Genomic DNA, 57,671 nt, shown 5'->3' with positions numbered 1-57,671 from the left:
TCTCAATGCCGCGTGCACGCAGCTCTGCAACAACCTTCTCTGCACGGTCTGCGGGAACCTCGGGCATGATGCGCGGTGCGGCCTCGACCATAACGAAGTGCAGGTCGGAAACGGAGAGACGCTCGTTGCGCTCCACAGCAACGCGTGCCATGTCCTCGAGCTCGGAGATGGTCTCAACGCCAGCGAAGCCACCACCAACGATGACGAAGGTCAGGGCGCGGCGACGCTCTTCAGCGTCGGACAGCATGGATGCAACCTCGATGCGATCCAGAACCCAGTTACGAACGGAGACTGCCTCTTCGATGGTCTTCAGACCGATAGCGACCTCTGCCAGACCCGGAATCGGGAATGCGCGGGTCACAGCGCCTGCACCGAGGACGATCTCGTCGTACTTCAGCTCGAAGGGCTCACCGTTGTCGGTGGGCTCAACAACAGCGGTGCGCTCTGCGTGGTTGATGGAGGTGATACGACCGGGGATCAGCTCGGTGTCGCGCAGGTGCTGACGCAACGGCACAGTTGCGTTACGGCCTTCCATGGAACCTGCTGCAACCTCGGGGAGGAAGGGCTGGTAAGTCATGTAGGGGTTCGGCTCAACGATGGTGACGACGCCACCGGTCTCCTTGATAGCCTTCTGGATCTTCTTAGCAACGGTGAAGCCGACGTAGCCGCCACCGACGATCAGGACGCGAGGACGGTCCTGTGCCACCTTAGTGAATGCCATTTTGTTACTTCCTAGTCTTTAGGTACCGAGGTTCGGTAGCCCCGGTAGGTTGGTATGTGCAACTTCCGGCTCGTTCCGAAAGCTCCCCTGACGTACAAACGGCCCGCTCTGGAAGTCCTTGCGCAACGCGAAGTGGCTAGCAGCACGAGCCTGTCTATCACATACCTGTTGTCTTCTATTTTACGCCTTTGTTTAGGTAATTTCGCACCTATGGTCCATTTGAGCTGACCCTAAGTTAAAAGTTTTGAAGATATGAACGGGGTTCATCTCGTGATGCGGGTTACGGTCAAAATTACCCTTTCCGTTTTTTACGCGGTACGTTCGATATTTTCGTTTATTTGGGTGTTCCGCCGTCTCAAGCCAGATCTCAAAGAACAAAGCCCGGGACCAACTCAAAAGTCAGCCCCGGGCGAACAGGAGAAGTCTCCACAGAGAAGAAAAACACCGGCACCCCAGACTCATAAGAACCCTAACGAGTCCCCCTCCGGGCACCCCGCTGCGACCCCTTTGAAACACGACTCTTTCCGTGATGAGCACCCGGATGATGCGCCACCTCACGAGCCATCCGCGCAGCCTGCCCCGCGCTCACATGCATCCTATGCAAGCGATGCACCGAACCAGCCGTAATAATCGTCAGCCACAACGTCAGCGCCGCCAAAATTACCGGCGGCAACCAGCCACGATCCTCCGGAGGGCGACGCGCATCCGGCGCAGCCGCCTTCACAATGCTCTCACCCTCCTCATGCACCGGCGCAGCATCACTCGGAGTCGGATCACTCACCTGCTGCTTACGGTGCACCGCAATCCACTCAGAAATAGAACCCAACGGATTCGCCGTCACCGTAGGCGCCGCCAAAGCCATCGCATCCTGCGGATTGAAAATACCGTAACCATACAAAGGGTCACGGCCCGTCACACCAGCATCATCAGCCGAAGCAATCAAACGCTGAACCAGCTGAGCCGCCGACTCCTTCGGATACTTCTGCTTCAACAAAGCAGCAACACCCGTCACCAACGGAGCAGCAGCCGAAGAACCCGACCAAATCATGTACCCATTACCCGGAGCAGCCGCAATCATATCCGTACTCGGAGCAACCACAGCAATCGAAATACCCTGAGTCGACGAGCCCTCAGAAACCTGTTTATTCCGGTCAATACCGCCCACCGTCAACACGCCAGGAATCGTCGCCGGAGCACCAACCTGCGTCAAGCCGCTACCGCGGTTACCCGCAGCCGCAACAATCAGCACGCCCTTCTGCTCCGCATAGGCAAACGCCTCATCCCAGCTCTGCGGCCAGCTCGTCTTATTCGAGCCAATCGACATGTTAATAATCTGAGCCCCGTGGTCGACTGCATAACGCACCGCCGCCGGAATCTGCTCATCAATACTCTTACCGCCGGTCGTACCCATATTCAGCGAAATCGGCAGAATCTTCGCCTCGGGAGCCACACCAATCACACCGGTCGGCTTACCCGGCTGACCCGCAATCGCAGAATAGCCCTGCGTATCGTGGCCGTGACCAGCAATCAGAGAAGCGACCTCCGTGCCGTGCATCGGCTCAGCACCCAGGCCCTTCCAGCCGTCCTCGCTACCCACGCCCGAGGCGTCATAACCGCGCAGAACATTACCCTCAAGATCCGGGTGAGTACCGTCCACGCCCGTATCAATCACAGCAACCGTCACGCCCTTGCCCGTAGCCTGCGACCACAAGGACGTAATACCGTACTCCTTCAGCCAATACTCACGCTGACGAACATCATCACCATTCGTAGTCGACGCGCCCTGACGCGGAGTCGCAGAAGCCTTCGGTACCGCAGTGCCCGACGGCGAAGGAGTCGCCGTCACCTCCCGCTTCGGGCTCGGGGAAGCAGAAGGGGTCGGGTCCGTCGCCCAAGCGGTAGGCGCCAGCGGAGTCCACAATGGCAGAAGAGTCAACGCGGCACTGGCACCCAAAGCTGCACCTTTACGGATGCGGCGAGTAGCGCCTCGGTCAGAACCAACCGAGGCGCGCACACCAAATACACGAGACGCACAGGCGAAAGACGGCGCAAAAGACCAGCCGGTCAGGGGCATACCTCGCCGACGCTCAGAACGAACCATTAAAACTCCTCAAGCTGAGCCGCGCCGTGAATCACCGTTGGTTCACGGCGCGAGCGCTCAAGCCTACAGCTGGGACAGAGCGATACCGTCCAGAATGTCGTGCTCACTGACGGTCACCGAATCCACGGCGCCATCAGTCATCTCATTCAGACGGGTCAGGATACGGGCGTAAATCGTCGCGCCGGCACCAATCACATCCACCCGACCGGGGTGCATGTAGCCGAGCTCCTCACGCTCAGTACGGCTCAGCGAAGCCAACCAGCGGGCAGTCTTCTGAACGGTCTCTACGGAGAAGCTCTGAGCGTTAATAGCTTCAGAGTCATAACGGTCCAGACCCAGCGCGGCAGCAGCCACAGTGGTTGCGGTACCAGCCACAGCCACCACGCGGCGCGCATCCTGCAGGGGCACAGTCTTACGTGCCACCTCGAGAGCCTCGTCAGTATCAGCCTCAACGCGGGCAATCTGCGAGTCAGTGGACGGGGCGCTCATCATGTGACGCTCAGTCAGGCGCACACAACCAATATTGACGCTGCGGGAAGCCTTCACACCCGACTCGTCGCCGAGCACGAACTCAGTCGAACCGCCGCCCAGGTCAAACACCAGGGTGTCACCGTCGCCGTAACCGACAGCGCGCACCGCACCAGCGAAGGACAGAGCAGCTTCCTCATCACCGCTGATCACCTCGGGCTCAATACCCAGAATCTCGCGGATACCATCCACGAACACCTGACGGTTACCCGCATCGCGAGTCGCACTGGTCGCCACAAAACGCACCGAATCAGCGCCGTGCTCCTTCAGCAGCTGCGCATACTCACGAGCCGCAGCGAAAGTACGGTCCAGCGCCTCCTGCGCCAGCCAGCCGGTCGCGTCCACGCCCTGACCCAGACGCACAATGCGCATCTCACGCACAACGTCCTTCAGGACGGTCTTCTCGACCCCGTCCACCACCTCAGTAGTGGAATCAGCAATCAGCAGGCGAATAGAGTTCGTACCGCAGTCAATCGCACCAACGCGCACGGTGGGTTCCTTTCAGGTCTTCAATACCAATCAGTGCCAAAGGCAACGCGAGCGCCGCAGGCGAAAAATTTTCGCTTTTCGGCGCTCTTTCTTCTATCTATTATGCGCCCGCACCGTCGCTGACGACGATGCGGGCGCACCAGAATCAATATTTAGGCTTCTTCACGCCACGCAGGGTCGCAGGAGCAGACCTCGGGGGTCCACCACTCGGCGATAGCGTCCAGACCGCGGTCACCCATCGGGTTCACGCCGCGACCCACCGACAGGGTGTGGCCGATAACGGCGTGCAGGCACTTCACGCGGGTCGGCATGCCGCCGGCAGAGATGCCGTCAATCTCCGGGACCTCTTCGGTGCCGCTGATCAGGCGGATGCGCTCACGCTCAGCCAGGTAGTTCTCGTGTGCAGCAGCGTACTGTGCCGCCAGGTCCGCATCCTCAGCGAGCGAGTCGGTCATCTCGTACATCAGACCGCCCGCCTCCAGACGGGAAGCCGCAGCGGTAATCACCGGATGCGCCAGGTAGAACACGGTCGGGAAGGGGGTGCCGTTGCTCAGGCGCGGCGCGGTAGCAGCCACGAGCGGGTTACCGCACACGCAACGCGCCGGAATCTCGACCACGTCGCGGACCTTACGGCCCAGCTGCGCGGAAAGAACGCGGACGTCCTGCTCGGTGGGGGTCAGAGTTTCAACAGTTACGCCGAAGCCGCCGGGGGTGCGTGCCTTCAGCTCTTCAATGGTGTTTTCGGTGCTCATAATCCTAAGTTTCTGGAACGAGGGGTCGCCTCGTCCACTTGTGCCGGGTGTCTGCATGTGCAGGGTTGCTGCCGGCAGCTGGGGCTAGTTCTTCTCGAGAGAATTCCAAACCTTAGTAGTCCAGGCTTCCTCGGGGGCGTTCTTCGCATTCGCAGAAGTACCGTCCGCCTTCGTAGAGTCCTCGGTAATGCCGGTGACCACGTAGGGGGTGTCGCCGGGGTTCACATAGTAGAGGCGGCTACGTGCCTGCTGGCGAACATAGTTGTCGTCATTCCACCAGGTCTGCTCCGCCTTCAGCTGGGCGTTCTCCTGCTGCAGCTGAGAAATATGCGTGTTAATTCGCTTGATTTCCCGGTCCTGGTCAAAGTAGGTGACCACCGGGTATGCGGTACCGAGCGCAATCACGCCCACCACAACAGCGGTCAGGAAGCTACGGCCGGAGAACATGTGAGCCGCCACGGGGGCGTCGTATCCGTCCTCTTCACGGCCCTGCTGGGCAGCGGCGCGGCGGCGGGCACGCTCCTCACGGCGAGCCTGCGCCTGACGTTCACGCTCAGGGTGACGCTGGTTCAAACCCACGCCGAAGAAAAGGGCACTAGCCTTTTTCATCAGGGAAGTGCGGGCTTCCTTTGCGGCGCCTCGCGATTCTTCGGAGGCGGTAGCACCCTGAGCGGGTGCAGTGGAACTCGTAGAGTGCGACCGGGTCTGCTGGCTTGCTCGCTGGCTCATTGCTCTATCCTTCGTTCCGTTCTGTACCGCTAAACGCTTCCTTCATATTCTACCCGGGTTTGTACACTCACCTGAGCGTTCCCTCTGGAGCTACTTCCGGGGCCGTTTTGAAAGACCTTCGGGCTTTTTCGCTATGTGTTCGGGTGGGGTGCTGACACCCACCCAGGTAGAGCAAAAGGCGACGCTACCCCCAACGGAGATAGCGTCGCCTCTCGTTAAAAGCACCCCTGAATTGAAGGGGAGAACCCATCATTATCCGCGCTGGATGGCATCCAGAGCATCAATGAGCTGGGCAGATGCCTGGGGCTCAACCTTACGCGTAAACCATTTTCCTGATTCGAGGATGACAGGGAGATCTTTCTCGGTAAGCACCTCAGGGTGGGCGCCATTCCCGCTCCAGTCAATGTAATGGTGATTTGCATGGTTCTCCGAATGCTTTGTGCCCGGTGCCAACTGGCCGTCGGTCTCCCAGGCCTCAGCATTCTCACGAGCGGGTATATTGAGGAGTATACTCTGCATCCACATCTCGTCAGGCATAGGGGCAGAACGGAAAATCTTGGTGACCTCTCGGCCCGTCGGAGTTTTCAAAAAGTCCATCACCTGAAGTGCAGTCGAACGGGACACCGTCCAATAAGCCGACCCCTGATAAAACTGAATCGGCAAATTCTTGCGGGGGAACAGTCGTGAAATCTTATAACACACTTTGTGTACGCCCCTGCGGATAATCCCTTCAGGCAGTAGGCCTTCAAAGTCCTTATATTCCCGGTACAGCACCAGGACGTAGTTACGCATTCCGGGGGCTAACGCATAGAAGCTTACCCAAGAATGCTCCAGATTTTCGGGTCGAGCAAGATAATCAGCGTATTCGCGGAGAGGACGTACAGGGTAGCACTGCCCTGTAATGGACGCGTAATGAGTTGCTTCCGGATATTCTTTCAATGCCTGGGCTAGCATTTTTTGAGTTGCCTTCACAGCAGAGTAACCTGCCCAACGCACGTTTTCGCGTTCGCGGACATAAGATACGCCCTCGACGTAGAAATCATCGATATCTGCTTTCTTATCAATGTGGGCAACGCAGACACCGCCCGAGTTCAAAATATGCTGAGCAATTTTTTTGAACAGCTCCGGGTACTTATGGGCGAGGATGAGATAACAAACAGTCATGATTTTCCTATGTGATGCGTGAGTGAACGTATATGACTGATTATATGGCGCTGACAAGGAAAAACCGGGCCGACCCACAATACATGACGTGATGAATTACATCACTATGTATCGGGTTCGACCCGGCCTGTTCAGGGACGTTCAGCAGAACATCCCGCAACCTTCAAGCGTCATTATGCCTTGAAGCGGGGGAATGCGGACTTGCCAGCGTAAACAGCTGCCTCGCCCAGCTCTTCCTCAATGCGCAGCAGCTGGTTGTACTTAGCAACGCGCTCGGAACGTGCGGGAGCACCGGTCTTGATCTGGCCAGCGTTGGTTGCAACAGCCAGGTCAGCGATGGTGACGTCCTCGGTCTCACCGGAACGGTGAGAAACCATGCAACGGTACTCGTGGCGCTGTGCCAGCTCCATTGCGTCGAGGGTCTCGGTCAGCGAACCAATCTGGTTCACCTTCACGAGCAGAGCGTTAGCTGCACCCTCTTCGATACCGCGAGCCAGACGCTCGGGGTTGGTCACGAACAGGTCGTCACCGACAATCTGGACCTTGTCACCAATCTGCTCGGTCAGGGTCTTGTAGCCCTCCCAGTCGTTCTCATCCAGGGGATCCTCAATGGAAACCAGGGGGTACTTTGCAACGAGGTCAGCGTAGTATGCGCTCATCTCAGCTGCGGACTTCTTCTGGCCCTCGAACTCGTATGCGCCGTCGTTGTAGAACTCGGAGGATGCAACGTCCAGTGCCAGTGCAACCTGCTCGCCCGGCTTGTAGCCAGCCTTCTCGATTGCCTCAACGATCAGGTCCAGTGCGGCTGCGTTGGACTCCAGGTTGGGTGCGAAACCACCCTCGTCGCCCAGGCCGGTTGCCAGGCCGCGGTCGTGCAGCACGGACTTCAGGGAGTGGTAAACCTCAACACCTGCGCGCAGAGCGTCAGAGTAGTTGTCGAAGCCGATGGGAGCAATCATGAACTCCTGGATGTCAACGTTGGAGTCTGCGTGAGAACCACCGTTGAGGATGTTCATCATGGGGACGGGCAGAACGTGAGCGTTCGGGCCGCCGAGGTACTTGTACAGGGGCAGATCAGCGGACTCAGCAGCTGCCTTAGCAACAGCCAGGGAGACACCCAGGATTGCGTTTGCGCCCAGCTTGCCCTTGTTGTTGGTTGCATCCAGAGCAATCATGGCTGCGTCAACAGCGCGCTGGTCGGAAGCCTCAATGCCGATGACCTCTTCAGCGATTTCTTCGATAACAGACTTCACTGCGCCCAGAACACCCTTGCCCAGGTATACGGACTTGTCGCCATCGCGGCGCTCAACAGCTTCCCACTCACCGGTGGATGCGCCCGAGGGCACAGCTGCGCGTGCGAAAGCACCGTCTTCGAGCAGAACCTCAACCTCAACGGTCGGGTTGCCACGGGAATCCAGGATCTGGCGTGCGTGAACTGCGGTAATAACAGCCATGAATTGTTCTCCTTATGAGATGTCAAGGATGTGAACGGCTCACCCGGTAGTGGACAAGTCGCGTCCCCTAAATTCTAGCAAAACTCCCACACAAACACACTAGTTGCCACCGCTTTTTTATTGCCTTATTGAAGGTCTAAATAACCCTTAGTCAGGCGCTACAAAGCGGAACAAGACCCACACTCCCCCACATTGGGAGGGTGTGGGTACTCGACCAAAGCACAACATGAGCCCAAATGCCGGGGCATGTGCCACGAGCATCCTCACGGCCACCCAACACAACCCCAAACAAACAGAAGGCGCTTTGAAACCTCTTATTCCCTCAGAGAACAGATTTCAAAGCGCCTCACAGAAGAACTCAACCACCGTTTCTAATAGCTCGGCTCATCATGCGTATGCTGAGCAATATAGCGACGAGTGTACGAACGTAGGGCACGCTCCGGATCCAAACCATTACGCTGTGCGCGGCTCACCAACGCAAAGAGCAGCTCGCCGAACTCCTCTTCAGTGTGCATATAGCGCAGGTCGTCCTCCATGCTCGTAGGCTCCGGCGGCAGAATAATACCCGCCTTACGTGCCTTCACAGCAGTCTTCTCAGCCATAGCGAGCGCCGGCAGATGCGGCGGAATACCGTCCAGCGCGCCACGGTCACTCTTCTCCTTCTTCTTCAACGCATCCCACGCCGCCTGCTGCTCAGCTGCGGTGCGGGGCGCCTCCGAAGAGCTCTCAGACTCAGCTGCGAACACATCGGGGTGGCGCGAACGAAGCTTCTGCACAAGGCCCTCAACCACCTGCACAATGTCGAAGCCCTGCGGGTTTGCCGCAGCAATATCGGAATGGAACACCACCTGCAGCAGCACGTCGCCCAACTCCTCACGCAACAGCGGCATATTCGGCGCGCCACCGGTTTCTACCGCCTCGACAACCTCGTAGGCTTCCTCCACCAGGTAGCGGATTAGGGAGGCGTGAGTCTGCTCAGCATCCCACGGGCAACCGCCCGGTGCGCGCAACAGCGCCATGGTTTCCACCAGGGTGCCAAAGGCTTCAGCCGCGCGGGCGGCAGTGTCCTGAACGTTCTGCGCCGCAGAAGCCTCAGGAGTATTAGGGGTATCAGTCATAACAATCTTCCTCGTCGAAAAAATGACAAACATAGCGCGCCGCGCCGACCCCCACACGGGGAGCCGGCGCGGCGCACCTTACAAGGTTTTAGAGGTTCCAGTGCGAAAGCGCGCTCGTCATATGAGCCGGGATCTTCGAACCCAGACGCGGGAACATGCGCAGCTCCTCAACGTAACGCTCAGCATCCAGCGGACGCGGGTAGGTGACAAACGCCTGCTCATTCGCATAATCGAATGCCGCCTGAACCGGCACGCCCGGGGTGAAGGTCAGGCTCATAGCCAGCGGCGAGCCCTCACCCTCGCTGTACGAGTCGGTCTTCAGTGCCGGAATGTCCAGCAGGGTTTCGGGAATCAGCTCGAAGGTGCGGACCTGCTCCCAGAAGCCGTTGCGGCGCACGTGGGTCAGGGCGTCGTAGTAGGAGCCGAGAGCGCGTACACGAATCAGCACGGTGGTGGCGTCCTTTGCGGTGCCGTTCTCGCTGAAGAGGTGCTCGACGACCGGCGCCAGACGCTGAGCAACCTGAGCCTCCGTCAAAACCAGGTTGCCGGATGCCAACTGAGTCTCCGAGGGGACCAGCGGGCTCTGCACCGCGGCGGAGGGGGTGTCCGGCTCAGCCACGATGGTGGGCAGCTGGTTGAGCTCGCTCAGCGCGGATGCCGAGATGCTGGAGGAGATACCTGCCGGGGTGCTCTCCGGCAGGGCAACCGGGGTGGTCGCCGCAGCGGGTGTCGCCTCTGCTACCGGTGCAGTCTGAGCGGTAGCCTCGGAGGCGGGCGCAGCCGCGGCGGAAACCTCACCAATCTTAGCTGCGGGGGTCACCTCAACGGTCTTGAGCTCAGCGACCTTCTCAGCGGGCTCTTCCTGAGCGACAGGAGCCTTTACCTCGGCAGCCTTCGACTCAGATGCCTTTGCTTCGGTTGCCTTCGCATCAGCACCGGCGGTGCCCACAGCGGCAGCTGCGGCAAGAGCACCAGCCAGACCGGGAGCCACAGATGCGCTCTCAGCGGCAGGCTCAACGTCTACGAGGGCAGGTTCCTCGGCGGGTGCTTCAGCGGAAGCAGCGGAGGTTTCCTTCTCGGGCAGCAGTTCAGAGTCGTCCAGGAACGCGGGCAGGGCAGGCTCTTCAGCCTTCTCTGCTACCGGCTCTTCTGCGGATTCCTCAACGGGCTGGGTACGATCCAGAGTGAAGGACTCAGCAACCACGGGGGCGGCAGCCTTCTGCTCCTCGGCAGCCAAAACTTCCTCAGCGGGTGCTTCCTCAGCGTCCAGCTTCTTCTGAGCGTTGGCAACGATGGTAGCCAGGGCTGCTTCCATATCTTCGCCGGGCTCTACAGAGTCCTCGGCAGATGCCGCGACTGCCTCAGCGGCAGATTCTTCGGCATGCTCGGTTTCGGGCTCTACGGTAGCCTCACCGAAGACCGGGTCGTTCTCGTAATCGTGCTCGAACTCAGCTTCAACCGGCGCAAACTCAGCCTGGGCAGGCTGGGCAGAAGCTTCAACAGCCTCCTCTACGTCTTCCTTCTCCTGCGCAGAAGCGACAGCAGAACCAGCCACAGCAGTACCGGCCGCAGCAAGACCTGCAGCAGCCGCCAGGCCCGAAGAGGCAGGCTCTTCAGCAGTTTCAGCAACGGGCTCTTCAGCAGATTCAACAGCGGCCTCAACCTCGTTAGCTACCTGCTTCTGAGCAAGCTCAGCCTCCAGCTCACGCTCAATAGCCTCACGTTCAGCCTCAACCGAGTCAACGCTCTGAACGGTAGCCTCAGCGGCCTCAGCGGTCGCAACGGGCTTAGCCTCGACAGCGGTGCCCTCCAGCAGGAAGCTCTCACGGGTGGTCTGGCCGTCCGCCATACCCAGGTAGGATGCGTGAACCTCCAGGCCGTCACCTAGACGCGGGTTCAGGGAGACCGCCGCGCGGTTCCAGGTTGCGCCGGCCTGCTGAGCCTCGGTGTACAGTGCCGCCACGGGTGCGAACCAGTCAATGCCGGGCACAACAATGCCGGTTTCGACCTCGCGACCGCGGTGCAGCAGACGGTAGTGCATGTCCTCATCAACTTGGCGCAGTTCCAGGCTCATGGTGCCCGAACCGCGGGTACGCATGAGCTCCGCGAGGCCGTAGAGGGCACACTGCTCCGTAAGAGCGGGCAGGGTTGCCGCGCCCTCAACGGGCTCGCTCAGGATGATGGATTCGGCAACCAGTTCAGCTTCGTCTTCGCTGAGCTTCTGCTCGGCTTCCTTCAGCTCAGCGGCGGGTTCCTCAGCGGATTCTTCACCGGTAGCCGAGGTAGCCTCGTGCTTCTCGGCTTCCTTCTTGTCGATGCCCTCTGCAGTCAATGCGACGCCCTGGGAGTTGCCCTTCTCTGCCTTCTCATCCGCGTTTTCGCTCTTGAAGGCAGTCGAAGCAGCAACCGCAGCGGCGGGTGCCGCAACAGCGGCGGCAAGCGCGACACCAGGAGCTGCAGAGGTGCTCTTGGCGGGCTCGTCGTCCGCAGAGTCGGTGTCTTCAGATTCCCCAGATGCAGAGTCCTCAACCTTGGTTCCGGATGCTACCGGCTCGGAGGTTACCTTTTCGGTCTCTTCCACAGCGGGTTCTTCCGCTGCGCTTTCTTCGACAGCGGAAGCATCAAAAATTAGCTCAGCGGTGTTCTCTTCTTCAGCGTCGAAGTCCTTAGCCTCGGGCGCTTCAGAGACGGACACATCACGCTTCTCCTCAACGGATACAGCAGACATCAGCTCAGTCTCGTCAGAAACCGCGTTCTCCTCGTCAGCGATTTCAGCCGCCAACAGTTCGGGTGCCTCAACGACAGCCTCAATCTGTTCTTCTTCAGCCTCTTCGACGGGTTCAGTAATCTCAGCGGATTCAGCAGAGTCTGCATCCTCAGCAACTACCTCAGTAGTAGTTTCCTCAGCGGTCACCTCGTCGGAAGCAACCTCGCTAAAGGTCTCTTCTTCGCTATCGAGGGTGATGCCCAGGCGTGCCGCGTAGGCTGCCGCCAAATCATCCAGACCAGCGTTCTGTGCCTCGGTGACGGCGGCGCGGGTACGAGCTGCCTTCATGTCTTCAACAGTCAGGGTTTCCTCAGCATCGGCGGAAGAAGCCTCAGATACAGAATGAGTGTTCTCCGACTTTTCCTCAGTTGCCTCTACAGCTGCGGGTGCAGTCACCTCAGGTTCTTCATCGGCTTCATCTTCGGTGTTCTCAGCACGCACAGCACGCAGGTGCTTCTCAAACTGGGATCGCGCATCCTCCGCAGCATCCTTCGGCTCCTCAGCATCAACCGACGCTTCCTCAGCCTCAGAGGTAACCTCTTCATCATCACGCAGGAACGCAGGGGTAGCCGGATCGGGTGCTTCAGCAACCGGAGCAGCATCTTCTTCAATGTCCTGGATCTTAGCGACCTGCTCAACCTCAACAGGTTCCTCAGATTCCTGGGGGAAAGCACCAAGCGCCGCCAACAGGCTACGGCGCTCCTGCTCCTCAACCTGCTCTTCAGTCAGTTCCTCAGCAGAGGGATTCTCTTCAACCTGTTCGTCATCGTGCAGGAGGGCACGCTTGAGATCCTCAACAGCACGGTACTCTTCACTCTGCTCTTCGTCCTGGTTCTGGTGGCGTGCGCTCTCAGACTTCACGAAGCGGCGCAGGGAGTCCTCCCACTGCTGCTGTTCCATAATCTTTTCGCTCAGTCGTGCGCTCTTGGGAGCGTCTTCGTTTGCCTGTTCTTTCTGAGCCTTGGCAGTTTCGGCGCTCTGTTCTTCGCGCGATTGTTCATCCAACTTCTTCTTGCCGATTCCAAAGAAGCTCATTGGGTGTCCTCCTCCGGCGTGCGCCGTGTGATGATGCGCCATTTCCTTCATCCCCCGAGGGTGTGTGGGCACGGGGTCGGGAACATAACGCAAATGTCCTCATAATCCCTTTAATTCTATCGCGTGCATAGAGTTTCACCCCGTCACTCGGTGAGAGGTGACGAGGTGAAACTTGTACAGCTTTCAAGGCTTGATGTGGCGAGATAGTCGCGTCTTTACACCTGACTCATAAGCTTTCGAGTGGCTCTTTAGCGCGCCTCATCGCGGATGGGGTTCGCAGCCTTCGCAGCCTTCGCCAGTTCAAAGCGGACGGCGCGCAGGGCGGTTGCCGCCATGACGCGCACACCAATGCCGATTGCCTGCTCGCTCGGGGCGTAATCGCCCTGATGCAGATCATAGGTGGGGTCGCCGGGGGCACGGGTACCCAGGCGGAACATGGAACCGGGAACTTCCTGCAGCATCCACGCGAAGTCTTCGCCACCCATGGACTGCTCGACCAGCACGATGGAGTCCTCGCCCAGCTCGGCGCGGGCTGCGTTCTCGAGCATGGTGGTTTCCAGATCGGTGTTCACGACCGGGGGTACGCCGCGGATGTGCTCCACCCGCGCCTTCACGCCGAAGGGTACAGCGACTTGCTCGATCACTTCGTCCAGCAGGTTGCCTGCCTGGCGCCAAACCTCAACGTCCAGGCAACGCATGGTACCCGCCAGGTAGCCCTCGGCGGGAATAGCGTTGGGGGCAACGCCAGCACTGACCTGGCCCCATGCCACCAGCACACCCGAACGTACGTCAGTGCGGCGGGTCAGCACGGCGGGAACCTGCACAGCAATCTGGCTCATGGCGTAGATGAGGTCTTCGGTCAGGTGCGGGCGAGAAGTGTGGCCGCCGTGACCGCTCAGATGAATTTTCACGGTATCCGAGGCGCTGGTAATCGCACCGATGCGGGTACCGATCTGGCCCAAGTCCACCTTCGGGTCACAGTGCAGAGCGAAAGCACGCGGAATATCCTTGAGTAGACCCTGCGAAATCATCTGCACCGCACCGCCGGGCAGCTGCTCCTCAGCGGGCTGGAAAAGAATGCGGACGCTACGGCCCAGCGGGGTCTTCTCGTTCAGCTCGTGCAGTGCCAGCGCCACACCGAGCATGACGGTCTGGTGAATATCGTGGCCGCAGGCGTGCATCACGCCGGGCACGGTGGAGGCATAGGGCAGGTCGGTCTGCTCAACAATGGGCAGAGCATCAATATCGGCACGCAGAGCCACGGCGAAGGGACCGCTTCCGATATCGACGTAGCAGCCGGTGCCTTCGCAAGCAACAGGATTCATGCCGGCTTCTCGCAGTCGGTTCATGAGGCGCTCAGTGGTCGCCACTTCACGGAAGGAAAGCTCCGGGTTGGTGTGCACTTCGCGGCGGAACTGCACGAGGGTACCCATCATGCGCTCCACCCAGTCGTCGAAGACGGGGGTGGACAAATCGTAGCGAGAATTAGCGAAAACCATACACAGTAGAATAACGCCGCCCGCCGAGGTTTACCTACCCGCTGCCCCTATCTGACAGCAGTCGAGAATATCTATGACTTTATGACAGATTGTGAAGAGTTTTTGTGCGCTCCCAATCCCCTGAAAATGCTCTACTCCATCATTTCCATCAGACTTTTTCTGTCAAACGATTCAAGCCGCCACCCGGTGTGGGTGACGGCTTGAATCGTCAATGCTGTATCAGCTGATACCGCGTGTTCAGATTAGAGCGAGCGGCTCAGGATTGCCTGCTTCACCTCGGCAATAGCCTTGGTGATCTGGATGCCACGGGGGCAAGCCTCGGTGCAGTTGAAGGTGGTGCGGCAACGCCACACGCCTTCCTTGTCGTTGAGGATTTCCAGACGCAGGTCGCCTGCATCGTCGCGCGAGTCGAAGATGAAGCGGTGTGCGTTCACGATAGCGGAGGGGCCGAAGTACTGGCCGTCGGTCCAGAAGACCGGGCAAGACGAGGTACATGCTGCACAGAGGATGCACTTGGTGGTGTCATCGAAACGTGCACGGTCCTCAATGGTCTGCAGGCGCTCACGCTCAGGCTCGTTCGAGTCGTTGATGAAGAACGGCATGATTTCACGGTATGCCTGGAAGAAGGGCTCCATGTCAACGATGAGGTCCTTCTCGCAGGGCAGACCCTTGATGGGCTCAACGGTAATCGGCTTGGTCAGGTCAAGGTCCTTCAGCAGGGTCTTGCAAGCCAGGCGGTTACGGCCGTTGATGCGCATCGCGTCCGAGCCGCAGATGCCGTGTGCGCAGGAGCGGCGGAAGGAGACGGAGCCGTCTACTTCCCACTTAATCTTGTGCAGAGCGTCGAGCACGCGGTCGGTGCGGTACATGGTCAGCGGGAATTCGTCCCAGTACGCCTCGGAGGAAACTTCCGGGTTGTAGCGACGAATCTTGATGACCACATCGTAGGTGGGGATGGAGTCGGAGTCGCCGCCGGTCATACCCTCAAACAGCTTGACGGATTCCGGTTCGGGGAGTTCGTTTTCAGCCATTTTAGTACTTACGCTCCTTCGGCTCGTAGCGGGTGTAGACAACGGGCTTGGTTTCGAATCGCAGGCCCTTGACACCCTCAAACTCGGATTCGGGGTCGAGGTAAACCATCGAGTGCTTCATGAAGTTGACGTCGTCACGCTTGGGGAAGTCCTCGCGGTAGTGACCGCCACGGGATTCCTTACGGTGCAGCGCACCAACGGACATGACCTTTGCCAGCTCAATCAGGAAGCCGAGCTCAACAGCCTCGAGCAGGTCGAGGTTGAAGCGCTTGCCCTTGTCCTGGATGGCGATGTTCTTGTAGCGCTCTTCCAGTTCAGCGATAGTTGCCAGTGCTGCGCGGATGGTCTCGTCGGTACGGAACACCTGCATGTCAGCTTCCATAGCCTTCTGCAGGTCTGCGCGGATAGCGCCAACCTTCTCGGTGCCCTTGCCTTCGAGGATGCCGTTGAGCATGTTGAGAACGCGATCTGCTGCGTCGTCCGGAACCGGCACGAACTCAGCGGATGCTGCGTACTCGGCTGCCTTGCGGCCTGCACGCTTACCGAACACGTTGATGTCCAGCAGGGAGTTGGTGCCCAGACGGTTTGCACCGTGGACGGACACACAAGCAACCTCACCAGCTGCGTAGAGGCCGGGGATGGTCTCTTCGCTGTTGCGGTAGACCTCGGTCTCGTTGTTGGTGGGGATACCGCCCATTGCGTAGTGCGCGGTGGGGAACACCGGGATGGGCTGGTGGTGCGGTTCCACTGCCAGGTAGGTACGAGCGAACTCGGTAATATCGGGCAGCTTCTCGTCGATGTGGGAGGGCTCCAGGTGGGTCAGGTCCAGCAGCACGTAGTCCTTGTGGGGACCGCAACCGCGGCCTTCGCGCACCTCGTTTGCCATTGCACGTGCCACGATATCGCGGGGTGCGAGGTCCTTAATGGTGGGTGCGTAGCGCTCCATGAAGCGCTCACCGTCAGCGTTACGGAGAATACCGCCTTCACCACGAGCACCCTCGGTAACGAGAATGCCCAGGCCAGCCAGGCCGGTCGGGTGGAACTGAACGAATTCCATGTCCTCCAGGGGCAGACCTGCACGCAGTGCGATAGCCATGCCGTCACCGGTGAGGGTGTGTGCGTTGGAGGTGGTCTTGAAGATCTTGCCACAGCCGCCGGATGCGAAGATCACGGACTTAGCCTGGAAGACGTGGACCTCGCCGGTTGCCAGGTCGTAAGAGACAACGCCGGCGGGGCGGGGCTTGCCCTCTTCGTCCTTGACCAGGATCAGGTCGAGAACGTAGAACTCGTTGTAGAACTCCACATTGTGACGAACGCAGTTCTGGTAGAGGGTCTGCAGAATCATGTGACCGGTACGGTCAGCTGCGTAGCATGCGCGGCGCACAGCAGCCTTACCGTGGTCACGGGTGTGACCGCCGAAGCGGCGCTGGTCAATGCGGCCTTCGGGGGTTCGGTTGAAGGGAAGACCCATCTTTTCCAGGTCGAGCACAGCGTCAATAGCTTCCTTAGCCATGATTTCTGCTGCGTCCTGGTCGACCAGGTAGTCGCCACCCTTGACGGTGTCAAAGGTGTGCCACTCCCAGTTGTCCTCTTCAACGTTTGCCAGAGCGGCGCACATGCCACCCTGTGCCGCACCGGTGTGGGAGCGGGTGGGGTATAGCTTGGTCAGTACCGCGGTGCGAACTCGCTGACCGGCCTCAATGGCGGCACGCATACCTGCGCCACCGGCACCGACGATCACTACATCGTACTTATGTACCTGCATGATGTTCTTTCTGTGTTTTAGATGTTTTCGTTTGTCTCGGATACGTCGCCGTTAGCGTGCCGAGCAGAAGCTGGGGAGCAGTTCAGCCGCTGCGCCGGAGGGGCAGGGGTCGAACGCGAAGATGGTGAGGGTACCAACCAGCAGGACGAATGCGCATGCTGCGAAGAGAATGACCTTCAGCCAAACGCGCAGGCGGTCCTTCTCAGCGTAGTCATCGATGATGACGCGGATGCCGTTAGCACCGTGCAGCATAGCCAGCCAGAGCAACAGCAGATCCCAGACCTGCCAGAAGGGGTTAGCCCACTTGCCGCCCACGAAGCCGAAGTCGATGGCGTGGATACCGTCACCGACCATGAGGTTGGAGAACAGGTGACCGAAAATCAGCACGACGAGTACGACGCCGGACAGGCGCATACCCAGCCAAGCGAACATCTCAAAGTTGTTGCGCTTGGAGGAGGAGCGGTTGTACTTCACACCGTCGATGCGGTTGTCACGCAGACGGGGTACATAGGTGCGGGGCTTAAGCGGAGTAGCCATAGTTTAGTGACCTCCCATGTGCGAGAAAACGATCGGCAGGTGACGTGCGGCAAAGCCAGCAACGGTGATTGCCCAGAGGAAAAGCACAACCCAGAGAATCTTGATGTGCATGTAGGTTGCCTTCTGGCTGATTTCGACGTTGCCGTCCTTGTTCTTCGCCTGGATGTGCTCCACGTGCGAGTTGGTTGCCTTACCCCAGAAGTCAATAAGGATAATACGAATACCGTTGAACGCGTGGTAGACGATGGCGGCGACAAGCGCGGTCTCGCCCAGGCCCATGATGGGGTTCTTGTACAGGCTCAGTACACCGTTGTAGGCCTCCGGGGAGATACGCACGACGGCAGTATCTAGGATGTGTACAAGAAGGAAGAAGAAAATCGCGATACCGGTAATGCGATGAGCAACCCAGGACCACATGCCCCAGCGGCCGCGGTAGAGGGTTCCTTTAGAACCATTCAACACTGAATAACCTCCTGCTGCGACGGCGAGCGTCTGGGTTCTGGTACCGCATTTTTAGGCCCCAGCTTCCAGGCACAGCTGTGTGCTCACCGACTGCTTTTGTTCGTCTGTTACTTCCAAGATATCAGGTAAATTCACAGCTTACTGACACCCTGTTTAGGGTTTTTTTACAGGTTCTAAAAGCAAATTAGGGCACATTTTCTTTACGATATCCCCTAATCCCCTGTGTTTGTACGGAACTTACCTTAACCTAACCTCAAACATCACCTAAATGAGAGCCGCCTGACACTTTTTTGTTAAAACCTAAAAGAATTCGATATATGACAAATTCACCCGCTATTCTTGAAGCGATGAATACTGCACTCACTCGATTCCGCCCGCTTATTCCCGCCGGCGGTGTTGGCTCGCGTTTGTGGCCCCTGTCCCGCGCGCATGCCCCGAAATTCCTGCTCGACCTTACCTCGTCGGGCAATTCCCTGTTGCGTGACACCTACGACCGTCTCATCGATCTCAGCAACGGTTCCGTCATGGTAGTTACCGGCACTTCGCACGCCAATGCGGTTACCCAGCAGATTCCTGAACTGCGTGCCGCTGACCTGGTACTGGAGCCCTCCCCCAAGGATTCGGCTGCAGCTATCGGCCTGGCTTGCGCTATCATCCACCGCCGCGAACCGGACGCCATCATCGGCTCCTTCGCAGCTGACCACGTGATCAGCCCGGTGGACGAGTTCCACCGTGTGGTGACCGAAGCTGTCATCACCGCGGCAACCGGCAAGATTGTCACCATCGGCATTACTCCCACCGAGCCCTCCAGCGCGTTTGGCTACATTCACGCCAGCGAGTCCCTGGGCATCGAAGGCGCTCCCAATGCTCACGCCGTGGACACCTTCGTGGAAAAGCCGGACACCGCTACCGCACAGAAGTACCTGGATTCCGGTGAGTACACCTGGAACGCAGGCATGTTCGTGGCGCCGGCAGCCCTGATGCTCAAGCACCTCGAGGCGAACGAGCCCGAGCTATACGCAGGCATTATGGAGATCGCTAATGCTTGGGACACCCCCGAGCGTGAGGCTGTTATGGACCGCGTGTGGGAGACCCTGCCGAAGACCGCTATCGACTACGCTGTGGCTGAGCCCGCAGCGGCAGCGGGTGACGTCGCAATGGTTCCCGGCTCCTTCAGCTGGGACGACGTTGGAGACTTCGACGCCGTGGCACGCCTGAACACCGAGAAGAGCGGCGAAGAGCTGACTATCCTCGGCGAGAAGGATAACGTGATTAACCACGGTTGCTCCGGCATCGTTGTTGCAAACACCGAGCGTAAGATCTCTATCATTGGCCTCGACGACATCGTTGTGGTGGATACCCCCGATGCTCTGCTGGTCGCTCCGCGCTCCAAGGCACAGGCCGTCAAGGATGCTGTGGGCGAGGTCAAGGCACGAGGCCTGAACAACCTCCTCTAAATTCTGGCCCTGAGCAGGTACATGAGCCTTACTCGAGCAAAAGATACCTCTAGAAATCGGCTCTCTTCTTTTCGGAAGGGAGCCGGTTTTCTTTTGCCCTAATGGGTCATTTTGCGGGCGGTTTCAGGGCTTTTGCCTAGTGGGGCGCGGAAGGATGCTCCCTGCGGCTGGGCGGGGTTCGGAATGCCTTACGCACCCGGCGTGGGTTGCGCTTCCAGACTCTGATACGAGCCAAGGATCAACCACTATAGAGAACCATTCTCATGTTAGTCTTGGTGCATGCACATGACCCGTAAGTTTTTCCTCACCCGCGCCGGCGCACTCGGCGCAGTAGCCGCCCTCGCCCTGACCGCATGCGGCTCCCAGACCACCCAGACCGGCCAGAATACACAGACCAGCCCCAGCGCCTCCACCTCCGCGAGCGCAACCCCCGCCCCCATCACCGAAGGCAAGGGCGCGGCAAGTCGCGTCGCCATCACCTACGACGGTGGCGTGCTCGTCTATGATGCCAAGGACATGAAGCTGCTCGCAGACATCCCCAAGGAAGGCTTCCTGCGCCTCTCCGACGCTGGCGATAACCGCCACCTCGTCGTTGCAGACGGCAACAGCTACACCTTCCTGGACACCGGCGTATGGTCCGTAGCGCACGGCGACCACTCGCACTACTACACCACTTCCCCGTCGCTGTCTTCGCTGTCTCTGGCGGCTGACCACACCGGTCACGTCATCAAGGACAACGGCAAGGTCGCGGCATTCGCTGACGGCACCGGCTCCTTCGCCGTGTACGATCCGGCGAAGCTGACCCATGACAAGCGCACCGCCTCCTCCCTGGAGACCACCACCGTCACCCTGCCGAAGCCGCACCACGGCTTCGCAATCCCGCTGCCCAACGACCAGTACCTGGTAGCGGTCGGCGACTCGAAGACCCGCACCGGCGCCGCTGTTGTGGATGCTCAGGGCAAGACCGTCACCGAGAGCCCCGCCTGCCCCGGCGTTCACGGTGAAGCTATCGCCAAGGACGGCGCGTTCTCCATCGGCTGCACCGACGGCGCGCTGATCTACAAGGACGGCAAATTCACCAAGATCACCAATCCCGAGGACCCGTACTCGCGTTCCGGTAACCAGGCTGGCAAGGCTGACTCCCAGTACGTTCTGGCGGACTACAAGACCGACAAGGACGCTAAGCTGGAGCGCCCCGAGAAGTTCTCCATTATCGACACCGTTGCGGCAACCCGCACCGTCTACTCCCTGCCTTCTGGCGTGAGCTACACCTTCCGTTCGCTGGCTCGCGGCCCCCAGGGTGAGGCGCTACTGCTGACCACCGACGGTAAGCTGCGCGTCTTCGATCCGGCGACCGGCACTGAGCTGGGATCCGTACAGCTAATGGAGGCGTGGACCGAGTCTGAGACGTGGCAGGATGAGCGTCCGGCACTGTGGGTGGACGGTAAGACCGCCTACGTGACCGACCCGGCGACCAAGAAGCTCATTGCGGTATCTCTGTCGAACCCGGCAGCGCCGAAGGAGCTGATGAGCGTGGAGCTTCCGAAGACCCCGAACGAGATTCTGGGTGTCTCTTCCTCGAACGCTGCACCGGTTGAGGCTGAGGCACACGGCGCTGAAGCGCACGGCTCTGCTTCCTCCTCGGCTTCCGCTGATGCGCACGAGTCTGGCGAGGCTCACGAGGGCCACTCCCACTAGGGCTCTCACGCTGAGGCAAACCTAGCGAAAACGTAAAGAGAGATGCGACCGATAACTTATCGGTCGCATCTCTCTTTACGTTTATACGCCAGCTACTAGCGCAACGGCAGAACCGTCATCTCTTCCCAGTCCTGCCCGTCATAGGAGTAGCAGTGTAGGTGATCCACGGTGAAGGTGCGCTGCTCGGCGGGCAGAGCATCAAACACCTCACGGGCGTTCGCCACCTGCTCTTCCGTGAGCCCGTGACCCAGGGTCACGTGCGGCACGTAGGGGAAGGACGCCGCGCCGGCACCGAATAGCTCAACCAGCTTCTGGTGAATCTGCTCGAACTCGGCCTTGCCCGCCTCCAGGTTCAGGTACTCCACCTCGGTGACCGGGCGGAAGGAGTGCACCGAACCCCAGCGCGCCTCAAAACGCGGCGTGTCCAGCGCCTCGCGGAACTGCGGGGAGTGCACCTCAGCCATTAGAGACTCGTTCAGCTCCGTCAGGTACACGGTCACGTGGGTGCTGATAGGCGCCACCGCACCACCGGCTACCGCGCGCTTCCACTCTTCCAGGCGCTGAACATTCTCACCGCTCACATGCGCAATAACGCTCAGGTAGCGGTGACCGGGTTTCAGGGTCGGGGATACAGGAGCCGTCGTGGGGCTCGAAGAGTTCTCTTGTGCTGTCATCTCAATCGTGCAGGTAATGCGGCGTCTCAGCCGGACTGGCTGAACAGCGCGCTAGATTGCGGCGGCAGGCAGGAAGCCAACCTTCTTGTACACGTTCTCAATGGTGACCGTAGCGATCTCGCGGGCGGCGGAGGCACCCACGGCCAGCAGGCGGTCCAGCTCAGCGGGGTCGTCCATCAGCTCGAGGGTGCGCTCGCGCACCGGAGCCAGGCGGTCCACCACGATATCGGCCAGGTCGACCTTCAGGTGGCCGTACATCTTGCCCTCGTAGCGTGCCACAATCTCGTCGATGCTCTCGCCGGTCATGGCCGAGTAGATAGAGAGCAGGTTGGACACGCCGGGCTTGGCCTCGCGGTCGTAGGCGATGACGGAGCCGTCGTCGGTCACGGCGGACTTAATCTTCTTCTGGGTAACCTTGGGGGTGTCCAGCAGCTTGATGAGGCCCTTGTCGGATGCCGCCGACTTGGACATCTTCGAGGTCGGGTCCTGCAGGTCGTAAATCTTGGCGGTTTCCTTCAGAATCACCGGCTCGGGCACCACGAAGGTCTCACCGAAACGGGAGTTGAAACGCTGAGCCAGGTTACGGGTCAGCTCCAGGTGCTGACGCTGGTCCTCACCCACGGGCACGCCGTCCACCTGGTAGAGCAGGATGTCGGCAGCCATCAGAATCGGGTAGGTGAACAGGCCCACGGAGGCGTTCTCGGCGCCCTGCTTCTGGGACTTGTCCTTGAACTGGGTCATACGGGAGGCCTCGCCGAAGCCGGTGAAGCAGTTCAGAACCCACGCCAGCTGGGCGTGCTCGGGCACGTGCGACTGCACGAACAGCGGGGTGCGGGTCGGGTCAATGCCGGAGGCGATATACTGCGCCGCGGTCAGGCGGGTACGCTCACGCAGCTCCTCGGGGTTCTGAGGAACGGTGATGGCGTGCATATCCGGGATAAAGAACAGACATTCGTTATTCGGGTCGTCCTGCAACGCCACCCAGTTGTTCACAGCACCAATGTAGTTACCCAGGTGCATCGAATCAGCCGACGGCTGCGCACCCGAGTAGATACGTGCCTTCTGCTGAGAGGCGTTAGGGATGAGGGACTTATCCTGCTTCTTTTCGTCTGCCATAGTTATTTCCTGTGCAGTTCTTCCTGTGCGGTGCTGCGGACGGTGCAGCACATCTTCAAAAACTTATCTGTAGGTGGGTCCGCGTCTTACTCACCGATGCGGTAGTCAACCACGAGCGGCGCGTGATCGCTGAAACGCTCGTCGTAGCTTGCCGCGCGGTCCACGACCGCTTCCACGGCGCTTTCGGCGAGCGCCGGGGTCGCCATGTGGTAGTCGATACGCCAGCCTGCGTCATTATCGAACGCCTTACCGCGGTAAGACCACCAGGTGTAGGGGCCGGGCACCTGACCCGCCAGCTCACGAGCCACATCGCGGTAGCCGATATCGCCGAAGAAGCGGTCAAAGTAGGCGCGTTCCTCCGGCAGGAAACCGGCACGCTTCTGGTTAGCCTTCCAGTTCTTAATGTCCAGCTCGGTGTGGCCCACGTTCAAATCGCCCACGATGAGCACGTGGTCCGAGTGCTTTGCCAGTTCAGGCATGCGCACCAGCATGCGCTCCAGGAAGCGGTACTTATCGTCCTGCTTCTGGGTGCCGACCTCACCGGAGTGAACGTAGGCGCTGACCACGGTCAGGGTCTTACCGTTGGGCAGAACGTAGTCCGCCTCAACCCAACGGCCCGAATCGTCAAAGTACTCTTCGCCAATATTCGAGCGGGTCGCCACCGGCTGATTCTCCAGGACTTCACCGGCCGAGTTCGGGGTGCGGCGGGTCGCCACCAGTACACCGGCGCGGCCCTTCGCGGCAGCCTCCGCGTGCAGAATATGCCACTGGGATTCGTCCAGCAGCTCACGCACGATAGCGTCGGGGGCGCGCACCTCCTGCAGGCAGAGAATGTCGATGTCACGGCTCGCCAACCACGCCGCCATATCCTTCTTGTAGGCGGCTCGGATACCGTTCACATTCACGCTCGCCACGCGAAGCAGACCGCTCGGGCGCGGTGCAGGGGTGTTAGAAAAATGCATAGTCTTAATTATGCCAGTTTGAAGGAAGAGAAATTTTCACTCGTGCGCGTTTTTTCTCTGGCTGAACGGTAAACTATTGGGTGATGAATTCACACTCCTCACAGACCACCGACCACGGTACCCCCTCACATTCTGCGGGCACCTCCGCCTCCGAAAGTACCGCTCACAACACTGAGAGCCGCTACGAGCTACCCCCGATTCCCGGCCCGAAGTACGAGCAGGTCATCCACTACATTGAGCAGCGCTACATTATTCCCGGCAAGCCCGGCGATAAGCTGCCCACCGAACGCATGATTCAGCAGAACTTTGGGGTGAGCCGCCAGACGGTTCGTAGCGCCCTGAAGGTTCTGATTGAACGCGGCCTGCTCTACAACGTGCAGGGCTCCGGCACCTACGTTGCCGAGCGCACCGACGCCACTTACATTCCGCGCGTGGACACCTTCGTTGACGATATGCGCCGCCGCGGTTTTGAGGGCTCCACCCGCATGATTGCGACCCGCTGGGTGGACGCCACCGAAGAGATTTCCACCCACCTATCCGTGCCGGTGGGCGAGCAGGTGCTGTTCGTGCGTCGTCTGCGTCTTGCCAACCACGAAGTCATTGGCTTTGAGCGTTCCTACTTTGTCAAGGCCGCCGCAAGCAGCATCCTGGACGCCATGATGGCGGAGATGTCCGGTGCGATGAGCTCGCTAGACCAGCTTGCCGACACCCCCAACGCCATTAAGCACGCCCGCGTACGCACCAGCGCGGCGCTCTTCACCGACGCCGACGCCGAGGCGTTCAACCACCAGGTTCCCGTGGGCGAGGCGGCGTTCAAGGTCTGCGCGACCGGCTACACCGAAGAAGGTAGCCCCGTCGAGTACGCAGAGACCCTGTACCTTGCTGATGCCTACTTCTACGAGATGATTCTCTAGCATCTGCCTTTTCTTGTGATGACAGTGTGAAGGGCGGTGCCCCGGTAGATCGTTCTACCGGGGCACCGCCCTTTTGAGTTATTAGCTCTGAAATGTTGCGAGCCTTACGCCGCCTGGCGCTCCGCGGTCTCAACCACGTTCACCAGCAGCTCCGCGCGGGTCATCGGGCCCACACCGCCGGGGTTCGGGGAAACCCAGGATGCCTTTTCAGCGGCCTCCGGGGAGACATCGCCGAAGAGCTTCTTCTTGCCGGTCTCCGGGTCCTCAGCACGGGAAACACCAACGTCCAGCAGGATTGCACCGTCCTTGACCTGGTGAGCCTTCAGCACGTGCGGAACACCCACAGCGGCAACAATGATGTCAGCCTCGCGCAGTACCTCATCCAGGTTCTCGGTACCGGTGTGCGCCAGGGTTGCGGTCGCGTTCACCTCGCGGCGGGTCAGCAGCAGACCCAGCGGGCGGCCCACGGTAATGCCGCGGCCGAGCACCACAACGTTCTTACCATTCCAGTCGATGCCGTGGCGCTTGACCAGCTCAATGACACCGTTGGGGGTGCAGGGCAGCGGGGAATCCAGCGGCTCAGAAACGTTCAGCACGAGCTTGCCGAGGTTGGTCGGGTGCAGGCCGTCAGCGTCCTTCTCGGGGGCGATGCGCTCCAGCACGCGGTTGGTGTCCAGGTGCTTGGGCAGGGGCAGCTGCACAATGTAGCTGGTGCACGCCGGGTCGTTGTTCAGCTTGTCGATCTCTGCGTCGAGCTCTTCCTGAGTGATGTCACCGGGCAAGTCCACACGGATGGAGTTAATACCGATCTCTGCGCAGTCGCGGTGCTTAGCACCCACGTACGAGCGGGATGCCGGATCGTCACCGACCAGCACGGTGCCCAGGCCGGGGGTAATACCCTTAGCCTTGAGCGCCTCGACGCGCTCCTTCAGCTCTTCCTTGATGGCTGCGGCGGTTGCGTTACCGTCTAGAATCTGGGGCATTGTTTTTCCTTCCATAGATTGCGGCGGGTTCGCCGAAACGGATGGTCTGTGTGTTGAGTTCTAGGGTGTGTGCCTAGAGGCGCCACTCCCCCGCTACGTCCCTCAACGGGTTAGCGGGTAGAGAGGCCAAAGTATGAGGGCGAAATAACCCCGCCCGCTCAGCACCCACGAAGGGATGCTGAGCGAACGGGGTCATTCATGGGTCTACCAGTTCTCGCTGCCCTGGTAGAGGGGGTACTTGGCGCACAGTGCCTCAACGCGGGCACGCAGCGCAGCGATGTCCGGGTTCGGCAGCAGTACGGAAGCGATAATGTCGGCTACCTCGGTGAAGCCCTCAGCGTCGAAGCCGCGGGTCGCCAGCGCGGGGGTACCGATACGCAGACCGGAGGTCACCATCGGCGGGCGCGGGTCGTTCGGCACGGCGTTACGGTTGACGGTAATACCAGCCTGGTGCAGCAGGTCCTCTGCTTCCTTGCCGTTGAGGGCGTGGTCGCGCAGGTCAACGAGCACCAGGTGAACGTCGGTACCGCCAGAGGCGATCGACACGCCGGCGTCCTTCATGTCCTGCTGCAGCAGGCGGTTCGCGAGGATCTGTGCGCCCTCAACGGTGCGCTTCTGACGGTCCTTGAACGCGTCAGATGCGGCGACCTTGAACGCGGTAGCCTTCGCAGCGATTACATGCATGAGCGGGCCGCCCTGCTGGCCGGGGAACACTGCGGAGTCAATCTTCTTCTTCAGCTCCTCGGTGCAGAGGATGAAGCCGGAGCGGGGGCCGCCCAGGGTCTTGTGCACGGTGGAGGAGACCACGTGTGCGTGCGGGACGGGGTTCGGGTGCAGACCCGCAGCCACCAGGCCCGCGAAGTGAGCCATGTCCACCCACAGGTACGCGCCGATCTCGTCAGCAATCGCGCGGAACGCAGCGAAGTCCAGCTGACGGGGGTACGCGGACCAGCCGGCAATAATCAGCTTGGGGCGCTCAGCCAGAGCCAGTTCACGCACCTGCTCCATGTCAACGCGGCCGGACTCGTCCACGCCGTACGCGACAACGTGGTACAGCTTGCCGGAGACGTTCAGCTTCATGCCGTGGGTCAGGTGGCCACCGTGTGCCAGGGACAGACCCATGATGGTGTCGCCGGGGTTCAGCAGCGCGTGCATAACGGCGTTGTTTGCCTGCGCACCGGAGTGGGGCTGAACGTTGGCGTGCTCAGCGCCGAAGAGTTCCTTCACACGGGAAATAGCGAGGGACTCAACGATGTCAACGAATTCGCAACCGCCGTAGTAGCGGCGGCCGGGGTAACCCTCAGCGTACTTGTTGGTCAGTACCGAGCCCTGGCTTTCGAGGACGGCACGGGGGACGAAGTTCTCGGATGCAATCATCTCGAGGGTGTTCTGCTGGCGCTTGCGCTCCAGCTCAATGGCTTCTGCAACCTCGGGGTCGAGGTCGGCGAGGGGCATCTCGAGGATCTTCTGCTCGGACATTACGCTCCTGGGAGTGTTTTTGCGTTATCTTCGGTCGCTCATCATCGGGGTTGCCGCGGCGTACGCCGGGCGGTCTTCAGGAGGCGCGGGCGCCTCCAGTTGAAAACCCTGAATGAAAAAATATGAGCTACACCTCATAATACCGTAAAGCCCGCTTTCCTTCGAGAAGGAAAACGGGCTTTACAAAGCATCACGATGAAGTTTTTACGGCGTCGGCGCGACACCAGCGAGGGGCATAGAACACACTCCGGCAGGCTGATTGGCGGCGGTTAAGCGGGTCTACAAACCCTACGCCTGACGCAGGATAGCGGAAGCATACTCCAGGTACGCCTCGCGAGCGCTCTCCTTCTTACCGCCAGCGACCAGCTGGGTCTGCACCACGTAACCGGTCAGCACCGACAGCACCGCGGCACCGATAACGGTCAGCCACTCTTCAAGCTCTTCTTCGGTGAAGTCCAGCTCAGCGGCACCCCAGGCGCGGTAGCGTTCCAGGGACTGATCGCGCAGGTAGCTCAGCTGTTCAGACACCACGGTCGCCAGCTGCGGCATTGCCACAGCCTCGCCCCAGGTGACGAGCAGGTGACGGCGAATCTTGGGGGTGTCCAGCACCTTCAGGCACCCGAACACGTAGTCCCAGGGCTGTTCGGCGCGGATGCGGTCGAAGGGCGCCATGTCCATGCGGGCTGCCGCCAGGATAATCTCATCCTTGGAAGAGAAGTGGTTATAGATCGCTCCAGCAGACAGGCCGGTGGCCGCAATAATGTCGCTCATCGAAGCCTTCTGATAACCGTGCTTGATGAAGCATTCGCGGGCGGTCTCTACAATCTGAGAACGCCTGTTCTTTTTGTATTCTTCGCTGACTTTAGGCACAACCTAATCCTAGCGAACTTTTAGCCAATCCGTGCGCATCCGGGTCACCCTTGACGCGCCCTCACGCGCAAATTCGGCGCAAAATAGAGCAAAAATTCTATAAATACGGCTGCCCACAATACGGATGCCCTACGGGCGCCCTAGGTAGCAAGCACGAAAAAGCGGGGCACCCCGGGGTCACCTCAGAAGGTTCACCACGGAATGCCCCGCTCACGGCAGGCAGCTCAGCACGCGCTGAGCCCGCTACGAATTTTTAGTGGAAGAAGTGGCGGGTACCGGTCAGGTACATGGTTACGCCAGCAGCCTTAGCCGCCTCGATAACTTCCTCGTCGCGGATCGAACCGCCCGGGTGCACAACAGCACGCACACCGGCGTCCAGCAGCACCTGCAGGCCGTCAGCGAAGGGGAAGAACGCGTCGGATGCGGCAACCGCACCGCGGGCACGCTCGTTACCTTCGCCGCCGAGAGTGTTCGCACGCTCCACCGAGAGCTTGCAGGAGTCCACGCGGTTCACCTGGCCCATGCCGATGCCCACGGCGGCACCGTTATCGGCAAGCAGAATAGCGTTGGACTTGGGCGAACGCAGCGCACGCCACGCGAACTCGAGGTCGCGCAGGGTTGCCTCGTCAGCTGCCTCACCGGCAACCAGAGTCCAGTTCTTCGGGTCGTCACCCTCAGCCTGCAGGCGGTCAGCCTCCTGGAAGAGTGCGCCACCGGAAATGGGGCGGTACTCGATAGCCTCACGGGCAAAGTCCTCGGGCAGAACCAGCAGGCGCAGGTTCTTCTTCTCGCGCAGAATCTCCAGCGCCTCGGGCTCGAAGCCGGGAGCCACAATCACCTCGGTGAAGATGCCCTTGACGGTCTGAGCCATAGCGGCGGTCACCGGGCGGTTAGCGGCAATCACGCCACCGTATGCGGACAGCGGGTCGCAAGCGTGTGCCTTCGCGTGAGCATCCGCAATCGGGTCAGCCGCACCGGGGGTTGCCACAGCAATACCGCAGGGGTTGTTGTGCTTGATAACGGCAACAGCCGGCTCGTCAAAGTCGTAAGCGGCACGCAGAGCGGCGTCAGCATCAACGTAGTTGTTGTAGCTCATCGCCTTACCGTGCAGCTGCTCCGCCTGAGCAATGCCGGGGGCAGCGGCGGGGTCAACGTACAGGGCGGCACGCTGGTGCGGGTTCTCGCCGTAACGCAGGGTCTCGCTGCGCTCGAAGCCCAGGCCAGCGTACGGGGGCCAGAAGTTAGCGTCCTCATCCTGCAGGAACTGGGATGCGGTCCAGGTAGCCACAGCGGTGTCGTATGCGGCGGTGTGGGCGAATGCGCCAGCGGCAAGGCGGCGGCGCTCATCCAGGGAGAAGCCACCGTTCTTAGCGGCCTCAACGGTGCGCGCGTAGTCGGCGGGGTCCACAACAATTGCGACGGCGTCGTGGTTCTTCGCGGCAGCGCGAACCATGGAGGGGCCACCAATGTCGATCTTCTCGATGATGGCGTCCTGATCGGCACCGGATGCGACGGTCTCAACGAAGGGGTACAGGTTCACAACCACCAGGTCGAACGCCTCAACGTCCAGCTCTTCAAGGGTGTCGATGTGCTCCTGCTTGCGGCGGTCAGCCAGAATACCGGCGTGGATGCGCGGGTGCAGGGTCTTCACGCGGCCTTCGAGGCACTCGGGGAAACCGGTCACTTCGGTGACCTCGGTGACGGGTACGCCTGCTGCCGCGATGGTGGATGCAGTGGAGCCGGTGGAGACCAGCGCGACGCCAGCCTCGTGCAGGCCGCGGGCGAACTCCTCCAGACCGGTCTTGTCGTAGACGGAAATGAGGGCGCGGCGCAGGGGCACGCGATCGAGCTCAATGAGAGACACAAATACTCCGATGCTTTAGACGTGCACGCCGGTTCTCGGCGGCACAGCTGGTGGATGGACGTAGCCTGCCCGGATAGACAGGATATGTGTGGGGTATTCCCCGCCGCTGTGCACCTTCCCCTCAGGGGTACTCGGGTGCCACAACGGAACGTGTGTGGGCGGCGGGGTGTGAGCTCGGCTCATTCCGCCGCAAAAATCTAGTGGGCGGAATTAGCTGTCGGATGCAGCGCCGTCAGATGCAGTGCCGTGAGATTCAGCCAGGGATGCGATGGTCTGCACGAGCAGGCGGCGCTCCTGCACCTTAATGCGTTCGTGCAGGGTTTCTTCGGTGTCGTCATCCAGAACGGGCACTGCCGCCTGGGCGAGGATGGGGCCGGTGTCAACGCCCGCATCCACAAAGTGGACGGTCAGGCCGGTAATCTTCACACCGTGCGCTAGGGCGTCACGCACGCCGTGCGCACCCGGGAAGGAGGGCAGCAGGGCGGGGTGGGTGTTAATAATGCGGTTTTTGAAACGCTCGACCAGCTGCGCGTCAACAATGCGCATGAAGCCGGCGAACACAATGTAATCGGGGTTGTAGGAAGCGATCTTTTCTTCCAGCGCGCGGTTCCAGGAGGGGCGGTCGGCGTAGTCGCCGGGCTGCACCAGGAAGGTGGGTACACCCGCCGCCTGGGCACGTTCAATGCCCAGACAGGGCTTGTCGGCGCCCACTGCCGCAATGTCGAGGGGAAGCTCGCCCGCCGCTACGGCGTCGAGGATGGACTGAAGATTCGTTCCGGAGCCGGATACCATAACCACAATTCGCACCCGACTAGTATAACCCGTCTCACACCCTTATCCAAAGGGGGTAAGAGGTTCACAACACGCCTAAAGCCCAAAGGCGAGCACAAAGAAACCCCGGCGGGACGAATCCTCACTGGGGTTCACTGGAGTTCATAGGGCTTCACCGGGGTTTGCTGGGCGCAAACTCAACAGGTCGCGAACTCAATAGGCCACATACTCAATAGGTCGAGGGCAGACGGGGCGGTACCCTTATAGGTATGTCTACTCCCCCGCAGAACACTCCAAACAACGCACCGCAGCAGGCACCGCAGAACATGATGCCGCAGCCTCGGGGACCTCAGGGCAAGAAGCCGCGCAAGCCCATCGACCCCATCGAACAGCAGAAAGCGAATATTCGCACCTCGCTCATGCTGATTGTTGCCGCGCTGGTGATTTTTGCGGCGTCTTCCTTCGTGCTTTCCACGATGCCGCTTTTCTTGGCGCTCTTCCTCTTCGCGCTCGCCGGCATTACCCTGAGCATTATTGCGATTGTGCGCACCGCAATCTACCGCGGCCCCTGGTTCTTCTACATTGCCGCAGGCGTCAGCATTATCTACGGCGCTATGACCCTGCTCGGTGGCATTGGCCTCGCCTTCATGCCCGGCGCGCAGGAGTACCGTGAGTGCCGCGCCGCCGCGCTGACTCAGACCGACATGTCCACCTGCGACGAGAAGTTCCAGGGCACGATGGACAAGCTCACCGGCACGTCCAACTCTAGCTCTTCTGCAGCTCGTTAGGGGTTCTGCGCGCTAGTTCTTCTTGCGGGCGTTAGAACCCTGCGCATTAGAGCCCTGGGACTTCGAGGAGCTGACATCCAGCGGGGGCAGCTCCACGGTAGACGCCTCATCGGTCACCAGCGGAAGGATGCCGGTCTGGCTACGAACCTCAAAGATGCGGCTCATCGCCTGATCAGCAGAGAGGACATCCAGCTCGCGATCCACAAAATCACGTTCTAGGTCGTTCTTCCGCTTCTTGCGTGCCGCCTTAGCCGCCTTCTTCGCCTCGCGCTTCTGCGCACGCTCAAGCGCACGGTCGCTAGTACGATCATCGCCGGCGCGGTCCTGCGCGGCAGATTCAGCATGGGCGGCATCAGCCGAGTTATCCTGCACTGATTCATCCTGCGCTGCGGCAGGCTGTTCAATACCAAAGCCGAAGTACGCCATAATGCGGCTCGCGCGGCCCTTCGAACGCGGCGCCTGCTCTGCGGGCTCTTCAACAGCGTTCTCACGCTCAGCAGCCACAGGTTCGGCAGCCTCGTAGACGGGCTCCTGAATCAGCTCGCGAGTCTCCTCCTCGGAGGGGTCATGAGCGTACACGGCGGGGTTATAGGTGCTGTGTTCGTATGCAGTGTGCTCGTTGGAGGCAGGCTCAACAGATGCTTCGATACTCTCGTAATCCTCAGCCTGTGCAGAGTGCAGGTAATCGACCTGCTGAACGGCCTCAATCGGCTCGTACTGCTCAGCGGGGCTCTCTTCAGCAGTAGCCTCTTCGGAGGTGGGCTCTTCAGCCACCTCTTCGCGCTCTTCAACGATGTCTGCGAAAGCGTCCGCCGCCGCACGTTGCGCCAGCTGTTCGGTCGCCTCCACGGGGACGGCAACCACCGGCTCCTGCGGATGCACCGGCACGTGACCGGTCGCCACCTCAGATACAACAGACTGCTCAGGCTCAGAGACATTCTTCTCAGAAGCCTTCTTAGAGGCAGCCGCGCGTGCCGTCTCTTCCGCCTCGTGCTCAGCTGCTTCACGCTCTGCAGCCTCACGAGCGGCGACTTCCTCAGCTTCACGCTCAGCCGCCTCACGTGCCGCAGCTTCCTCAGCCTCACGCTGTGCACGTTCCGCACGCTCCTGGGCACGCTGCTCACGACGCTCCGCAAAACGCTCACGGCCCTGTGCAAAACGCTCACGGGCCGAAGCAGTAAAACTCATCAGACGCTCACCCAGGTTCGGGCGCTCATCCGCAAAACGAGGCAGCTCACGGCTACTATCCGGCACCAGGGCACGGCTCAGCAACATACCGAAAGTCACGCCGGCACCCACCGTCAACGCGGTATGCGCCGCAAAAGTCAGCGGCTCAGCACCAACCTCCGTAAAACGACCAATGCCCAGAGAACCGTACGAAATCCAGCCCAGCCACAGGGCACCAAACGACGTCATAATACCGGTCATCACACCCAGCACCACTGCAGAAATCAGCGCAGACAGCGGGCGGAACGGAACCTTCAGAGCAACCCACTCATCCAGGTGATCCTCACCCTCACGCAAGAACCACCAGCCAGCAATCGCACCGGCAACCAGTGGCACCAGCAAACCCACCAGACCAAATGTGCCCAACGACTCGGGCACAGCGCCCAAAATCGGAAGCATCGGCAAAGTACCAGCATCGCTACTGGTCAAACCAACCGAGGTGCCCGCACCAAAGGAGAAACCGGCACCGGTCGACCACGCAATCGCGTAGATTACCAGGTTCGGCAAGAAACCCAGCTGCAGCAGAGTCACCGCAGTATCACCCACAGCGCCCGCGTGCAGCTCCTGGTAGGTGGCAACGATCTGCGACCAGCCCGCCAAAATACCGATACCCAAAAGCACCGCACCCAGACCAATCAGCGCCACAAAAGCAACCACCGCAGCACGCACCACAGCCCACGCGTACGAACCCGCCCAACGCGAATACTGACTCATCTGCGAAATCTGCTCCGCAGTATCAACACCCACCATGCGCGAGAGCGAACGCGCCTCACGGTAGCCACCCCACATCAGACCAGCCACCACAATACCCAAAGGCACCAGGGCAGCATTCAACGCCTGAAGAGGCTGAGGATGCGGACTCGCCCAACCGTACATCGCCGAACTAATCAGCGCATAGGTCACCGAACCGGACAGCACCGGAATCAAAAACTCACCCTCATACGAGGCACGCGCCAAGCGACGACCCGAACGATAACAGAGCAGCAGCGGCAGAATACTCAAACCCAGCGGCACCAGCGTCATCGTGCCGGCAGAAGCACCAAAAGCAGCCGCAAGATCCAGGGGAACACCGTGAATCAGAAGCCACAGGTGCGCCGACATGGCGGCCACGGAGGAGAACTCCATGTCGCCAAAACCCTTGGTCGCCCACACGGCAGACATCGCCGCAAACACGGCAACAGCAGAGAACAGGGCAGTAACAATTAGCTCAACAACACCCTGAAGCCACAGAGGCATGGGCATGGAATAACGCGAGATAGGTGAGGTGCTTTTCATCGTCCTTCAATCATGCCACGAATTAACGACGAAACCCGCCTCCGATTAACACTCGAAAGCGGGTTCTCACAACTATTCACACAGGGATGCACGCGAGGACGCGCATCCGGCAAAGTTTTAATCCTCAGTCCACGGGTTGGAAGCCTGAACACCCCAGGCGCGGTACACCTGAGCCTTAGAAGAAATCAGCTCCAAATCATAGGCACTCGCGCTCGCCGCCATCAGACCCTCCAGGGCGGCGGTAGGCAGCGGACCGGCATCATCACGACCCACGGCATGCACGCCGCGCGGCGCCTGACGGCCCGCCCACTCGAGGCTAACGCGCGCATCCACATTAATAACGTGGTCACCAAAGCGCTCAAGAAGTTCGGTAATCCAGCGATCAGTTTCCGGGTAGGGGTACAGGCCCTTCAGCTCGCCAATGCTCAGCACAGAAATGTACATGTGCCGGAACGAGCGGCGGCGCAGAAAAGCGACCACGGCGGGGTCTGGATCCGCCTTACGGATCTCCGCAAGAACGTCGGAGTCCAGGAGCATACCGGAGAAATTCATACCCCTAATGCTACGCTACGCGCAGACCGGCATACTCAATAGCGGGGATGCCCTCGGGGTTCGGCAGAAGAAGGAAGTTCAGGAACTCGTCGCGCTTAGAAGAAATGCGGGAGTAATCGTCAATGCTGACTGCGGTGTATCCGCCTCGCGCGGGGACAGCTGCGGCACGCAGGCTTTCCTGGTAGGAGCGGGAGGGGTTCAGAGAGATTGCTGCTTGGGTTGCAGAGCCGTTGTACATGTGACAACCTGCGCCGTGAGTGGCGCAATCCTTTCGCGTTGCTCTTGTCTGTACCAATTACCACCGGTTATTCCGGTGGTGAATACAAACCGCTTCGTCATCCGAGCCACCCGTGAACATGGGGTTGGCGTTCGACCATAGTCGGAGCTTATCAGTCGAAACTCTTGAAGCTGGGTTTAGCTTACAGCATTTTCTCAAGTTAAGTAAAGCGTTTTTTGAAAGAGATTTAGATTATTAGCATTTTGGCTTGTGGGAACGTTTTAAATGGCGTGAATTTTTGATACTGCGCGGAATATCTTATGTGAATACCGGTGTTTTTATGCGTTAAAAACTCCCCCACCACAAATACGAAATACACCCCAAACCACCGCTCAATAGTCGCCCCAGCAACCAGCCCGGCAGCCGCCCGCAAATGACCGGCGACAAGACGCAAACCGGCACGATACGCGATAATGAGCTGGTGAGCGCCAACAACCCCTTCCCCGAAATTCCCATCACCGTACCGCAGATTATTCGCCAGGCCGGGCACCGCACCTACCAGCGCGGTGTCGCCTACCAGCGCAACCGCGAAGTCATCCGCTACAGCTACGACGAAGACGAGCGAACCCTCACCGGGCTCGTCAACGGAAGCACCATCATCCCCTACGAAGTGACCATTCGCTTCTTCCCCGCCGTCAGCGGCTCCGCAACCTTCACCGCCCGCTGCACCTGCCCCGTGCTCACCGACTGCAAGCACGCCGTAGCGCTCATGCTCACCGCGCTCGACCGCGCCTCCGTAGCGAAAAAGGCACTCAGCGAACACCCCGGACCGGTCGGCGTACCCGGTGCCGTAACGAAGGCTACCGCTGCGAAGGGTGCGACAGACGCAAAGGGATCAGCAATAAAGGAATCCACAGATTCAAAGAGCGCGGACGTTGCGGAGGCGAAGAAGTCCGCCGACCCGCTCGCGGCGCTACGCGCCTCCGGTGCACTCACCACCGCGGCGAACCTACCCGCACCTGACGCGGAGACTGTCGAGCCCGAAAACCCTCAGGGAAGCTTTGCGCTCAACGAGCTAGGCTCTTCCCCCACCGTGCTCGATGGTTCCACCTCCAAGATTTCTGCCTGGCGGCGCGACCTCTCCTCCGTTCTTTCCGCACGTCAGGACCTTGCGGGCATTGATTCGATGCGCGTGAGCGGCGCCCTGGATTTCTCGCTGAGCGTCTCCGGATCCTACGCACGCGGCCGCAATATGCCCGGCGCAACCCCCAACATTAACCTGCTCGCCCGCCCGCTCATGGCGTCCAAAACTGGGCGCTGGATCAAGGGCGGCCTCAGCTGGGAAACCTTCGCCTCCAGCGTTGGCGGGCCCGTCGGACGGCACGAAATCTACCCCGAACACGAACGATTCTTCGCCGAGCTCTACTCGATTGCCCGCCCCTGGCAGAACATGTATTCCTCGCACCGCGACTGGATTTCGATTAGCGCATCTGCCTCCACTCTGCTCTGGGATGTACTCGCCCGCGCGGAGGATATTGGCCTGCCCCTGCTGATCAACGGTCGCGAGGTGAACTACGCCGTGCTGAGCCCGGCACAGGTGCGCCTGCACGCCAGCGCTGAGAAGCACGCAGAAGGCGCCGGCCTGCAACTTCAAGCCGCGCTCAGTTGGGAAGGACGCGAAGGCGAGCTGCTACGCCAGCTCTGGCTGCCCGCCGCGCACTGCCACCCCATCGGCACCCCGCGCACCGGCTTCTTTGCCCTGGGCGGGCTCGCCCAGCAGGAGTACGAGCAGGCGGCAAAGGCGGTGCACTGGAAGACCGCGCGCCCCGGCGCACTGGACGAAGTGGGCCGCGAATCTTTCGTGCAAAAGGACGCGCAGGAGGCGCCTACTGAGCCCTCTACCCCGACCATTAACCCGGCACAGGATGAACGGGCGCAGGGTGAACGGGTGCGCTACTCCCCCGCCGTACCCGAACTGCCCGAGGGCGTGGAGCTGGCGCTCATCCCCCTGGTCGAGCCGCTCGATGCCGCCTCCGAATCGCTCATTAGCGCCGGAACCGTGCACATTCCCGCCGCGGAACGCGCCACGTTCCAGACGGAGTACCTGCCCGCGCTCAGCCGCTCCATTCCCTCGCTGACCCCCGATCCGGCGCTGGCGCTACCGCGCGTGAAGCCGCCGCATCTGGTGCTTGAAATCAGCTTTGACGAGCAGGTACGCCACGATGCGCAGCTGAGCTGGCGTTGGGAGTACCCGCTGAACCCCTTCGCGGAGGACAGCACAGAGGAGGCGAGCGCGCAGGATTCTGCGGGTGCCTCCGAGGTGCAGTCCCTGCCCGTTTTCGGCTACCCCGGTGAAGAGGGCGGCGAGGTTCGCGATGAGCGTTTTGAGGCGCGCGTACTGCGTTCGGTGCGCACAATTCTTGCCGCCCACCCGGCGCTTTCCGGGCTGGAGGAGCGCCGCATCGAAGGCTGGGAGACCCGCGAGCTGCTCAGCGCGATTCTGCCGAAGCTTCGCCGTGTTTCCGCTGTTCAGGTGCGTTTTAACGGCACCCCACCGGAGTTCGTGGAGGCAACCGACGCACTCATTGAAATCACCGTGAGCGAGGGCAATTCTCGTGACTGGTTCGGCCTGGGCATTGCGGTGAAGGTCAATAATTGGACCGTGCCGTTCGCACAGATTTTTGAGGCACTCGATCGCGGGGCAGACCGTATTCTGCTCGGTAACGGTACCTATTTTTCGCTGCGTCGACCCGAGTTTAAGACCCTGCGCACCCTCATTGCGGAGGCTCGCGAGCTCGACGACGCGGGCGGCGATCTGCGCATTAACCGGCACCAGGCGGGGCTGTTCTCTGAGCTGGAGTCGTTGGCGGCGAGCGTGCATACGACCGCGCGGTGGGATGCTCAGGTGCGTTCGCTACTGGAGCTGGTTGAGGGCCTGGAGGATGCCGAAGAGAGCACCGAAAAGGACTCTGAAAAGACCTCTGACAAGGGAACTCAGGATTCCCCCGCGCTCCAGAAGACCTCTCGCAAGAAGACTTCCCGCCAGATTATTCCGAGCTGCCCGGTACCCATCGGCCTGCAGGCGACCCTACGCCCCTACCAGGTGGAGGGTTTCCAGTGGCTGTCGTTCCTGTACGAGCAGCGTCTGGGCGGTATTCTCGCCGACGATATGGGTCTGGGTAAGACCGTGCAGGCTCTCGCCCTGCTCGCCCACGCGATTGAGGAGCACCGCGCCGCCTCCGAGCGTGCCGCCGAGCGCGGTGAGAGCATTGAGCCGTTCGCACCCTTCCTCGTGGTTGCGCCAACCTCCGTGATTACCAACTGGGCGGCGGAGACGGAACGCTTCCTGCCCGAGGCGAAGGTCGTGACCATCACCGAAACCACCGCCGGTAAGACCCCACTTGCCGAGCGCATCGCAGGGGCGCACCTGGTGCTGACCAGCTACACGTTGTTGCGCATGGACGAGGACGCTTACACCGACTACGCCCGCACGCTGGGCTGTACTGTGGATGACCTCACGGGCGAACTGTCCGCCCCCGAAGGCTGGGGTGCGCTCCTGCTGGACGAGGCGCAATTCGTCAAAAACACCGGCACCCGCGCCTGGTCCATCGCCCGCGCAATGCCCGCCCGCACCAAGATTGCGATGACCGGCACGCCCATTGAGAACAACCTCATGGAGCTGTGGGCACTGTTGGCGATTGTGGCGGACGGCCTGTTCCCCTCCGCCCGCGCGTTCCGTGACCTGTACGCCCGCCCAGCGGAGTCCGGTGAGGACCCGGCGCACGCCGCGGCGACGGCTGCTCGTCTGCGCCGGCGCATCCGCCCGCTCATGCTACGCCGCACCAAGGAGCTGGTGGCGGTGGAGCTTCCGGCGAAGAACGATACGCGCGTGAACCTGCCGCTGGCTCCCGGTCACCGCCGCATCTATGACACGCATCTGCAGCGTGAACGTCAGAAGGTGCTGGGTCTACTGGAGGATATGGACAAGAACCGATTCACGATCTTCCAGTCGCTGACCCTGCTGCGCCGTCTGGCGCTTGATGCCGCGCTGATTGACCCGGAAGCCTACGCCGGGGTGTCGTCGGTCAAGCGCGACTACCTGGTTCAGCAGCTACCCGACCTGCTCGAGAAGGGCCACCGTGTGCTGGTGTTCAGCCAGTTCACCGGCTACCTCAAGAGCATTTCCGCACGCCTGGCGGAGGAAGGCATCGGCCACCTGTACCTGGACGGTTCGACCCGCAACCGCGCAGAGGTCATCGAGGCGTTCACGAGCGGTCAGGAGCCGGTGTTCCTCATTTCGCTTAAGGCTGGCGGTTTCGGCCTGAACCTGACCGAGGCGGACCACGTGTTCATCATGGATCCGTGGTGGAACCCCGCCGCCGAGCAGCAGGCGGTGGACCGTATTCACCGCATCGGCCAGGACAAGGAGGTGCACGTCTACCGTCTGGTTGCCGAGGGCACCATTGAGGAGAAGGTCATGCAGCTCAAGGAGTCGAAGGCCGCGCTCTTCGATGCGGTGGTCGGTGAGGGCGAGTTCGCCTCCGCGGCGGTGACGGCTGAGGATGTGCGTGAGCTCTTTGCGCCGGCTGTCGAGCGGTAGCCGCCCTCCAATCTGAGCGATAGCCACCTTCCAGACTGAGCGGTAGACTTCGGGTCTGCTGATATGCCTGACGCCCGTCATTTTTCGTTACTTGGTTACGCCTCGGGCTAGATTCACGCCCGATTCTGCTGTGGCCCTTCTCAACGGGGGCTCTGAGGCGTAACCTGGTACGACTACTTACGGAGGCGCCGCCTCCCCACAGATTCAAAAGGAGCATCATGAGCTACAACGTACCCAATGTAAAGTTCAACGACGGCCGATCCATTCCGCAGCTGGGCTACGGCGTATGGCAGATTGAGGACGAGGTCGCCGAGAAGATTGTGAGCACCGCCCTGGAGACCGGCTACCGCCACATCGACACCGCCGCTATCTACGGCAACGAGGCGGGCGTGGGCCGCGCTATCGCTAACTCCGATGTGGCTCGCGAAGACATCTTCCTCACCACCAAGCTGTGGAACTCCGATCAGGGTTACGAGAGCGCTTTCGAGGCATTCGAGGCTTCCCTGGAGAAGCTGGGTACCGACTACGTTGACCTGTACCTGATTCACTGGGCTAAGCCGCAGCAGGGCCTGTACCTGGATTCTTGGCGTGCGCTGATTGAGCTGCAGAAGCAGGGTAAGGTCCGTTCGATTGGTGTTTCGAACTTCCCCGAGGAGCAGCTGCGCGAGATTATCGAGGAGACCGGCGTGGTTCCGGTCATCCACCAGGTTGAGCTACACCCCTACTTCTCGCAGGAGGCGCTGCGCGCCGTTCACGCCGAGTACGGCATCGCAACTCAGGCGTGGAGCCCGCTGGGCAACGGTAGCGATCTGCTGCAGAACCCCGTGCTGGCTGAGATTGCGGAGCGTCACGGCGCAACCCCCGCGCAGGTCGTGCTGGCGTGGCACCTGGCTAAGGGCACCGTGGCTATCCCGAAGTCCGTGACCCCCTCCCGCATTGAGGAGAACTTGGCGTCGGTGAACGTGAAGCTGACCGCCGAGGACATCGCGGCTGTGGATGCGCTTTCCAGCCCCGAGGGTCGTATTGGCGATGACCCAGTGAACATTGATTTCTAAGATATAGCTCGGGCCTAGAGTTTAAAAATTCACGTTGTTAAAGCCCCGACAGGCACAGATAGTGCTTGTCGGGGCTTTATTGCGTTCTCAGGGCTGACGTTCTCCGGGGCAAGTTTTTAGCGAACGCTCGTTCTTGGATTGGAGTTCTCGGCTTGGTTAGCTTTTTCGTAGCTATCCTAGCGAGCGCTCCGCAGCTTATCCTTCGCCGCTAGTTCTCGTCCTCGACCAGCAGGGAGAGGGAGATGCGTCGGCGCGCCGGGTCGACCTCCACCACGCGAACCTGCACGATGTCGCCGCTACGCACAATATCGTGGGGGTTCGCCACGTAGCCGCGGCTCATCTGGGAGATGTGCACGAGGCCGTCCTGGTGCACACCAATATCCACGAACGCGCCGAATGCCGCCACGTTCGAGACGGTACCTTCGAGCACCATGCCGGGGCGCACGTCCTCGAAGTGCGAGATGGACTCGGAGAAGCGGGCGGTGCGGAAGCTGCCGCGCGGGTCCAGGCCGGGGCGGCGCAGCTCGGCGAAGATGTCCTCGACCGTGTACACACCGGCAGTGCCTTCTTCCGCACTCTCCAGCACGTGGCTGTCCGTCACGTGATCATCCTGCACGTAGTCGGCGGGGTTCAGCCCGGCGAGCGGGTCGGTTCCGTCCGAGGTGCCCAGGGCGCCGGCAACCCAGTGGGCGCCGTTGCGTGCCTGCGCGTCGGCAATAATGCGGCGCGCGAGCGGGTAGGCTTCCGGGTGCACGGCGGAGGCGTCCAGCGGCTCCTCACCGCCGCGGATGCGAATAAATCCTGCCGCCTGGCGGAAGGTTTTCGCGCCCAGTCGCGGCACGTTCAGCAGCTGCTGACGGCTCGCGAAGGGACCGTGTTCGGTGCGGTAGGCGACGATGCGTTCGGCGGTTGCGGTGCCCACTCCCGCCACGTGTGCAAGCAGCTGCACGGAGGCGCTGTTGAGGTTCACGCCCACGGCGTTCACGCAGTCTTCGACGGTGTCGTTGAGAGCGCGGCGCAGGGCGGCGGGCGGCACGTCGTGCTGGTACTGGCCCACGCCGATGGACTGCGGGTCGATTTTGACGAGCTCGGCGAGCGGGTCCTGCAGGCGGCGCGCGATGGAGACGGCGCCGCGTACGGTCACATCGTAGTCGGGCAGCTCGGCGGTTGCGAGCGCGGAGGCGGAGTAGACGGAGGCGCCCGCCTCGGAGACGGTCACCTTCTGGGGTGCTTCTGCGCCTTCCTCGCGCAGGGTGCGGATCAGTTCGCTGGCAAGCTTGTCGGTTTCGCGGCTTGCGGTGCCGTTGCCGATGGCGATGAGTTCCACGCCGTGCTCACGGCAGGCGGCGGCGAGCTCGCGCAGTGCTTCTGCCCATTGGTTGCGCGGGGCGTGCGGGTAGACGGTGCCCACGCGCAGCGGCTCACCGGTGCCGTCGACTACGGCGTATTTCACGCCGTGGCGCAGGCCCGGGTCCAGGCCGAGGGTGGTCTTGTGTCCGGCGGGTGCGGCGAGCAGAATATCGCGCAGGTTGGAGGCGAACACCTCGGTCGCGTGCTGTGCGGCGGCGTCGAGTAGCTGGTGGCGGATGCGTTCGGCAAGGCGCGGGCGCAGGTGGCTGCGCCATGCGGTGCGCACGGTGGCGGCGAGCCAGCCGAGTATGCGGTCTTCGTCGTCGACGGTGTTGAGCACCTGCACGGGGATGCGTAGCGCGGCGGCGACTTCACGCTCGTATGCAGAACGGACGTTCTCGTAATTTTCTGCGGCGGCCTCGGCTTCGGCGCGGACGGCGCCGCGCAGGCGGCTGAGCGCCACGGGGGCGGGTGCCACGTCCACCTTGAGGCGCACCACGCCGGCGTCCTTGGCGCGGTGCAGCGCCAGCACGCGGTGCGGCGGGATGGAACGAATACGGTCCGAGAAGGCGAAATAGTCGGAGAACTTCGCACCAATGCTTTCCTGACCGGCAATCACGCGGGACTCAATCACGCCGCTCTCACGCAGGCGCTTGAGGAGCTTTTCGCTCAGCACCGGATCGGTGAGGGCGCGGTCAACCAGAATCGCGCGGGCACCGTCGAGGGCCTCTTCGGCACTGTGAATCTGCAGGGCTTCGTCCGCCTCTGCAGCCTCAATGCCCTCGTCCTCGTCGTCTTCGGTGCCGTCGGTAATGTATGCGGCGGCGATGGCGTGCGCCTCGGCGAGGGGCACCTCCAGCAGGTCTTCGACGAGGGAATCAAGCCCGGCGGCACGCGCCATCTGGGCGCGGGTCACACGCTCGCTGCGGTACGGGGCGTAAATAGCGTTCACGTCTGCGATGGTGGCGGCGTTCATGAGCGAGGAACGCAGCTGCAGCAGGGTGAGCGGGTCGATGAGGCCTTCGTCGGCGCGTTCGGTGAGCGCTTCGAGCACGCGGTTGCGGCGCTCTTCGAGGGCGCGGAGCTGGCCCAGGCGCGACTGGATGGTGCGCAGCTGGGTGTCGGTGAGTGCGCCCGTCGCTTCTTTGCGGTAGCGGGCGATGAAGGGCACGGAGTTGTCGGCATCAAGCAGTGCCACAGCTGCGCGGATGCGGTGCGGCGCGATGCCGGTTTCTACGGCAAGCGCATTGATGAGGTGCTCGGCGGGCTGCTCAGTCTTGCCGCCGGTTTCGTGTTTTTCGCGGTGTGCGGCGCTGCTGGGTTCGTTGCCGGCGGCGCTACTAGGCGCGGGGTCTGCAGCTCGATCCGCGCGCGGGCGGATGCTGCTCGGGAGGGGGTGTTCGCTCATCCCTCCAGTTTCGCATATTTCGCCGCGGCTCATGGGTTGGCCGGTAATGCTGGGATAAGAGTCAGCGCGGGGCGTATTTTGCTCGCCTGTGTGGGTGCGGGTAAGCGTATTTTTCCACCGTATCTTCTGGTGCAGAATACGCCCCTTTGTGCACGTTTTACCCTGTGGGTGCGCTAAACGTTGTCATCTTTTCGTAAGAAGCCGTGTTAGGGGTTCACGTATTTGAATAGTGCTTAGTTTCAGCGATAAATTTAGATAAAAGAGCATATTTTTTTGAAAAAATATCTCTTATTCGTGCAGATAAGAGCTGGCCTCACACCACGCAAACGCCCTTGTCTGCGTGCACACGTTCAGGGTTTCGGCGGCACGGTACGACATGGTGCCGCCACATCCCGCAGATGAAAGAGGGACCCATGCGCGAACAAGCCGCGCTATCAAACGCGCCGGAGGGCTACTTAGATTTTCACGACGAGTACGCGGAACTCATCGCCGAACTCGCCGCGCTGGGGTTCACCCCTACCCAGGTTCTCCGCCGCCTCAATTTTCTGTACCCGCACATCAACAAGAAGTACCTGAACTATGCGCTGGACTCCGGCATCTGGCAGTTTGGCCCGGTCACGGCAGACGCCCCGAGCTACACGGTACTCGCCTGCGGCCTCTGGTATGTTTTCGCGGAAGCCTACGATTTGCCTCCGGAGCCCGAGTACGCGGCGCTGATTCTTGATTGCGATATTATTCACGACCTGCCGCCCGCGCTGGAGGCACGCCACTTCAGCAATGAAGACATTGCGCACGTTCTGGCGAAGATCGGCGCTACGCTCAAGTACCTTGCCGCACACCCCTACTCCCAGCTGGAGGAAGAAGCCTACGCGCAGACCCTCGAGGACATCCGACTGCGCGGTTTGGAAGAAATCGGCACCGAGGGCGGTAGCCTGTACACCCTGCTTGCCGCCAGCATGGAGGGCGAATCGGCGTGGCCTGCCCCCGCACAGACGGTCAACGATTACCTCGGCGACGGCGACTGGTCCCTGGGCATGCTCCGCACCGGCATCTACCCGGCGGAGGCGCTCGAGAACGAGTGGTATATCGACGCCGCGGCGGTACCCGAGGATTTTGCGCCGAAGACTCTGAGCCTCTTTTTGAGCTATTGCGCCCGCTACGACCGCGAGCCGACGGCGCTGAACTACGGCTACTGGTCTACCATTCCCACGCTCATTGAGCAGGTGCCGCCGCTGGGTGCGGTACGCGCCAAGTTCGGCTCCTGGCAGACGACTCTGCATCGCGGACGCACGCAGATTGCCCGCGAGCTGCGCCTGTGGACGAAGAACGAAGCAAACGCAGCTGCCACTGAGTCGAACGAGACCGAGGCGAGCGCGGCTGAGGAGCTTGAGCTCCTCGACGCTGAGCTGACTAATGCTGAGCTCCCCGAAACAGAACTAGAAGAGCTGGATACCCCGGACGGCTCCCCTGCGGACGCTCCCGCAGAACAGGCAGAGCCCGCGCGTCTGAGCGCCCGCGAACTCACCGAGCAGGGCATTGGCGTGGTGCAGACCGCCCACACCGACCTGGCGGCGTACCACCGCACCCAGTGGGAGCAGACGGTGGAAGTCTTCGGTGAACGCCTCGCGCAGCTTGCCTGGAACCGCCGCCTGAGCACCTACTACTTCTTCGACGGCGCCTGCCTGGAAGACGCCGACCCGACCCCCGTGGTGACGGTTTTCCGCTCCCCCACCGGTTTCCTCTGCGAGCTTGAACCCACTGCCGAGGCGCTACCCGCCTTCGACCCCGAGTTCCTGCAGGAGCACGGCTGGAGGCGCCCGGTGCCGGTGCATGCTCTGTGGAACCTGCATGCGCTCGACCCGCTGGAGGCTGCTGCCGCCGTCATCGAGGCGATGCGTTCCGGTTGCGGTTGTGAACGCTGGGATTTCTACCGCACCGATGATGACGAGGACCCGCTGACCGAAGAGGTGGAGACGGCATCCGTCTAAGCGCGCACTTCCGCGCGCCTCTCAGGTTCATCTATAGAGATAACGAAAGCCCGCGTCCCCGCTCCCTGAGAGGAGTAGGTGACGCGGGCTTTACGCATGCACCGGTAGCCGGTGTACTAGTAGCCGGTACCGATAGCCGATGTGGCTTAGCGTGGGTTGCTTAGCGTGGGTGTTTAGCGTGCCGAGAAAATCTCGGATGCCTCCACAATCGCAATCTGCGCGGTGCGGGTAGAGATTGCTTCGTGGCGGCGTGCATCCGCACGGCGCTTGAAGAACCAACCAATACCCAGAATCGCGAACCAGACGGGCATCGCGAGCAGACCCCTGAGGGTTTCTTCATCCATGGCCAGCACACCGATGGTGAAGGCGAAGAATACCAGCGACAGCCACGCGGAGAAACGGCCGCCGGGCAGACGGAACTTCGACTTCTTGTGGCGCGAGGGGAACTTTTTGCGGTACATCAGGTAGCTGACCATAATCATCGCCCACGCAAAAATCACGAGTACCGCAGCCACGGTGGTGACCAGGTTGAACGCGCTAGAGATTGAGTCACCCGCGTAGAGCAGCACGATGGAGGACAGCAGCATCACGGCGGAGAGGAACAGCGCGTTACGCGGCACACCGTTCTTAGAGATCTTGCCCAGGAACTGCGGGGCGCTGCGCTCGCGCGCCAGGCCGAATGCCATGCGCGAGGTGGAGAAGATACCGGAGTTCGCCGAGGAGGTTGCGCTGGTAATCACCACAAAGTTGATGATGTGCGCGGCGATGCCCAGGCCCGCCAGGGTGAACATGGCGACGAAGGGGCTCTTATCGGGGCTGACGAGGCGCCAGGGGGTAACCATCAGGATGGTGACGAGCGCACCCACGTAGAAGACCATAATACGTACCGGCACGGCGTTGATTGCCCTGGGCAGGGTCTTTTCGGGGTCCTGGGTTTCTGCGGCGGTGGTACCGACAAGCTCGGAGCCCATGAACGCGAAGACGGCAATCTGGAACGCGCCGAGGAAGCCAATCAGGTGGTTGGGGAACATACCGCCGTCGTTCCAGAGGTTGGCGACGGACGCCTGCGCGCCACTGGGTGAGGTGAAGCCGATAGCGACCATGCCGCCACCAACGATAATCAGGGCGACGATGGCGACAATCTTAATCATGGAGAACCAGAATTCGATTTCGCCGAAGTTCTTCACGGACACCAGGTTCAGGGTCAGCAGAACGCCGATGACGGCGAGCGCCGGGATCCAGGCTTGCAGGTCGGGCCACCACAGACGCAGGTAGCCAACAATTGCGATGATGTCCGCGACGGCGGTGACCACCCACATGAACCAGTAGGACCAGCCGAGGAAGAACCCGGCCATGGGGCCGACGAGGTCGGTGGTGAAGTCGGAGAAGGACTTGTACCTCAGGTTGGAGAGCAGAATCTCGCCCATAGCTCGCAGCACCAGGAAGATGACGGCGCCGATGAGCATATACACGAAAATCACGGAGGGGCCCGCCAGGGAGATAGCGCGGCCGGAGCCCATGAACAGGCCGGTGCCGATGGCACCGCCGATGGCGATGAGCTGGATGTGGCGGTTGCTTAGACCGCGGTGTAGTCGCTCTCCCTGCTCGGGAGCTTTAGGATTCAGGCTGACGTTGTTCTGTTCAGTCACGACGTCCTCTTTTCAGCGGTTGTACCCCGTACCGCATGTGCCGTTACTGGAATAAGAATCGCTAGATCGCAGCAGGCACGGTCACTGTATGAATATGCGGCCATTAGCTTGCGGGGCGTCCCCGGATTTCGGGGCGAGGCTGGGTCTCTATCAAATACCGCGCGGCATTCGGAAGTGTCACGCTATCGATTGACGCGGAGTTTTTCTGAGAGCCCTCACAGCTACTTGGATAGTTATTCTACAGGTGTTCAGGGTGCAAAAACAGGCTTTGACACGAAAAAAGTGATATATATCTATTATTTACATCATATCAAGCGGCGTAAAAAATACCGCCCAGTACCCGATCAAGGGGCACAAGAAAGCCCCGTTTCCGCATCCAAAAGAATGCAGAAACGGGGCTTACCAACAGTGCCACAGAAACACTGCAGAAAGAACAGAATTACTTCTGAGAAGCCTCGTCAACGGTGTTTTCAGAAGCCAACGCGCGCGCACGCTTCGCCGCATGATGGCGGGTCAGAATCTCGTAGCCAATAGCCAGAGCAATGAACCAGATGGGGGTCAGCGCCAGACCGATTGCGGTGTCCGGGTACAGGCTCAGGGCGTAGACCATGACGGCGAAGAAGACCAGACCAAACCAGCTCATGCCAATACCCCAGGGCATCTTGTATGCGGATGCCTCGTGGCGTTCGGGGAACTTCTTACGGTAGACCAGGTACGCAATCAGGATCATGCTCCAGGTGAAGATACCCATCATCGACGCCACGGAGGTCACCACGGTGAACGCCTCCATGATGCCGCTACCGGCATACAGCATGACCAGGCTAAACAGCAGCATCACGGTGGTCAGGTACAGGGCGTTAGCGGGCACACCGTTCTTGGTGAGCTTACCCAGCGCGGAGGGTGCGGCACCGTCGTGCGCCAAACCGTAGACCATGCGGGAGGTCGAGAAAATACCGGAGTTCGCCGAGGACGCCGCGGAGGTCAGCACCACAAAGTTCACCAGCGAGGCGGCAACACCAATGCCCGCCAGGGAGAACATACCCACGAAGGGGCTCATGGACTTATCCAACTTGTCCCAGGGGGTGACGGCGAGGATGGTCAGCAGCGGCAGCGCGTAGAAGAGGCCAATGCGGAAGGGTACCGCGTTAATTGCCTTGGGCAGGGTGCGTTCAGGGTGTTCGGTTTCCGCCACGGCGGTACCGACCAGCTCAGCACCCACGAAGGCGAAGAGCGCAATCTGGAAGGCGCCCAGGAAGCCCGTCAGGCCCTGGGTAAAGATACCGCTACCGGAGGGGCCGGGGCGATCCCAGAGATTTGCCACGGAGGCGACGGTACCGTCGGGCGCGGTGAAGCTAAAGGCAACCATGAGCGCACCAACAATAATGAGGGCGACAATCGCGACGATTTTAATGACTGCGAACCAGAATTCGATTTCACCGAAGTTCTTCACCGAGGGCAGGTTCAGCAGCAGCAGAGCCACGATAACGGTCAGCGCCGGGATGAAGGCTGGGATTTCCGGCCACCAGTATTTGATGTAACCGGTAATAGCGATGACATCCGCGATACCTGTGACGACCCAGAAGAACCAGTACGACCAGCCGACGAAGAAGCCGGCGCGCAGGCCGAGGATGTCGGTAATGAAGTCGGTGAAGGACTTGTACTTGGGGTTGGAGAGCAGAATCTCGCCCATGGCGCGCAGAACAAAGTAGATGACGCTACCGATAATGGCGTACACAAAGACGATAGAGGGGCCGGTCAGGGCGATGGTCTTTGCCGAGCCGAGGAAAAGGCCGGTGCCGATGGCGCCGCCAATAGCGATCAGCTGGATGTGTCGGTAGCTTAGTCCGCGCTGAAGCTTGGAGTGCTCAGCTTCAGAGTCTAGGCCGGTGACGGAGTTGTGCTGCATTGGCTGCTGTGTCACGTATTTCTCTTTCCTGCGTCGATTCGCCCTAAATTTCACTCGGGGGCGAGTCCGGGTGGTTGGTATTCATGCATAATCCTTAGCGGCGTGTATGGAGGAGAAATTCCCGCATCCATAGCTTGCGCGGTGGACTTGGGCTTGTGGGCTCCGATTCGCGGGGCTTCCGATTTCTTGCATCGCCAATAAAGGGTTATGCAGAGAATGCATAATTTCAAATTTTACCCCCTCATACCCACACAAGTACAAGGAATACAACATCACCAGATTTTTGAGACGGGGCGATTGAGACGGGGCGAGCCTGTGGCATCTCTCAGCCTTCACTCGAAACACGCCCCGCATCGCCCTTAGATCGCCCCCCTCTGCAAGCTTCTTCCGGGTTTTCAAAAATATTTAGAAACTTTACGCGTAAAACTTTACACGGCGAGAAACCGGGTCTAGAGTAGAAACCGTTCAACAAAAACCTAACCAACCAACTACAGAACAGAAGGACACAACAATGGGCAAGTTCTCCAACGCAGCACTGCGCATCACCGCCGGCGCACTCATCCTCGACGCAGGCGTCAAGAAGCTCAAGGCAGACGAAGGCACCTACGCCTTCCTGCAGCAGATGGCGGCAACCGGTGTTCCCGCAGTCTCCAAGCTGGACGCAGCAACCTTCGGCAAGCTCATCTCCGGCGCAGAGACCGCCCTCGGCGCAACCCTGCTGACTCCCTTCATCCCCGCATGCCTGGCGGGTGCAGGCCTGACCGCATTCGCGGCAAACCTGATGACCATGTACTTCCGCAACCCGGACATGCACGACGCAACCTTCCGCCCCACCCAGGACGGCCAGCAGCTCGCAAACAACATCGTGCTGCTCGGCGCAGGCCTGGCACTGCTGGGCTCCAAGAAGTAAGCCCCACAAACTAAACTCACTCAACAACCTCACGAAAGTGCGGCGGGAACAGTATTCGTTCCCGCCGCACTTTTGTATGCGCACTAAATTTCTACGCCCGCCGGACGTACACCGCACTCACCCCACGCCCGGCTAGTTCAGCGTCACGCCAGCCCCGCACGCCGCGAAACCACACGGTACAGCGGCGCTACGCTATTCTTTTAGGTATGTCTACTGAGAACACGCAGCCTAGCCAGGCACCCGAATCCACCGAAGAAAAGGCCAAGAAGCCGGTTCCCGAGGAATTCTTCCGCCAGCCCTACTCCTTCGTCCGCCGCGGCGACCGCCTCACCGCGCGCCGTCAGAAGGCGTGGGACACCTACTCCCCCACCCATGTGCTGGACATTCCGCGCCTGCGCACCGACACCTCCGTCGCACCCGAGGCAACCTTCGACCCGGTCAAGATTTACGGCCGCGAGGCGTACCAGGTCGTCGAGATCGGTTCCGGTCTGGGCGAGGCGATTGTGCACCGCGCAGCTGAGGTGCCCGAGGCGAACTTCCTCGCCGTTGAGGTGTACACCCCCGGCATCGCGGACCTGCTGCTGAAGATGGGCAACGCTGGCGTGGAGAACGTGCGTGTGGCTCAGGCGAACGCACCCGAACTGCTCGACAACATGCTTGAGGAGAACTCCGTGGACGAGCTGTGGGTGTTCTTCCCGGATCCCTGGCATAAGTCCCGCCACCACAAGCGCCGCCTGGTGTCCCCGGCGTTCGCTGATAAGGTTGCGCGCGTGCTCAAGCCCGGCGGCATTTGGCGCCTGGCGACCGACTGGGAGGAGTACGCCCTGGTCATGCGTGAGGTTCTGGAGGCGCACCCCGACTTTGAGAACGTGAACCCCGGCGCCGGTGCGACCGAGGAGGATCCGCTGGGTGGTTGGGCTCCGCGTTGGGAGGGTCGTACCCTCACCAGCTTTGAGCGTAAGGCTCAGGAGGCGGGCCGCCGCGCGCACGACCTGACCTACCGCCGCAAGTAAGCGGAGCGGCGCCGGCATCAGTTGGCGCAGGTTAGCGCGAATATACGTTAAGCAGGTGAGGCTCCCCGATCATTCGGGGAGCCTCACCTCCTTGTGTGTGGGTCCAAGTTCATGCGGGGCGGGGGTCTACCCTTCCTCGCGGCGTATGACACAAAGACGCACAAGTCTATATGGGCGGCTGACCAGCTCAAATGAACTAGAAGCGAGCTAGAACAGCCGAGCCGTTTATCCAAGTGTAGCGGATTTAGCCGGTTTAGCGCTGCGGTTTCGTATCATCCGCCGTAGCCAGCTGGTGACGCTGACGGTACAGCACCACAGCCGAAGAACGCTGACGAGGCGCCGGGCGGGTACCGCGGGCAATATGCACCACGTCGCCACTGGTACCGGCAGCGAACACACGCTCCGCCATACCCATCTTCACCTTCGCATCCTCAACCTGACGCTGCAGCGCCGCAACCTGTTCCTTCTGCGACTCCAGGAGAGCCTCCAGCTCGATGATTCGGCGGATACCTTCCAGGGAGACGCCCTCCTGCGAGAGCTGCTGAATCCGCTGCAGACGGTTCACGTCACGCTGCGAGTAGCGGCGCGCCTTACCGGGCGCACGCGAAGGCTGAACCAGGCCGATACGGTCGTACTGGCGCAGGGTCTGCGGGTGCATGCCCGCCAGCTCAGCCGCCACAGAAATCACGAAAACCGGCAGGTCCACGCTGTGCAGCGGCTCGCTACGACGGGACTTAGAGGATGATTCTCGAGATGCCATGGTTTACTTCGCTTTCTTCAACAAATCCTTACGGGGGTTTTCTTGGGGTGCGAGCTTGACGAACTTATCGAATGCTTCCTGCGCCTCTGCGCTCAGCTTGGTGGGCAGTACAATCTCCGGGATGACCAGCAGGTCGCCGTCGCCGCCCTTAGCCTTGAAGCCGCGACCCTTAGCGCGCAGTCGGCGGCCGACCTGGCCGGGTGCCAGGCGCAGCTTCACGGTGGATGCGTCGGGCAGGGGCACCTCAATCACTGCGCCGTCGACGGCCTCGGCGAGGGTGACGGGCGCACGCATAATCAGGTTGTTGCCCTCGCGGGAGTACACGGAGTCATCGGAGACGCGCACGGTGACCTTCAGGTCGCCGCCGCGCAGGCCCTTGCCGCGCAGGCGGACCTTCTGGCCGTCCTTAATGCCTGCGGGGATGCGTGCCTCGGTGTGGGAGCCGTCCGGCAGGAACACGGTCACGGTCGCGCCGGTGTATGCCTGAGCGAGGCTGATGCGGGTGCTGGTGGTGCTTTCCTCGGGGGCCGCATGCTGCGCGCCGCCGAAGTCGCTACCCATGTTGCCAAAGCCGCTACCCATGCCGCCGAAGTCGGCGCTGGTGAAGCCGGCGGAGCGACGGCGGCTACCGCCGGTGCTTCCGCCGAAGAGGCCGCCGAGCAGGTCATCAATGTTGATATTGGCGCTGGTGCCGCCGCGGAATCCGCCGAAGGCGTCTGCGCCGGGGTAGCCGCCGCTAAAGCCGCCTGCACCGAAGCCGCCCGCGCCCATGCCTGCGGCGCCGTAGCGGCGAATCTGGTCGTATTCCTCGCGCTGCTTCTTGTCGGAGAGCACGTCGTAGGCCTCGGAGATTTCCTTGAACTTCTTCTCAGCCTGCTCGTCACCGGGGTTCAGGTCCGGGTGGTACTTGCGGGAGAGCTTGCGGTACGCCTTCTTGATGTCGCTTTCGCTTGCGTCTTCGCTCACGCCCAGTGCCTTATAAAAGTCGTCGGTTAGCCAGTTTTCACTTGCCATGTTATGTTTCTCCTTCTGCGGTGATGCGCCGCCCTCCTCGGTTACGGGACGGCTTGCAGGGGCACCGCGCACTTGTCTTAATGCTCTATATAAAAGTTTAGTCTACTTGACTCAATTTTGAAAGGGCTGAGCCCAAAAAAATAGCGCCCCTACAAGCCTTTAACCGCCACCACAGCTCGCCACAGCCCGGATAAATAACCCTGGCAAACAGTTCAGGCAAACAACAGGGCGGGCACTCCCCCACTAGGGAGAGCACCCGCCCGTCGTTAGTTATTCAGCCAATGCTGAGCCGACCACCTTACGGTGCGACAGCCACAGCCACCTGAGCGGTACGAACCACGCGGTCGTTCACGCGGTAGCCGTAACGCAGAACCATGGAGACATGATCCTCAGGCACCTCGTCGGTGGGCTGCAGCAGTACAGCTTCGTGGATGTTCGGGTCGAAGGCGTCGCCTACTTCACCGAAACGCTCCACGCCCTGCTTGCCGAGCAGCTCTTCGAGCTTCGCGGCAATGGAGGCGAAGGGGCCGTCCTGCAGGTCGCCGTGCTTGCGTGCGGCGTCGATGTCGTCGAACACCGGCAGCAGTGCGCCGACCAGGTCACTGATTACGAAGAGTCGCAGCTGCTCCTTTTCGCGGGCGGTGCGGTTCTTGTAGTTGGTGAACTCTGCCTGCAGGCGAAGCAGGGAGTCCAGGCGCTCTGCGGCGAGTGCCGCATCCGCAGATTCTGCTTCTACGGCGTCCTGGAGCTCAGCCTCGACGGCTTCCGCAGCTTCCTCGGGGCTTTCGACCGATTCAGCTTCGGGGTGGCCTTCCGCTGCGGGGGCATTGAATGCCTCCTCCAGCGGGTCGGGGGTGATGTTTTCCTGCTCAGCCATGATTACTTCTTCTCGTCTTCGTCGATGACCTCGGCGTCGACAACGTCCTCATCAGCGGCGGGCTTGGACTCGGATGCCTCAGCCTGTGCTGCTGCGTAGAGTGCCTCGCCCAGCTTGGACTGGGATGCCTGCAGCTTCTCGAATGCGGACTTCACTGCTGCGTCGTCGTCGCCCTCGAGTGCCTTCTTCAGCTCGTCGACATCGCCCTGAACCTCGGTCTTGACGTCCTCGGGCAGCTTGTCGCCGTTCTCCTTCAGGAGCTTCTCGACGGAGTATGCAACGGACTCGGCTGCGTTGCGGGTGTCAGCAGCCTCGCGGCGTGCCTTGTCCTGCTCAGCGTGTGCTTCTGCGTCCTTGACCATGCGGTCGATGTCGTCCTTGGAGAGGGAGGTGCCGCCGGTGATGGTCATGGACTGCTCAGCGCCGGTGCCCTTGTCCTTTGCGGAGACGTGCACGATGCCGTTTGCGTCGATGTCGAAGGTGACCTCAATCTGGGGCACGCCACGGGGTGCGGGGGCGATGCCGGTCAGCTCGAAGGTACCCAGGTTCTTGTTGTCGCGAGTGAACTCACGCTCACCCTGGAAGACCTGAATGGTCACGGAGGGCTGGTTGTCCTCTGCGGTGGTGAAGGTCTCGGAACGCTTGGTCGGGATTGCGGTGTTGCGCTCGATCAGCTTGGTCATCACGCCGCCCTTGGTCTCGATACCGAGGGAGAGAGGGGTGACGTCGATCAGCAGAACGTCCTTACGGTCGCCCTTGAGCACGCCTGCCTGCAGTGCTGCACCCATTGCCACGACCTCGTCGGGGTTCACGCCCTTGTTGGGCTCGCGGCCGGTGAGCTCCTTGACGAGCTCAGCAACAGCGGGCATACGGGTGGAGCCACCGACCAGGATGACCTCAGAAATCTCAGAGATGGACACGCCAGCTTCCTTGATTACGTCGAGCACGGGCTTCTTGGTGCGCTCGAGCAGGTCGCGGGTCAGTTCCTCGAACTTTGCGCGGGTCAGCTTCTCATCCAGGTGAATGGGGCCCTCGGGGGTCACGGACAGGTACTGCAGGGAGATGTTGGTGCTAGAAGCGCTGGACAGCTCCTTCTTAGCCTGCTCAGCTGCCTCCTGCAGACGCTGCAGAGCGATCTTGTCCTTGGACAGGTCTGCGCCGGTGTTTGCCTTCACCTGTGCGAGCAGCCACTCAACGATGCGGTGGTCCCAGTCGTCACCACCGAGGCGGTTGTCACCGCTGGTTGCGCGAACCTGAATGGTGGAGAAGCCGTCGTCGTCCTTGCCGACTTCCAGCAGGGAGACGTCGAAGGTACCGCCACCGAGGTCGAAGACCAGGATGAGCTCGTCTTCCTTACCCTTGTCCAGGCCGTATGCGAGTGCTGCGGCGGTGGGCTCGTTGACGATACGCAGGACGTTCAGGCCTGCAATCTCGCCGGCTTCCTTGGTTGCCTGACGCTCAGCGTCGTTGAAGTATGCGGGAACGGTGATGACGGCGTCGGTGACCTTGTCGTTCAGGAATGCCTCTGCGTCACCCTTCAGCTTCATGAGGATACGAGCGGAGATTTCCTGCGGGGTGTACTTCTTGCCGTCAATCTCGGTGATCCAGTCGGTGCCCATGTGGCGCTTGACGGAGGAGATGGTGCGGTCGACGTTGGTTACTGCCTGACGCTTTGCGACGCTACCGACCAGAACCTCGCCGTCCTTGGAGAATGCGACGACGGAGGGGGTGGTGCGGGTACCCTCTGCGTTAGCGATGACGACGGGGTCGCCACCTTCCAGTGCTGCTACGACCGAGTTGGTGGTACCGAGGTCAATACCTACTGCGCGTGCCATATGTTTATTCACTCCTTAGGTGTTAGTGCCCCGCTTCTTCTAATGCGAGGCGGGATAGTTTGAAAGTTGTGGAGGCGGTCGGTGCTGCGCGTGCCGCCCCGTGTGGGGTGGTCTGCGCGGCTCCTTGAGCCTCATGTACTCAAGTATGCACTCTCTCGGAGGGGCTGTCAATAGAGTTGAGCGAACTTTACTCAACTTTTTTATGTGGAGGGGCGTGAGGGGCGGGTTTTTTAGGGTCCCGGAGGGGTGTTTTGCGGGTGTCTTTGGGGTGGCGGCGAGGCACGGACGGGCGGTTTTGCTGCGAAATTCCGGGGGTTTTGGGCTTGGCGAGGGTGTCGCGCAGCGATTCAGCGCACGGCGGACACTGCCGGGCGCGCGGGGCGAAAAAATTTTTAAAAATCTTTAAAAAAAGGGGTGAAAACCCGAAAAATGGGGTGCCAGAGGTGCCGGGAGGTGGTGTAAGGGCATCTTATATAGGGTGTGCGAGGTGATTTTTAGGCGCGATTTTTAGGTCTGAAGGCTAGGCCTCTGGCAGCGTTGCTAGGGGTGCGCTTGGTGCAGGTGTCTCAACTATGAGCACTCGCCTTGAGATTCCAGAGAATCATTCCTCTTATATATGGAGAATCTTCCTGAGAGCTCCAACACTCACCCTATATAGGCATCTCCGCTTGTCCAACCCGCAATTCCCCAACCCTCACCTGTGGCTTGAAGCTACCCGCCTGCCGTATGCTGGTTACGACCATATCCTCTCGAAGCAGATAGGACCCCCTCATGTCACCCAAAAGTGCCTCACGAGACAAGCAAGCAATTAGGTGCCTTATATATAAAATAATTGCATTAATTTTAATTCCAATTATCGTATTTTTCACTATCTCATATATAGAATCCTTAAGTGATAGACAAATTGCAGATTTATTAGAAATTTTTAATTTTTCAAAGTTTGGAATACCATTCAATAGCGCACTGACAGTATTCCTATTGCTATTATTTGGACTCTTTGCATTCTTTCCACTTATTAGGGTGATACAAAAGTTCTTTTCCGCCCTTACGGGAAAATATTTTGTTATTTCACTTGCCGCTCTCGCAATTCTGGGAGGGACTGCCGCCCTTTACATTCCTTCCTATACAGGATGGTTTAAAACCGATACTCAGCAATCTACGAGCAGTACACAGCCTACACAGAATGGACAAGGTTCCGGAAACCAACAGAATCAATCTTCTAAAGATTCATCTTCTGATTTAAGACTTCATCTTCTATATATTACTGGTGGCATTATCGCCGTTTTGGGTCTTATTGAAACAAACCGCAAGAATAGCCAGGACCATATCCGTGAGGTTCATGCAGCCCGCCGCGACCGCTACATTAAAGCGGTCGATAAACTATCTAGCGATGATGCACCTGTGCGCCTTGGTGGAGTGTACGCTCTCGTTGGCCTTGTCGACGAGTGGCTAGATGACGACAACATTGATGAAGAAACTCGAATCAAAGAAGGACAGATTATTATCAATAATCTCTGTTCCTACATTCGCTCACCCTTCCTCACTGCGGAAAAAATTGAAGCATATGAAGCTCACAATGATTTTAACCTGCTTCAGGAATATGAAGCTGAATTTTCTTCCGAAGAATATTCCCCACAGCTACGGGCTCTATGCGAACGTGTTAAAGAATCTGGCACCTTTAACAATTTTCAAGATATCACCGCGGACTATGCAAAGTTCCACGAAGAACAGGACGTACGCCGTGCCATTTTTGTTGAAATGAGCAAACGCAGCAGCACTTTCACCAAAAACGAAAAGGGGGATATGATTCCTAGCCGGGGTACATGGAGCGAATTCGAATTCGACTTCAGCCGGGCGCCCATTTTCTACCCCCTCAATCACCTCACAATTGAAAAAGGTATTTTCTCCTACGCAAGTTTCTATGGTCAGGCAGATTTCAACGAATCAACCTTTATTAGGGATGCAGCTTTTAATGGTGTCAAGTTCACCCAAGGAGCAAACTTCAACGAAGTAACCTTCAACGGAGAAGCCAACTTCTCCACCCAAGGTGATACAAAAACCACCTTCGGAGGAAAAGCCCCCTTCGGAGGAAAAGCCACCTTCAACGGCGTCCAGTTCACCCTAGGAGCAAACTTCAACGAAGTAACCTTCGGAGGAAAAGCCACCTTCAACGGCGTCCAGTTCACCCTAGGAGCAAACTTCAACGAAGTAACCTTCAACGGAGAAGCCAACTTCTCCACCCAAGGTGATGCAAGAACCACCTTCGGAGGAGACACCACCTTCAACGGCGTCCAGTTCACCCAAGGA

42 protein-coding genes and 1 riboswitch (1 of these 43 running past the window's edge) are annotated in these 57,671 nt (G+C 60.3%); of the genes, 10 read left to right on the top strand and 32 right to left on the bottom strand.

Features of this window, described 5'->3' with window-relative positions:
- The 14 genes from HMPREF2836_RS00465 to sdhC form a co-directional block, all read right to left on the bottom strand.
- Nucleotides 1-721, bottom strand: the 5' portion of a protein-coding gene (locus HMPREF2836_RS00465) for an NAD(P)/FAD-dependent oxidoreductase (protein ID WP_049355866.1). It extends 665 nt beyond the left edge of the window; only the first 721 of its 1,386 coding nucleotides appear in the window; it begins with the start codon at nt 719-721; its stop codon lies beyond the left edge, outside the window.
- Nucleotides 722-1,190: 469 nt separating this feature from the next.
- Nucleotides 1,191-2,822, bottom strand: a complete 1,632-nt coding sequence (locus HMPREF2836_RS00460) for a S8 family peptidase (protein WP_070629001.1) — start codon at nt 2,820-2,822, stop codon at nt 1,191-1,193.
- 63 nt (nt 2,823-2,885) lie between these two features.
- On the bottom strand, nt 2,886-3,839 hold the full coding sequence (locus HMPREF2836_RS00455) for a Ppx/GppA phosphatase family protein (RefSeq protein WP_005508954.1): 954 nt from the start codon (nt 3,837-3,839) through the stop codon (nt 2,886-2,888).
- Nucleotides 3,840-3,991: 152 nt separating this feature from the next.
- On the bottom strand, nt 3,992-4,591 hold the full coding sequence (locus tag HMPREF2836_RS00450; RefSeq protein WP_070614690.1) for a DUF501 domain-containing protein: 600 nt from the start codon (nt 4,589-4,591) through the stop codon (nt 3,992-3,994).
- A gap of 84 nt (nt 4,592-4,675) precedes the next feature.
- The gene (locus HMPREF2836_RS00445) at nt 4,676-5,320 is read right to left on the bottom strand and encodes a septum formation initiator family protein (RefSeq protein WP_070614693.1); all 645 of its coding nucleotides are present in this window, start codon (nt 5,318-5,320) and stop codon (nt 4,676-4,678) included.
- A 252-nt stretch (nt 5,321-5,572) separates the two neighbouring features.
- Nucleotides 5,573-6,484 (bottom strand): beta-1,6-N-acetylglucosaminyltransferase, encoded by a 912-nt coding sequence (locus HMPREF2836_RS00440; RefSeq protein WP_070614695.1) that lies wholly within the window; start codon nt 6,482-6,484, stop codon nt 5,573-5,575.
- Between the two features lie 173 nt (nt 6,485-6,657).
- On the bottom strand, nt 6,658-7,938 hold the full coding sequence (gene eno / locus HMPREF2836_RS00435) for a phosphopyruvate hydratase (RefSeq protein ID WP_005506838.1): 1,281 nt from the start codon (nt 7,936-7,938) through the stop codon (nt 6,658-6,660).
- 371 nt (nt 7,939-8,309) lie between these two features.
- A complete protein-coding gene (locus HMPREF2836_RS00430) occupies nt 8,310-9,056 on the bottom strand; it encodes a nucleoside triphosphate pyrophosphohydrolase (protein WP_070614696.1) in 747 nt (248 codons plus the stop codon).
- An 88-nt stretch (nt 9,057-9,144) separates the two neighbouring features.
- The gene (locus tag HMPREF2836_RS00425) at nt 9,145-12,858 is read right to left on the bottom strand and encodes an ornithinee aminotransferase (protein WP_070628999.1); all 3,714 of its coding nucleotides are present in this window, start codon (nt 12,856-12,858) and stop codon (nt 9,145-9,147) included.
- A gap of 248 nt (nt 12,859-13,106) precedes the next feature.
- Entirely contained in the window at nt 13,107-14,357 is a 1,251-nt protein-coding gene (locus tag HMPREF2836_RS00420) for an amidohydrolase (RefSeq protein WP_070614698.1), read from the bottom strand.
- A gap of 242 nt (nt 14,358-14,599) precedes the next feature.
- Nucleotides 14,600-15,388, bottom strand: a complete 789-nt coding sequence (locus tag HMPREF2836_RS00415) for a succinate dehydrogenase iron-sulfur subunit (RefSeq protein WP_005508960.1) — start codon at nt 15,386-15,388, stop codon at nt 14,600-14,602.
- Between the two features lies 1 nt (nt 15,389).
- The gene (gene sdhA, locus HMPREF2836_RS00410) at nt 15,390-17,153 is read right to left on the bottom strand and encodes a succinate dehydrogenase flavoprotein subunit (RefSeq protein ID WP_005508963.1); all 1,764 of its coding nucleotides are present in this window, start codon (nt 17,151-17,153) and stop codon (nt 15,390-15,392) included.
- A gap of 51 nt (nt 17,154-17,204) precedes the next feature.
- Entirely contained in the window at nt 17,205-17,690 is a 486-nt protein-coding gene (locus HMPREF2836_RS00405; RefSeq protein WP_005506820.1) for a succinate dehydrogenase hydrophobic membrane anchor subunit, read from the bottom strand.
- Nucleotides 17,691-17,693: 3 nt separating this feature from the next.
- Nucleotides 17,694-18,152, bottom strand: coding sequence for a succinate dehydrogenase, cytochrome b556 subunit (sdhC, locus tag HMPREF2836_RS00400; protein ID WP_005508964.1), 459 nt, complete (start codon nt 18,150-18,152; stop codon nt 17,694-17,696).
- Nucleotides 18,153-18,499: 347 nt separating this feature from the next.
- Here sdhC and HMPREF2836_RS00395 point away from each other — a divergent pair, with 347 nt between their 5' ends.
- A complete protein-coding gene (locus tag HMPREF2836_RS00395) occupies nt 18,500-19,609 on the top strand; it encodes a mannose-1-phosphate guanylyltransferase (RefSeq protein WP_049356077.1) in 1,110 nt (369 codons plus the stop codon).
- A gap of 285 nt (nt 19,610-19,894) precedes the next feature.
- Complete coding sequence (locus tag HMPREF2836_RS00390) at nt 19,895-21,307, top strand: hypothetical protein (RefSeq protein ID WP_371440852.1); 1,413 nt, start codon at nt 19,895-19,897, stop codon at nt 21,305-21,307.
- Between the two features lie 95 nt (nt 21,308-21,402).
- On the opposite strand, the gene HMPREF2836_RS00385 is transcribed toward HMPREF2836_RS00390, so the two are convergent.
- The 3 genes from HMPREF2836_RS00385 to HMPREF2836_RS00375 form a co-directional block, all read right to left on the bottom strand.
- On the bottom strand, nt 21,403-21,981 hold the full coding sequence (locus HMPREF2836_RS00385; protein WP_049362032.1) for a 2'-5' RNA ligase family protein: 579 nt from the start codon (nt 21,979-21,981) through the stop codon (nt 21,403-21,405).
- Between the two features lie 51 nt (nt 21,982-22,032).
- Nucleotides 22,033-23,097, bottom strand: a complete 1,065-nt coding sequence (trpS, locus tag HMPREF2836_RS00380; protein ID WP_049362031.1) for a tryptophan--tRNA ligase — start codon at nt 23,095-23,097, stop codon at nt 22,033-22,035.
- 86 nt (nt 23,098-23,183) lie between these two features.
- The gene (locus tag HMPREF2836_RS00375; protein WP_005506814.1) at nt 23,184-24,059 is read right to left on the bottom strand and encodes an exodeoxyribonuclease III; all 876 of its coding nucleotides are present in this window, start codon (nt 24,057-24,059) and stop codon (nt 23,184-23,186) included.
- 80 nt (nt 24,060-24,139) lie between these two features.
- On the opposite strand from HMPREF2836_RS00375, the gene HMPREF2836_RS00370 reads away from it, so the two are divergent.
- Entirely contained in the window at nt 24,140-24,973 is an 834-nt protein-coding gene (locus tag HMPREF2836_RS00370; protein WP_070542580.1) for a GntR family transcriptional regulator, read from the top strand.
- A gap of 104 nt (nt 24,974-25,077) precedes the next feature.
- On the opposite strand, the gene HMPREF2836_RS00365 is transcribed toward HMPREF2836_RS00370, so the two are convergent.
- The 5 genes from HMPREF2836_RS00365 to purN form a co-directional block, all read right to left on the bottom strand.
- Nucleotides 25,078-25,956 (bottom strand): bifunctional methylenetetrahydrofolate dehydrogenase/methenyltetrahydrofolate cyclohydrolase, encoded by an 879-nt coding sequence (locus HMPREF2836_RS00365; protein WP_005506812.1) that lies wholly within the window; start codon nt 25,954-25,956, stop codon nt 25,078-25,080.
- Nucleotides 25,957-26,160: 204 nt separating this feature from the next.
- Nucleotides 26,161-27,435: a serine hydroxymethyltransferase gene (gene glyA / locus HMPREF2836_RS00360; RefSeq protein ID WP_005506810.1), complete on the bottom strand. Its 1,275-nt coding sequence runs from the start codon at nt 27,433-27,435 to the stop codon at nt 26,161-26,163.
- A 288-nt stretch (nt 27,436-27,723) separates the two neighbouring features.
- Nucleotides 27,724-28,305: a TetR/AcrR family transcriptional regulator gene (locus HMPREF2836_RS00355; protein WP_005506809.1), complete on the bottom strand. Its 582-nt coding sequence runs from the start codon at nt 28,303-28,305 to the stop codon at nt 27,724-27,726.
- Between the two features lie 253 nt (nt 28,306-28,558).
- Nucleotides 28,559-30,169, bottom strand: coding sequence for a bifunctional phosphoribosylaminoimidazolecarboxamide formyltransferase/IMP cyclohydrolase (gene purH / locus HMPREF2836_RS00350; protein WP_070628996.1), 1,611 nt, complete (start codon nt 30,167-30,169; stop codon nt 28,559-28,561).
- Between the two features lie 210 nt (nt 30,170-30,379).
- Nucleotides 30,380-30,961: a phosphoribosylglycinamide formyltransferase gene (purN, locus tag HMPREF2836_RS00345; protein WP_049352241.1), complete on the bottom strand. Its 582-nt coding sequence runs from the start codon at nt 30,959-30,961 to the stop codon at nt 30,380-30,382.
- A 248-nt stretch (nt 30,962-31,209) separates the two neighbouring features.
- Between purN and HMPREF2836_RS00340 the strand changes: the two genes are divergently transcribed.
- Nucleotides 31,210-31,728 (top strand): 4-hydroxyphenylpyruvate dioxygenase, encoded by a 519-nt coding sequence (locus HMPREF2836_RS00340; RefSeq protein WP_070628994.1) that lies wholly within the window; start codon nt 31,210-31,212, stop codon nt 31,726-31,728.
- A gap of 12 nt (nt 31,729-31,740) precedes the next feature.
- Here the strand turns inward: HMPREF2836_RS00340 and HMPREF2836_RS00335 are convergent, their stop codons facing one another.
- The 3 genes from HMPREF2836_RS00335 to HMPREF2836_RS00325 all read right to left on the bottom strand — a co-directional run bounded on the left by HMPREF2836_RS00335 (nt 31,741) and on the right by HMPREF2836_RS00325 (nt 35,020).
- Nucleotides 31,741-34,230, bottom strand: coding sequence for a cell division protein PerM (locus HMPREF2836_RS00335; RefSeq protein ID WP_070628992.1), 2,490 nt, complete (start codon nt 34,228-34,230; stop codon nt 31,741-31,743).
- Nucleotides 34,231-34,347: 117 nt separating this feature from the next.
- Complete coding sequence (locus HMPREF2836_RS00330) at nt 34,348-34,782, bottom strand: PIN domain-containing protein (RefSeq protein ID WP_049341485.1); 435 nt, start codon at nt 34,780-34,782, stop codon at nt 34,348-34,350.
- Nucleotides 34,783-34,792: 10 nt separating this feature from the next.
- A complete protein-coding gene (locus HMPREF2836_RS00325) occupies nt 34,793-35,020 on the bottom strand; it encodes a hypothetical protein (protein WP_049327886.1) in 228 nt (75 codons plus the stop codon).
- A gap of 35 nt (nt 35,021-35,055) precedes the next feature.
- A riboswitch (SAM riboswitch) is annotated at nt 35,056-35,190 on the bottom strand.
- Nucleotides 35,191-35,432: 242 nt separating this feature from the next.
- Between HMPREF2836_RS00325 and HMPREF2836_RS00320 the strand changes: the two genes are divergently transcribed.
- Together HMPREF2836_RS00320 and HMPREF2836_RS00315 are read left to right on the top strand one after the other, a co-directional pair.
- Nucleotides 35,433-39,599 (top strand): DEAD/DEAH box helicase, encoded by a 4,167-nt coding sequence (locus HMPREF2836_RS00320; RefSeq protein ID WP_070628990.1) that lies wholly within the window; start codon nt 35,433-35,435, stop codon nt 39,597-39,599.
- A 218-nt stretch (nt 39,600-39,817) separates the two neighbouring features.
- A complete protein-coding gene (locus HMPREF2836_RS00315) occupies nt 39,818-40,654 on the top strand; it encodes an aldo/keto reductase (protein WP_070628988.1) in 837 nt (278 codons plus the stop codon).
- A gap of 208 nt (nt 40,655-40,862) precedes the next feature.
- On the opposite strand, the gene HMPREF2836_RS00310 is transcribed toward HMPREF2836_RS00315, so the two are convergent.
- Nucleotides 40,863-43,412 (bottom strand): helix-hairpin-helix domain-containing protein, encoded by a 2,550-nt coding sequence (locus tag HMPREF2836_RS00310; protein ID WP_210394323.1) that lies wholly within the window; start codon nt 43,410-43,412, stop codon nt 40,863-40,865.
- Between the two features lie 413 nt (nt 43,413-43,825).
- Here HMPREF2836_RS00310 and HMPREF2836_RS00305 point away from each other — a divergent pair, with 413 nt between their 5' ends.
- On the top strand, nt 43,826-45,400 hold the full coding sequence (locus tag HMPREF2836_RS00305; RefSeq protein ID WP_070628987.1) for a dehydrogenase: 1,575 nt from the start codon (nt 43,826-43,828) through the stop codon (nt 45,398-45,400).
- A 173-nt stretch (nt 45,401-45,573) separates the two neighbouring features.
- Here HMPREF2836_RS00305 and HMPREF2836_RS00300 read toward each other — a convergent pair whose 3' ends face one another.
- Both HMPREF2836_RS00300 and HMPREF2836_RS00295 read right to left on the bottom strand, forming a co-directional pair.
- Nucleotides 45,574-47,049 (bottom strand): amino acid permease, encoded by a 1,476-nt coding sequence (locus tag HMPREF2836_RS00300; protein WP_070628985.1) that lies wholly within the window; start codon nt 47,047-47,049, stop codon nt 45,574-45,576.
- 439 nt (nt 47,050-47,488) lie between these two features.
- Nucleotides 47,489-48,955, bottom strand: a complete 1,467-nt coding sequence (locus HMPREF2836_RS00295; RefSeq protein WP_070628983.1) for an amino acid permease — start codon at nt 48,953-48,955, stop codon at nt 47,489-47,491.
- A gap of 511 nt (nt 48,956-49,466) precedes the next feature.
- Between HMPREF2836_RS00295 and HMPREF2836_RS00290 the strand changes: the two genes are divergently transcribed.
- A complete protein-coding gene (locus tag HMPREF2836_RS00290; RefSeq protein ID WP_070628982.1) occupies nt 49,467-49,865 on the top strand; it encodes a hypothetical protein in 399 nt (132 codons plus the stop codon).
- Nucleotides 49,866-50,071: 206 nt separating this feature from the next.
- The gene (trmB, locus tag HMPREF2836_RS00285) at nt 50,072-50,878 is read left to right on the top strand and encodes a tRNA (guanosine(46)-N7)-methyltransferase TrmB (RefSeq protein WP_005508988.1); all 807 of its coding nucleotides are present in this window, start codon (nt 50,072-50,074) and stop codon (nt 50,876-50,878) included.
- A 253-nt stretch (nt 50,879-51,131) separates the two neighbouring features.
- On the opposite strand, the gene HMPREF2836_RS00280 is transcribed toward trmB, so the two are convergent.
- The 4 genes from HMPREF2836_RS00280 to dnaK all read right to left on the bottom strand — a co-directional run bounded on the left by HMPREF2836_RS00280 (nt 51,132) and on the right by dnaK (nt 55,364).
- Nucleotides 51,132-51,638: a heat shock protein transcriptional repressor HspR gene (locus HMPREF2836_RS00280; RefSeq protein ID WP_070628981.1), complete on the bottom strand. Its 507-nt coding sequence runs from the start codon at nt 51,636-51,638 to the stop codon at nt 51,132-51,134.
- A gap of 3 nt (nt 51,639-51,641) precedes the next feature.
- A complete protein-coding gene (locus HMPREF2836_RS00275; RefSeq protein WP_070628979.1) occupies nt 51,642-52,652 on the bottom strand; it encodes a DnaJ domain-containing protein in 1,011 nt (336 codons plus the stop codon).
- Nucleotides 52,653-52,950: 298 nt separating this feature from the next.
- On the bottom strand, nt 52,951-53,529 hold the full coding sequence (locus tag HMPREF2836_RS00270; protein ID WP_070628978.1) for a nucleotide exchange factor GrpE: 579 nt from the start codon (nt 53,527-53,529) through the stop codon (nt 52,951-52,953).
- Nucleotides 53,530-53,531: 2 nt separating this feature from the next.
- The gene (gene dnaK, locus HMPREF2836_RS00265; RefSeq protein ID WP_070628977.1) at nt 53,532-55,364 is read right to left on the bottom strand and encodes a molecular chaperone DnaK; all 1,833 of its coding nucleotides are present in this window, start codon (nt 55,362-55,364) and stop codon (nt 53,532-53,534) included.
- A gap of 771 nt (nt 55,365-56,135) precedes the next feature.
- Here dnaK and HMPREF2836_RS09175 point away from each other — a divergent pair.
- The coding region (locus HMPREF2836_RS09175) for a pentapeptide repeat-containing protein (protein ID WP_210394322.1) at nt 56,136-57,671 on the top strand (1,536 nt) is incomplete at its 3' end.

Source organism: Rothia sp. HMSC065C12, from assembly GCF_001812085.1.
Lineage (GTDB): Bacteria > Actinomycetota > Actinomycetes > Actinomycetales > Micrococcaceae > Rothia > Rothia mucilaginosa.
Note: the sequence above shows the minus strand (reverse complement) of the source record. Positions and strands in the feature narration are given on the sequence as shown.

Bases quoted from the DNA above. Each gene is read 5' to 3' on its own strand.
- HMPREF2836_RS00460 (WP_070629001.1), bottom strand. From the start codon at position 2,822: ATGGTTCGTTCTGAGCGTCGGCGAGGTATGCCCCTGACCGGCTGGTCT.
- HMPREF2836_RS00450 (WP_070614690.1), bottom strand. From the start codon at position 4,591: ATGAGCACCGAAAACACCATTGAAGAGCTGAAGGCACGCACCCCCGGC.
- HMPREF2836_RS00445 (WP_070614693.1), bottom strand. From the start codon at position 5,320: ATGAGCCAGCGAGCAAGCCAGCAGACCCGGTCGCACTCTACGAGTTCC.
- HMPREF2836_RS00440 (WP_070614695.1), bottom strand. From the start codon at position 6,484: ATGACTGTTTGTTATCTCATCCTCGCCCATAAGTACCCGGAGCTGTTC.
- eno (WP_005506838.1), bottom strand. From the start codon at position 7,938: ATGGCTGTTATTACCGCAGTTCACGCACGCCAGATCCTGGATTCCCGT.
- HMPREF2836_RS00430 (WP_070614696.1), bottom strand. From the start codon at position 9,056: ATGACTGATACCCCTAATACTCCTGAGGCTTCTGCGGCGCAGAACGTT.
- HMPREF2836_RS00425 (WP_070628999.1), bottom strand. From the start codon at position 12,858: ATGAGCTTCTTTGGAATCGGCAAGAAGAAGTTGGATGAACAATCGCGC.
- HMPREF2836_RS00420 (WP_070614698.1), bottom strand. From the start codon at position 14,357: ATGGTTTTCGCTAATTCTCGCTACGATTTGTCCACCCCCGTCTTCGAC.
- HMPREF2836_RS00415 (WP_005508960.1), bottom strand. From the start codon at position 15,388: ATGGCTGAAAACGAACTCCCCGAACCGGAATCCGTCAAGCTGTTTGAG.
- sdhA (WP_005508963.1), bottom strand. From the start codon at position 17,153: ATGCAGGTACATAAGTACGATGTAGTGATCGTCGGTGCCGGTGGCGCA.
- HMPREF2836_RS00405 (WP_005506820.1), bottom strand. From the start codon at position 17,690: ATGGCTACTCCGCTTAAGCCCCGCACCTATGTACCCCGTCTGCGTGAC.
- HMPREF2836_RS00395 (WP_049356077.1), top strand. From the start codon at position 18,500: ATGAATACTGCACTCACTCGATTCCGCCCGCTTATTCCCGCCGGCGGT.
- HMPREF2836_RS00390 (WP_371440852.1), top strand. From the start codon at position 19,895: ATGACCCGTAAGTTTTTCCTCACCCGCGCCGGCGCACTCGGCGCAGTA.
- HMPREF2836_RS00385 (WP_049362032.1), bottom strand. From the start codon at position 21,981: ATGACAGCACAAGAGAACTCTTCGAGCCCCACGACGGCTCCTGTATCC.
- trpS (WP_049362031.1), bottom strand. From the start codon at position 23,097: ATGGCAGACGAAAAGAAGCAGGATAAGTCCCTCATCCCTAACGCCTCT.
- HMPREF2836_RS00375 (WP_005506814.1), bottom strand. From the start codon at position 24,059: ATGCATTTTTCTAACACCCCTGCACCGCGCCCGAGCGGTCTGCTTCGC.
- HMPREF2836_RS00365 (WP_005506812.1), bottom strand. From the start codon at position 25,956: ATGCCCCAGATTCTAGACGGTAACGCAACCGCCGCAGCCATCAAGGAA.
- glyA (WP_005506810.1), bottom strand. From the start codon at position 27,435: ATGTCCGAGCAGAAGATCCTCGAGATGCCCCTCGCCGACCTCGACCCC.
- purN (WP_049352241.1), bottom strand. From the start codon at position 30,961: ATGGTATCCGGCTCCGGAACGAATCTTCAGTCCATCCTCGACGCCGTA.
- HMPREF2836_RS00340 (WP_070628994.1), top strand. From the start codon at position 31,210: ATGTCTACTCCCCCGCAGAACACTCCAAACAACGCACCGCAGCAGGCA.
- HMPREF2836_RS00335 (WP_070628992.1), bottom strand. From the start codon at position 34,230: ATGAAAAGCACCTCACCTATCTCGCGTTATTCCATGCCCATGCCTCTG.
- HMPREF2836_RS00330 (WP_049341485.1), bottom strand. From the start codon at position 34,782: ATGAATTTCTCCGGTATGCTCCTGGACTCCGACGTTCTTGCGGAGATC.
- HMPREF2836_RS00325 (WP_049327886.1), bottom strand. From the start codon at position 35,020: ATGTACAACGGCTCTGCAACCCAAGCAGCAATCTCTCTGAACCCCTCC.
- HMPREF2836_RS00320 (WP_070628990.1), top strand. From the start codon at position 35,433: ATGACCGGCGACAAGACGCAAACCGGCACGATACGCGATAATGAGCTG.
- HMPREF2836_RS00315 (WP_070628988.1), top strand. From the start codon at position 39,818: ATGAGCTACAACGTACCCAATGTAAAGTTCAACGACGGCCGATCCATT.
- HMPREF2836_RS00310 (WP_210394323.1), bottom strand. From the start codon at position 43,412: ATGAGCGAACACCCCCTCCCGAGCAGCATCCGCCCGCGCGCGGATCGA.
- HMPREF2836_RS00305 (WP_070628987.1), top strand. From the start codon at position 43,826: ATGCGCGAACAAGCCGCGCTATCAAACGCGCCGGAGGGCTACTTAGAT.
- HMPREF2836_RS00295 (WP_070628983.1), bottom strand. From the start codon at position 48,955: ATGCAGCACAACTCCGTCACCGGCCTAGACTCTGAAGCTGAGCACTCC.
- HMPREF2836_RS00290 (WP_070628982.1), top strand. From the start codon at position 49,467: ATGGGCAAGTTCTCCAACGCAGCACTGCGCATCACCGCCGGCGCACTC.
- trmB (WP_005508988.1), top strand. From the start codon at position 50,072: ATGTCTACTGAGAACACGCAGCCTAGCCAGGCACCCGAATCCACCGAA.
- HMPREF2836_RS00280 (WP_070628981.1), bottom strand. From the start codon at position 51,638: ATGGCATCTCGAGAATCATCCTCTAAGTCCCGTCGTAGCGAGCCGCTG.
- HMPREF2836_RS00275 (WP_070628979.1), bottom strand. From the start codon at position 52,652: ATGGCAAGTGAAAACTGGCTAACCGACGACTTTTATAAGGCACTGGGC.
- HMPREF2836_RS00270 (WP_070628978.1), bottom strand. From the start codon at position 53,529: ATGGCTGAGCAGGAAAACATCACCCCCGACCCGCTGGAGGAGGCATTC.
- dnaK (WP_070628977.1), bottom strand. From the start codon at position 55,364: ATGGCACGCGCAGTAGGTATTGACCTCGGTACCACCAACTCGGTCGTA.